40 protein-coding genes and 22 pseudogenes (2 of these 62 only partly in view) are annotated in these 57,671 nt (G+C 60.3%); 27 read left to right on the top strand and 35 right to left on the bottom strand.

Going from position 1 to position 57,671, the window contains the following annotated elements:
• Window positions 1-225: the 5' portion of an IS5 family transposase gene (locus tag CBM2586_RS31455; protein WP_012354594.1), read on the bottom strand. It extends 738 nt beyond the left edge of the window; only the first 225 of its 963 coding nucleotides appear in the window; the start codon lies at window positions 223-225; its stop codon lies off the left edge, out of view.
• Window positions 226-278: 53 nt separating this feature from the next.
• Between CBM2586_RS31455 and CBM2586_RS31460 the strand changes: the two are divergent.
• A pseudogene (locus tag CBM2586_RS31460) lies at window positions 279-704 on the top strand (transposase); the annotation flags it as partial.
• Between the two features lie 117 nt (window positions 705-821).
• Here the strand turns inward: CBM2586_RS31460 and CBM2586_RS32605 are convergent.
• On the bottom strand, window positions 822-1,355 hold the full coding sequence (locus tag CBM2586_RS32605) for a hypothetical protein (protein ID WP_012354773.1): 534 nt from the start codon (window positions 1,353-1,355) through the stop codon (window positions 822-824).
• Complete coding sequence (locus CBM2586_RS31465; RefSeq protein WP_240619763.1) at window positions 1,304-1,744, bottom strand: ATP-binding protein; 441 nt, start codon at window positions 1,742-1,744, stop codon at window positions 1,304-1,306. Before CBM2586_RS31465 ends, CBM2586_RS32605 begins: the two co-directional genes overlap by 52 nt.
• 213 nt (window positions 1,745-1,957) lie before the next feature.
• Here CBM2586_RS31465 and CBM2586_RS31470 point away from each other — a divergent pair.
• Window positions 1,958-3,043 (top strand): annotated as a pseudogene (locus tag CBM2586_RS31470) (DDE-type integrase/transposase/recombinase).
• A gap of 135 nt (window positions 3,044-3,178) precedes the next feature.
• On the opposite strand, the gene CBM2586_RS31475 reads toward CBM2586_RS31470, so the two are convergent.
• Complete coding sequence (locus CBM2586_RS31475; RefSeq protein ID WP_198053012.1) at window positions 3,179-3,322, bottom strand: hypothetical protein; 144 nt, start codon at window positions 3,320-3,322, stop codon at window positions 3,179-3,181.
• A gap of 96 nt (window positions 3,323-3,418) precedes the next feature.
• On the opposite strand from CBM2586_RS31475, the pseudogene CBM2586_RS31480 reads away from it, so the two are divergent.
• From CBM2586_RS31480 to CBM2586_RS31500, 6 genes and pseudogenes are all read left to right on the top strand, one after another.
• Window positions 3,419-4,920, top strand: a pseudogene (locus CBM2586_RS31480) (IS21/IS408/IS1162 family transposase).
• Window positions 4,921-4,927: 7 nt separating this feature from the next.
• Window positions 4,928-5,683 carry an IS21-like element ISRme9 family helper ATPase IstB gene (istB, locus tag CBM2586_RS31485; RefSeq protein WP_012354650.1) on the top strand — a complete coding sequence of 252 codons (756 nt, stop codon included), beginning with the start codon at window positions 4,928-4,930 and terminating at the stop codon, window positions 5,681-5,683.
• A 111-nt stretch (window positions 5,684-5,794) separates the two neighbouring features.
• Window positions 5,795-5,997: pseudogene (locus CBM2586_RS32750) on the top strand (hydrogenase small subunit); the annotation flags it as partial.
• A gap of 3 nt (window positions 5,998-6,000) precedes the next feature.
• Window positions 6,001-6,786: pseudogene (locus tag CBM2586_RS31490) on the top strand (hydrogenase small subunit); the annotation flags it as partial.
• 38 nt (window positions 6,787-6,824) lie between these two features.
• A pseudogene (locus CBM2586_RS32360) lies at window positions 6,825-6,941 on the top strand (hypothetical protein); the annotation flags it as partial.
• A gap of 517 nt (window positions 6,942-7,458) precedes the next feature.
• On the top strand, window positions 7,459-7,749 hold the full coding sequence (locus CBM2586_RS31500; protein ID WP_018003654.1) for a hypothetical protein: 291 nt from the start codon (window positions 7,459-7,461) through the stop codon (window positions 7,747-7,749).
• Between the two features lie 170 nt (window positions 7,750-7,919).
• Here CBM2586_RS31500 and CBM2586_RS31505 read toward each other — a convergent pair whose 3' ends face one another.
• From CBM2586_RS31505 to CBM2586_RS32505, 6 genes and pseudogenes are all read right to left on the bottom strand, one after another.
• Window positions 7,920-8,390 (bottom strand): Lrp/AsnC family transcriptional regulator, encoded by a 471-nt coding sequence (locus tag CBM2586_RS31505; protein WP_012354780.1) that lies wholly within the window; start codon window positions 8,388-8,390, stop codon window positions 7,920-7,922.
• A 134-nt stretch (window positions 8,391-8,524) separates the two neighbouring features.
• Window positions 8,525-8,758, bottom strand: a complete 234-nt coding sequence (locus CBM2586_RS31510) for a hypothetical protein (protein WP_145987456.1) — start codon at window positions 8,756-8,758, stop codon at window positions 8,525-8,527.
• 991 nt (window positions 8,759-9,749) lie between these two features.
• Window positions 9,750-10,559: pseudogene (locus CBM2586_RS31515) on the bottom strand (transposase); the annotation flags it as partial.
• Window positions 10,560-10,669: 110 nt separating this feature from the next.
• A complete protein-coding gene (gene tnpB / locus CBM2586_RS31520) occupies window positions 10,670-10,945 on the bottom strand; it encodes an IS66 family insertion sequence element accessory protein TnpB (protein ID WP_012354783.1) in 276 nt (91 codons plus the stop codon).
• 369 nt (window positions 10,946-11,314) lie between these two features.
• Window positions 11,315-11,653 (bottom strand): serine hydrolase, encoded by a 339-nt coding sequence (locus tag CBM2586_RS32500; protein WP_012354785.1) that lies wholly within the window; start codon window positions 11,651-11,653, stop codon window positions 11,315-11,317.
• A gap of 67 nt (window positions 11,654-11,720) precedes the next feature.
• Complete coding sequence (locus CBM2586_RS32505; RefSeq protein ID WP_018003659.1) at window positions 11,721-12,395, bottom strand: serine hydrolase domain-containing protein; 675 nt, start codon at window positions 12,393-12,395, stop codon at window positions 11,721-11,723.
• Window positions 12,396-12,593: 198 nt separating this feature from the next.
• On the opposite strand from CBM2586_RS32505, the gene CBM2586_RS31535 reads away from it, so the two are divergent.
• The gene (locus tag CBM2586_RS31535) at window positions 12,594-13,694 is read left to right on the top strand and encodes an IS5 family transposase (protein WP_012354598.1); all 1,101 of its coding nucleotides are present in this window, start codon (window positions 12,594-12,596) and stop codon (window positions 13,692-13,694) included.
• 176 nt (window positions 13,695-13,870) lie between these two features.
• Here the strand turns inward: CBM2586_RS31535 and CBM2586_RS31540 are convergent.
• Window positions 13,871-14,922 (bottom strand): annotated as a pseudogene (locus tag CBM2586_RS31540) (IS4 family transposase); the annotation flags it as partial.
• A gap of 887 nt (window positions 14,923-15,809) precedes the next feature.
• Here CBM2586_RS31540 and CBM2586_RS32370 point away from each other — a divergent pair.
• The 7 genes and pseudogenes from CBM2586_RS32370 (at window position 15,810) to tnpB (CBM2586_RS31580) (ending at window position 25,032) form a co-directional block, all read left to right on the top strand.
• The gene (locus CBM2586_RS32370; RefSeq protein WP_012354789.1) at window positions 15,810-17,888 is read left to right on the top strand and encodes an MFS transporter; all 2,079 of its coding nucleotides are present in this window, start codon (window positions 15,810-15,812) and stop codon (window positions 17,886-17,888) included.
• Window positions 17,889-18,268: 380 nt separating this feature from the next.
• A pseudogene (locus CBM2586_RS32375) lies at window positions 18,269-19,198 on the top strand (condensation domain-containing protein); the annotation flags it as partial.
• Between the two features lie 319 nt (window positions 19,199-19,517).
• A complete protein-coding gene (locus tag CBM2586_RS31560) occupies window positions 19,518-21,008 on the top strand; it encodes a GMC oxidoreductase (protein WP_012354791.1) in 1,491 nt (496 codons plus the stop codon).
• A 615-nt stretch (window positions 21,009-21,623) separates the two neighbouring features.
• On the top strand, window positions 21,624-22,952 hold the full coding sequence (locus CBM2586_RS31565) for an IS4 family transposase (protein WP_041232870.1): 1,329 nt from the start codon (window positions 21,624-21,626) through the stop codon (window positions 22,950-22,952).
• 314 nt (window positions 22,953-23,266) lie between these two features.
• Complete coding sequence (phaP, locus tag CBM2586_RS31570; protein ID WP_012354794.1) at window positions 23,267-23,833, top strand: TIGR01841 family phasin; 567 nt, start codon at window positions 23,267-23,269, stop codon at window positions 23,831-23,833.
• 425 nt (window positions 23,834-24,258) lie between these two features.
• Window positions 24,259-24,390, top strand: a pseudogene (locus tag CBM2586_RS32755) (IS66-like element accessory protein TnpA); the annotation flags it as partial.
• Between the two features lie 306 nt (window positions 24,391-24,696).
• A complete protein-coding gene (gene tnpB / locus CBM2586_RS31580; RefSeq protein WP_012354795.1) occupies window positions 24,697-25,032 on the top strand; it encodes an IS66 family insertion sequence element accessory protein TnpB in 336 nt (111 codons plus the stop codon).
• A gap of 59 nt (window positions 25,033-25,091) precedes the next feature.
• Here the strand turns inward: tnpB (CBM2586_RS31580) and CBM2586_RS31585 are convergent.
• A protein-coding gene (locus tag CBM2586_RS31585; RefSeq protein ID WP_373429608.1) for an IS3 family transposase occupies window positions 25,092-26,230 on the bottom strand; the annotation gives its coding sequence in 2 pieces (ribosomal slippage) (window positions 25,092-25,963 and window positions 25,963-26,230; 1,140 coding nt in all).
• 442 nt (window positions 26,231-26,672) lie between these two features.
• On the opposite strand from CBM2586_RS31585, the gene CBM2586_RS31590 reads away from it, so the two are divergent.
• Complete coding sequence (locus CBM2586_RS31590; protein ID WP_012354797.1) at window positions 26,673-26,876, top strand: cold-shock protein; 204 nt, start codon at window positions 26,673-26,675, stop codon at window positions 26,874-26,876.
• Between the two features lie 895 nt (window positions 26,877-27,771).
• On the opposite strand, the gene CBM2586_RS31595 is transcribed toward CBM2586_RS31590, so the two are convergent.
• Window positions 27,772-28,734 (bottom strand): IS5 family transposase, encoded by a 963-nt coding sequence (locus tag CBM2586_RS31595; protein WP_012354594.1) that lies wholly within the window; start codon window positions 28,732-28,734, stop codon window positions 27,772-27,774.
• Window positions 28,735-28,890: 156 nt separating this feature from the next.
• On the opposite strand from CBM2586_RS31595, the pseudogene CBM2586_RS31600 reads away from it, so the two are divergent.
• Together CBM2586_RS31600 and istA (CBM2586_RS31605) are read left to right on the top strand one after the other, a co-directional pair.
• Window positions 28,891-29,463 (top strand): annotated as a pseudogene (locus CBM2586_RS31600) (IS5 family transposase); the annotation flags it as partial.
• A 345-nt stretch (window positions 29,464-29,808) separates the two neighbouring features.
• A pseudogene (gene istA, locus CBM2586_RS31605) lies at window positions 29,809-30,564 on the top strand (IS21 family transposase); the annotation flags it as partial.
• Here the strand turns inward: istA (CBM2586_RS31605) and CBM2586_RS31610 are convergent.
• Window positions 30,565-31,784, bottom strand: a pseudogene (locus CBM2586_RS31610) (ISL3-like element ISRta1 family transposase). It abuts the pseudogene before it with no gap.
• A gap of 33 nt (window positions 31,785-31,817) precedes the next feature.
• Between CBM2586_RS31610 and CBM2586_RS31615 the strand changes: the two are divergent.
• Window positions 31,818-32,027 (top strand): annotated as a pseudogene (locus tag CBM2586_RS31615) (IS21 family transposase); the annotation flags it as partial.
• A gap of 100 nt (window positions 32,028-32,127) precedes the next feature.
• On the opposite strand, the gene CBM2586_RS31620 reads toward CBM2586_RS31615, so the two are convergent.
• From CBM2586_RS31620 to CBM2586_RS31635, 4 genes and pseudogenes are all read right to left on the bottom strand, one after another.
• Window positions 32,128-32,334 carry a hypothetical protein gene (locus CBM2586_RS31620; RefSeq protein WP_012354803.1) on the bottom strand — a complete coding sequence of 69 codons (207 nt, stop codon included), beginning with the start codon at window positions 32,332-32,334 and terminating at the stop codon, window positions 32,128-32,130.
• A pseudogene (istB, locus tag CBM2586_RS31625) lies at window positions 32,331-33,098 on the bottom strand (IS21-like element helper ATPase IstB). Before istB (CBM2586_RS31625) ends, CBM2586_RS31620 begins: the two are co-directional and overlap by 4 nt.
• Window positions 33,085-34,587 carry an IS21 family transposase gene (gene istA / locus CBM2586_RS31630; protein WP_012354806.1) on the bottom strand — a complete coding sequence of 501 codons (1,503 nt, stop codon included), beginning with the start codon at window positions 34,585-34,587 and terminating at the stop codon, window positions 33,085-33,087. The pseudogene istB (CBM2586_RS31625) and the gene istA (CBM2586_RS31630) overlap by 14 nt, the downstream one beginning before the upstream one ends.
• Before the next feature lie 806 nt (window positions 34,588-35,393).
• Window positions 35,394-35,504 (bottom strand): annotated as a pseudogene (locus CBM2586_RS31635) (transposase domain-containing protein); the annotation flags it as partial.
• 180 nt (window positions 35,505-35,684) lie between these two features.
• Between CBM2586_RS31635 and CBM2586_RS32510 the strand changes: the two are divergent.
• Window positions 35,685-35,864 carry an ATP-binding protein gene (locus tag CBM2586_RS32510; protein ID WP_240988367.1) on the top strand — a complete coding sequence of 60 codons (180 nt, stop codon included), beginning with the start codon at window positions 35,685-35,687 and terminating at the stop codon, window positions 35,862-35,864.
• A 2-nt stretch (window positions 35,865-35,866) separates the two neighbouring features.
• Entirely contained in the window at window positions 35,867-36,094 is a 228-nt protein-coding gene (locus CBM2586_RS32515; protein ID WP_240988366.1) for an ATP-binding protein, read from the top strand.
• A 163-nt stretch (window positions 36,095-36,257) separates the two neighbouring features.
• Here the strand turns inward: CBM2586_RS32515 and CBM2586_RS31645 are convergent, their stop codons facing one another.
• The 3 genes and pseudogenes from CBM2586_RS31645 to CBM2586_RS31655 all read right to left on the bottom strand — a co-directional run bounded on the left by CBM2586_RS31645 (window position 36,258) and on the right by CBM2586_RS31655 (window position 39,373).
• The gene (locus CBM2586_RS31645) at window positions 36,258-36,593 is read right to left on the bottom strand and encodes a hypothetical protein (RefSeq protein WP_012354810.1); all 336 of its coding nucleotides are present in this window, start codon (window positions 36,591-36,593) and stop codon (window positions 36,258-36,260) included.
• 1,163 nt (window positions 36,594-37,756) lie between these two features.
• A pseudogene (locus CBM2586_RS31650) lies at window positions 37,757-38,054 on the bottom strand (hypothetical protein); the annotation flags it as partial.
• 80 nt (window positions 38,055-38,134) lie between these two features.
• A complete protein-coding gene (locus tag CBM2586_RS31655; protein ID WP_012354743.1) occupies window positions 38,135-39,373 on the bottom strand; it encodes an IS4 family transposase in 1,239 nt (412 codons plus the stop codon).
• A gap of 137 nt (window positions 39,374-39,510) precedes the next feature.
• On the opposite strand from CBM2586_RS31655, the pseudogene CBM2586_RS31660 reads away from it, so the two are divergent.
• Window positions 39,511-40,156, top strand: a pseudogene (locus CBM2586_RS31660) (transposase); the annotation flags it as partial.
• Between the two features lie 366 nt (window positions 40,157-40,522).
• Here CBM2586_RS31660 and CBM2586_RS31665 read toward each other — a convergent pair.
• A pseudogene (locus tag CBM2586_RS31665) lies at window positions 40,523-41,622 on the bottom strand (IS5 family transposase).
• Window positions 41,623-42,031: 409 nt separating this feature from the next.
• On the opposite strand from CBM2586_RS31665, the pseudogene CBM2586_RS31670 reads away from it, so the two are divergent.
• A pseudogene (locus tag CBM2586_RS31670) lies at window positions 42,032-42,202 on the top strand (Lrp/AsnC family transcriptional regulator); the annotation flags it as partial.
• Window positions 42,203-42,282: 80 nt separating this feature from the next.
• Window positions 42,283-42,816, top strand: a pseudogene (gene istA / locus CBM2586_RS31675) (IS21 family transposase); the annotation flags it as partial.
• Window positions 42,817-42,936: 120 nt separating this feature from the next.
• Here istA (CBM2586_RS31675) and CBM2586_RS31680 read toward each other — a convergent pair.
• From CBM2586_RS31680 to istB (CBM2586_RS31695), 4 genes and pseudogenes are all read right to left on the bottom strand, one after another.
• Window positions 42,937-43,942: pseudogene (locus tag CBM2586_RS31680) on the bottom strand (tyrosine-type recombinase/integrase).
• Entirely contained in the window at window positions 43,942-45,291 is a 1,350-nt protein-coding gene (locus CBM2586_RS31685; protein WP_012354819.1) for a tyrosine-type recombinase/integrase, read from the bottom strand. The pseudogene CBM2586_RS31680 and the gene CBM2586_RS31685 overlap by 1 nt, the downstream one beginning before the upstream one ends.
• A gap of 15 nt (window positions 45,292-45,306) precedes the next feature.
• Window positions 45,307-45,675 (bottom strand): tyrosine-type recombinase/integrase, encoded by a 369-nt coding sequence (locus CBM2586_RS31690; protein WP_232348032.1) that lies wholly within the window; start codon window positions 45,673-45,675, stop codon window positions 45,307-45,309.
• A gap of 64 nt (window positions 45,676-45,739) precedes the next feature.
• Window positions 45,740-46,507: an IS21-like element helper ATPase IstB gene (istB, locus tag CBM2586_RS31695; RefSeq protein ID WP_012354821.1), complete on the bottom strand. Its 768-nt coding sequence runs from the start codon at window positions 46,505-46,507 to the stop codon at window positions 45,740-45,742.
• A gap of 465 nt (window positions 46,508-46,972) precedes the next feature.
• Between istB (CBM2586_RS31695) and CBM2586_RS31700 the strand changes: the two genes are divergently transcribed.
• Window positions 46,973-47,233, top strand: coding sequence for a helix-turn-helix domain-containing protein (locus CBM2586_RS31700; RefSeq protein WP_256461669.1), 261 nt, complete (start codon window positions 46,973-46,975; stop codon window positions 47,231-47,233).
• Between the two features lie 32 nt (window positions 47,234-47,265).
• On the opposite strand, the gene CBM2586_RS31705 is transcribed toward CBM2586_RS31700, so the two are convergent.
• The 5 genes from CBM2586_RS31705 to CBM2586_RS31725 form a co-directional block, all read right to left on the bottom strand.
• The gene (locus tag CBM2586_RS31705; protein ID WP_232348034.1) at window positions 47,266-47,571 is read right to left on the bottom strand and encodes a GSU2403 family nucleotidyltransferase fold protein; all 306 of its coding nucleotides are present in this window, start codon (window positions 47,569-47,571) and stop codon (window positions 47,266-47,268) included.
• 358 nt (window positions 47,572-47,929) lie between these two features.
• On the bottom strand, window positions 47,930-49,492 hold the full coding sequence (locus CBM2586_RS31710) for a Fic family protein (protein WP_012354823.1): 1,563 nt from the start codon (window positions 49,490-49,492) through the stop codon (window positions 47,930-47,932).
• Between the two features lie 264 nt (window positions 49,493-49,756).
• Entirely contained in the window at window positions 49,757-51,007 is a 1,251-nt protein-coding gene (locus CBM2586_RS31715; protein WP_012354824.1) for a tyrosine-type recombinase/integrase, read from the bottom strand.
• A 100-nt stretch (window positions 51,008-51,107) separates the two neighbouring features.
• Window positions 51,108-51,485, bottom strand: a complete 378-nt coding sequence (locus tag CBM2586_RS31720) for a type II toxin-antitoxin system VapC family toxin (RefSeq protein ID WP_012354825.1) — start codon at window positions 51,483-51,485, stop codon at window positions 51,108-51,110.
• A complete protein-coding gene (locus CBM2586_RS31725; RefSeq protein WP_012354826.1) occupies window positions 51,485-51,721 on the bottom strand; it encodes a type II toxin-antitoxin system Phd/YefM family antitoxin in 237 nt (78 codons plus the stop codon). Before CBM2586_RS31725 ends, CBM2586_RS31720 begins: the two co-directional genes overlap by 1 nt.
• Before the next feature lie 185 nt (window positions 51,722-51,906).
• Between CBM2586_RS31725 and CBM2586_RS31730 the strand changes: the two genes are divergently transcribed.
• Window positions 51,907-52,974, top strand: a complete 1,068-nt coding sequence (locus CBM2586_RS31730; protein ID WP_012354827.1) for a DNA-binding protein — start codon at window positions 51,907-51,909, stop codon at window positions 52,972-52,974.
• A 302-nt stretch (window positions 52,975-53,276) separates the two neighbouring features.
• Here CBM2586_RS31730 and CBM2586_RS31735 read toward each other — a convergent pair whose 3' ends face one another.
• The 4 genes from CBM2586_RS31735 to CBM2586_RS31750 form a co-directional block, all read right to left on the bottom strand.
• A complete protein-coding gene (locus CBM2586_RS31735; RefSeq protein WP_012354828.1) occupies window positions 53,277-53,999 on the bottom strand; it encodes an MgtC/SapB family protein in 723 nt (240 codons plus the stop codon).
• Between the two features lie 64 nt (window positions 54,000-54,063).
• Complete coding sequence (locus CBM2586_RS31740; RefSeq protein WP_012354829.1) at window positions 54,064-55,362, bottom strand: ABC transporter ATP-binding protein; 1,299 nt, start codon at window positions 55,360-55,362, stop codon at window positions 54,064-54,066.
• Between the two features lie 13 nt (window positions 55,363-55,375).
• Window positions 55,376-57,112: an ABC transporter permease gene (locus tag CBM2586_RS31745; RefSeq protein ID WP_012354830.1), complete on the bottom strand. Its 1,737-nt coding sequence runs from the start codon at window positions 57,110-57,112 to the stop codon at window positions 55,376-55,378.
• A gap of 206 nt (window positions 57,113-57,318) precedes the next feature.
• Window positions 57,319-57,671: the end of a carbohydrate porin gene (locus CBM2586_RS31750; protein WP_081479558.1), read on the bottom strand. The gene runs 1,084 nt beyond the window's last position; the window shows 353 of its 1,437 coding nt (coding positions 1,085-1,437); the start codon falls outside the window, past its right edge; its stop codon occupies window positions 57,319-57,321.

Here is a 57,671-nt window from a genome sequence, read left to right on the forward strand (position 1 = left end):
TTCTTCCATCGCCGGGTCCGACAGGCCGAACCATTGCTGAAGGAAGTGGATGCGCAGCATTGCCTCGACCGCGAACGGGGGACGGCCGCGCTTGCCTTCCGGGGCGTACGGAGCGATCAGCATCACCAGATCGGCCCATGGCACCACACGGTTCATCTCGTCCAGGAATTCGCGCTTGCGGGTGCGCTTGGTCGACAAGTTCAGTCCAAGGTCAGTTTGTTTCATGCGCCACATGCTCGCTGGCTCGACGATTCATTGCAAGCACATCCGCCGGCTAATTGTGCAGAGCATCCTTAATTGCCGACTATATCCCTGAGAACCTGATTTGTCCATCTCGTGAAGGGTCATATGATGGCGGAGGCCGTTCAGGATGCCTCGATGTCATTCAAGAAGGCCCCTGATCAAACGCGCCCTGGTTACGAGCTGGGTCAACACCTGAGCTACCCGCCGGGCGCGCAGCGCCAGCCGGTCGGCTAATCAGCGCAGCCCAATGGCAAGCGCGCCAAGACCGTGCTAACCGAAGATGGCCGCTGCGGGTCGACATTCCGCGCGACCGCGACGGCTGCTTCGATCCGATCCTGATGCCCAAGCACCAGCGGCGCTTCACCGGGTTAAATAACAAGATCATCGCCATATATGTCCGTGGCATGACCGTGCGCCGAGATCCAAGTCTTCTGGCACATACGAACTTCACCGCCATCGCGCGAGCGGCGGAGAAGCCGTCAAGGTAAATGATGGAGCCGGAGCGAGCCGCAGGGGCGGCTCGCGGTGATGGCCATCACGCCTGTTGATCGCGATGGGGTGGATTGTTGATGGGCCTGCTAACGCCGCTGCTCACGCCGAGATTTTCGGGGCGGAGCTTGCTCGGCTAGTTGCAGTTGCGATTGGGCATGACGCCGGATCTGCACGAGGTAGTGCGATTCGACGAGCATCACAAGTTCATGGAAATAGTCCCGGACCGCTGCGGCGTCTGCGTCGGTTAGCTTGGGCAGCATTGGTCCGAGCCGGGGAAGAAAGGTCAGGTCTGTCATCGGATTCTCAGCGATTGCCGCGGCGGCTCTGGTATGCGGTATAGGTTTGAGGTAGAGCTTCTCGTCGATCTGCGACAGTTCGCATTGCGCGGCGGGGGCCAACAGTTCGCTGGCTAGGTTCATCAAGAGGCGATGGTTGCCGGCGGCGTGTTCGCCCAGGGTCTGGCGCAGCGGTTCGGTCATCAGGCTCGCGCTGCCGGCGCTGTCGAGCAAGTGGCTCCGGCATGTCTGTTCCATCGCCAGACGCGCGCGGATCCGGCTGTCCAGGGGGATCAGATGGTCGCGGGTGGATTTCTCACGCAGGCGGGCATCGCCGGCGAGCACAACGCACAGCAGCGCCGATGCCAGCAGGGCAACTCCGACAGCACCGGCGCGCTCATCCCCTGGGCTTCGTCGATCAGCAGCACGCAGCGACGGCGGCTGGCTTGCAGATGCGCCAGCCAGCGTCCGCGCTGGGCCTTGAAGCCGCCCCAGCGGTTCTGCGACTCGATCGGCACCGCAAGGATGTCGCTCAGCTCCCGGTAGAAGTCGGACAGGCTGCTTTGCGGGTGGTTAATCGAGCCCATGGAGCAACCATGGCAAAGCCGCTTCGCGTGCCAGGCCGTGCTCGATGCGCCATCGAGTTTGGGGTTCAGGAAGACCGCTTTGACGGGGATGTCCTGGGCGAAGGGATTGAACTTGAGGCCATACAAGGCCAGCAGATTTGGTTGCATCATGGCTTCGTAGGCGGAGTCGGGTCCGCCGGGCCGCCCAATTCCAGGATCGCCTCGCGGACCGGATGCGCGATCCGCTCCTGCGCATGGCGGCGGCTGTGGGTCCGCGAGCCCGCGGGCGCCTTCATTGGCGTAATGCTCGATCTACTTCCCCCGCGGCAGAATAGATGTCGCCCCGATAGAGTCTAAACCCTGGGGCGATAAGAGAGAGAAGTGGCTCGTTACGGACAAGCATTCAAGGACCGGGCGGTAGCACGGTTGTTACCGCTGGAGAGTGCGGTGGTGGAAGTGGTTTCAAGGGAATTGGGTGTGGCAGTGGCCACGCTTGAGCGCTGGCGTGCAGACGCTATGTCCATGCCCGCTCGCGAGCGGGCATGGACAGCGGCGGCAAGGTTTGAGGCGGTGCTGGCGATGGCGGCGATGGACGAGGCCAGCAAGAACGCCTGGTGCCGTGAGAACGGCGTGTATCCGCAGGAGTTGGAGCAGTGGCGCACTGCCGCCACGCAGGCGCTGGCTGAGCCAGAGGCCTGGCCAGCGAATCGAGCTTCGGTCGAGTGCTGCGCGCCCATGGGCAGACCCGGCACCGACGACGCGCCAAGGCGCCGCGCCAAAGCCGTCCGCCCACCACGCACGTGGCCACCGGGCCACGCCAACTGTGGTGCTGGGACATGCCTATTTGCCGGCCGAGGTCGCCGGGCGCTGGTTTTATCTGTATCTGATCCTGGACGTCTACAGCCGCAAGATCGTAGGTTTCGAGGTCCACGATCGCGACGATGCCGACCACGCGGCGCATCTAGTCAAACGCACGGCGCTGGCCGAGGGTATTCACGCCTTGGCGGCCAAGCCCGTGCTGCATGGTGACAACGGCGCCACGCTCAAGGCCACTACGGTGCTGGCGATGTTGTTCTGGCTGGGCGTCAAGCCTTCGTATTCGCGTCCACGGGTGAGGGACGATAACGCCTTTGTGGAGAGCCTCTTCTGCACGGCCAAGTACCGGCCGGAGTTCCCGTCCAAGGGCTTTGCCGATCTGACTGCGGCGCGTACGTGGGCGGCGCACTTTGCACTGGTACAACATGAGCACCGGCACAGCGGCATCCGCTACGTGAGCCCGGCATAGCGCCACGCCGGACAAGACACCAACATTCTGACGTTCAGGCTCGTGAGCGCAATCTGCGTCGTTGGTCACGCCACACACCAGATTGGTCGCCAATTGGGACGGTCACGCTCAACCCCGAGCGCGATGTTGTGGTGCCCAGCAGAGTCATCCCAGGCGCGGAATACCAGCGTTTGGTTGCATGAATGAGGCAACATCTACCTCGACGCGCGCCGACTTGTAGTCGGTCTCGCGCTGATGCCATAGCGCTCGCAAAGCGAGCTATTGCTGTCCGAGTGCGTATTTCGGGGCGCTTGATCAGCGATTTCGGGGGAACGTGATCACCTGTTTCGGCGGGAAGCTGCTCGCTGGTTTCGGCGGAACGTGATCACTTCGACGACGCTGCCGAAATCGGTGATCACGATCCCGAAACGAGTGATCACGTTGCCGAAATAGGTGATCAAGCAGCCGAAACGGGTGATCACGCACCGTAATGGGGCCGGGCAAGGGCTGGGGGTGGGACTGCGCATGGACTAGAACGCCGGCGATACGCTGCTTCCTTTTTGCAAGGAAGCAAGCTGATGCCGGCCAACCGGATGACCATGCGCAAGATCAAGGAAGTGCTTCGCCTGAAATGGGCGTGTGGCCTTTCGCACTGGCAGATCGCTAGGGCGACGGGTGTGAGTGTTGGTGCCGTTTCGCAGTACGCGGCGATGGCGAAGGCAGCGGGGCTGGATTGGGCGCAGGCGGATAGCCTGAACGAGGATACGCTGGAGTCAGCGGCTGTTCGGCGCACAGAAGCCGGCCAACAGCCCGGGCGGACGGGTGACGCCGGACTTCCCCTACCTGCACCGCGAGCTGCGCCGCAAGGGCGTGACACTGCAGTTGCTGTGGGAGGAATACCTGGACGCGAATCCCGGGGTCCCCATTTACCAATACACGCAGTTCTGCTGCCGTTACCGGGACTGGGCAGCGACACTCAAGCGGTCCATGCGCCAGCAGCACCGCGCCGGCGAGAAGCTGTTTGCGGACTTCGCAGGTCAGATGGTGCCGATTCTGGACCCGGAAGGCGGCCTTGCGTTTGAAGCCAGCATCTTCGTCGCTGTGCTTGGCGCGTCGAATTACACATACGCGTGCGCCACCCGGGGGCAGACCACCGCCGACTGGATCGGGGGAATGGTCTGTGCGATGGAATTCGCCGGCGGCGTGCCTGAGCTGCTTGTGCCGGACAACCCGGGAAGACTTCGTTCATCACTACGGCACGGCCATGCTGCCGGCACGGCCGCGCAAACCGCAAGACAAGGCCAAGGTCGAGACCGGCGTGCTGATCGTCGAGCGGTGGATCCTGGCGCGGCTGCGCAACCATCGCTTTTACAGCTTGGGCGAGCTCAACAAGGCCATCAAGAAGCTCGTCGCCGACCTGAATGACCGATCGTTCAAGAAGCTGCCTGGCACGCGCCGGGAGTGGTTCGAGCGGTTGGACCGGCCAGTGTTGCGACCGCTGCCGCCGCGGCGCTACGAAGTTGCAACGTTCAAACAATGCCGCGTCAACGTCGACTACCACGTCGAGATCGACGGTCACTACTACAGCGTGCCGCATGCCCTGGTGCGAAAGGCGGTCGAGGCTCGCGTAACCCGCCACACCATCGAGATCCTGTACGGTGGCAAACGGGTGGCGCTGCACGCGCGCAATACCCGCAAGGGCAGCCACAGCACGGTCAAGGAACACATGCCGGTGGCCCACCGCGCGCACCTCGAATGGACGCCCGGCCGGCTGCTCAACTGGGCAGCCTCGATTGGGCCCAACGTCGCCGTCATCGTCGAATACCAGCTCACCCACAAGAGCCATCCCGAGATGGGCTATCGCGCCTGCCTGGGTCTGCTGAGTCTGGCCAAGAAGTACAGCAAGGAGCGGCTCGAAGCCGCTTGCGCTCGCGCCGTCGCCATTGGCTCGCTCACGCGTAAGTCTGTGGTCTCCATCCTTGAAAACCATCTGGACCGGCAAGCCACTCTGCCGGTATCGCAAACCGAGTGGCATTCCCCCATGCACGACAACGTGCGCGGACCCGACTACTACCATTAGGAAAACTATGCTGATGCAACACACCGTCGGCCAGCTCAAGGCCCTCAAGCTCGACGGGATGGCGCGGGCCTTCGAGGAACAGTCTGCCCTGACCGCCAGTTCCAGCCTGCCGTTCGAAGAACGCTTCTCCATGCTGGTCGACCGGGAGATTGCTTGGCGCGACACCAGGCGCCTGGAGCGGCTGCTGCGCTCGGCCAAGCTCAAGCACACCCAGGCATGCCTCGAGGATGTGGTCTATGACGGCAGTCGCGGCCTTGATCAGCGGCTGGTCGCTACCCTGGCCAGTTGCGACTGGATCCGCAACGCTCAGAGCCTCATCCTGACCGGGGCGACCGGTGCCGGCAAGTCCTGGTTGGCCTGTGCGTTTGCTCAGCAGGCCTGTCGACAGGGATTCTCTGCTCTCTATCTGCGGGTGCCTCGACTGTTCGAGGAACTGCAGATCGCCCACGGCGACGGGAGCTTTACGCGCCGCCTGGCGCAACTCGCACGCATCGATGTTCTGGTGCTGGACGACTGGGGCCTACAGGAGCCTTCTGAAAGCGCTCGCGGCGATCTGCTGGAAGTTCTGGACGACCGCGTCGGTACCCGCTCGACCATCGTGACAAGCCAGCTCCCGATCGAGCATTGGCACCAGTGGTTGAATGATCCGACGCTGGCTGACGCCATCCTGGACCGGCTGGTCCACCAGGCGCACAAGGTGGCGCTCAAAGGCGAATCCATGCGCAAGCGCACGGCAACCGACGCCAAGAAACGGGCATCGTGATCACCTACGCTACAATCTCCTGACCGCGCAGTACCACCTTCCTTCCCTGATCACGTTCGCCGAAACCGCTGATCACCTTCACCGAAATCCGCAACTCTGGATACTTGAAGGATGGAAACCTGCTATGAGGTCATGCGACGACAAGGCATTTCGCGACGCACCTTCCTCAAGTATTGTATTGCTCGCTCACGGCCACCTCGCTCGGGTGGGCCCCGACGTTCGGGCCGCAGATCGCACACGCCATGGAGACCAAACCGCGCACGCCGATGCTGTGGCTGCATGGGCTGGAATGCACTTGTTGTTCGGAGTCGTTCACTATCCTCGAGGAGGTCATTGTTAAGTAGAAGGGCAACTACATCCTAGCGGTGGAAGGCAACCGTCCGCTGAACCAGGTGGGCATGAGTTGCATCATCGGCGGGCGCCCCTTCATCGACCAGCTCAAGCATGTGGCCAAGGACGCCAAGGCCGTCATCTCCTGGGGCTCCTGCGCATCATGGGGCTGCGTGCAGGCCGCCAAGCCGAACCCGACGCAGGCCACGCCGGTGCACAAGGTGATCACGGACAAGCCCATCATCAAGGTGCCCGGCTGCCCGCCGATCGCCGAGGCGATGATTGGCGTGATCACTTACATGCTGACCTTTGACCGTATCCCTGAGCTGGACCGCCAGGGCCGGCCGAAGATGTTCTACAGCCAGCGTATCCACGACAAGTGCTACCGCCGCCCACACTTCGATGCCGGCCAGTTCGTCGAGGCCTAGTACGACGAATCCGCGCGCAAGGGCTATTGTCTCTACAAGGTCGGTTGCAAGGGTCCGACCACCTACAACGCCTGCTCGACGACGCGATGGAACGAGGGCACGAGCTTCCCGATCCAGGCCGGCCACGGCTGCATCGGCTGCTCGGAAGATGGCTTTTGGGACAAGGGCTCGTTCTACGACCGCCTCACCAACATCCACCAGTTCGGCATCGAGGCCAACGCCGACAAGGTCGGCGGCGCGGCGGCCGGAGTGGTCGGCGCTGCCGTGGCAGCCCACGCGGCCGTGTCGGCCATCAAGCGTACGGCTCAGAAGAAGAACCAAGGCACCAGCGGCGCCGAGCATTGAGCCGCGCTGACCAGATTCAAGAGAGACAAGGACGTCTCATGACTGCCCATTCCACCCAAGGATTCAACCTTGACAACAGCGGGCGACGCGTGGTCGTCGACCCGGTGACTCGGATCGAGGGTCACATGCGCTGTGAGGTCAATCTCGACGCCAACCTGTCGGCGGCCAAGTACTCGCCCTGCTCGCCGGCGTCATTGACACGGCGCTTGACGCTCAACTCATGATGCGCCGGGTGACCCCAGCGGGCTAGCGTACCTGCGCGCGGCACGCAGTGGTAATCTGTGTCGCCTTCGGCCGTCAGCGATGCTCGTCGGCAAGCACCGAGAGCCCCAGGCCAACGTGGCTGAAGTAGCGGCGATTGAACATTGCCGCCAACGAGTGTTGGGTCGGCGCGACTGGCAAGGAAGCAGGCGTTGCCGTGGAACTGGGACGCCAGCGGCTTCACAGTGTGGCGCCCGGAGCAGCGCGCTCACAAAATGTGCTCTCCAGACGGATATTTGCGTATGCTACCTTCGCGGACAACCATGTTAGTCATGGAGGGACGCGCCAGTCTGCGTGGGGCCGTCGCTTGGGCCGCGAGGGTGATCGCGGCCGCAGACGAGCAGCTCAGGGATGAGATTTTGGGGGGCAGTAGCACTGTCGGCGGGCGGCGAGATCGGCTGAATCACCGGCTTGGGTCTGCTTGCAGAGTTGACGGAGGCAATTGGCTACATCCAACGAGACGATGACTTCAAGCTCATCGGCCGCGCAGCCGAGCGCTGGCAGCGGACCATGGTGGGCGACTGGTCGATCGGGCGCCGACGCGGCGAATGGCAGAGGCAGCCGCCGCTGGATGAGACGCTTCGCGAACGCCTACGACAACTGCTGGACGCGCCAGCCCCTGAGCGCAAGGCGCAGGAGCAACTCGAAATATTGACGAAACCACTTGATGGCGATCAGTCTTTTCCGCAAGTGCGCGAATGACTGAATCGCAAGCGATCCGACGCGTTCAGCCGCGTGGGGGACGGCACGTCGGCCGAAGAGATTACCCGGCGGCTACTGGTGCGTGGCACGCCAACAGCCTTTGCCCCGGCGCTAGCTGTACTGGTCATGCAACGCAACCTTGAAGGGAGAGGGCACATCCGACGATGAACCTAACGCTGCAACGGTAGGGGCAGTGCGGTCTTATAACGAACCTGCTTGAGCGCGAAGCTAGAGCGAATTTTCTCGATTCCTGGAATCGGCGTAAGTTGTTCCAGGATGAATCTCTCCAAGGCAGCCATGTCGGCCACTGCTACCCGAATCAAATAATCGCTATCGCCTGTCATTAAATAGCACTCCATCACTTCGTCGTATTCGGCGATGCGGCGTTCGAACTCTGTCAAGGAGTCCTTACTTTGGTATTTCAAGTTAATTGAGATAAAGACATTCAGCCCTAGGCCTAGAGCGGAAGCACTGACAAGTGCGACATAGCGCCGTATTACGCCGGCACTCGCGAGGGCTTTGACCCGAGCAAGACACGGCGACGGAGAAAGATGAACGCGGCGCGCTAGTTCAACGTTCGTTAGAGCGCTGTTCTGCTGGAGTTCATCGAGAATTCGCAGATCTGTTGTGTCGAGATTCATTGATGCCTACACAATATTTTCGCCCCGCATTGTCCAGTCCCAGCCAATCTCCACGCCGGCGTAAGCTGATATCAGACGCCGACAATTGCGACGACGCCAACATCGATTCGCTTGGACAGACTCAACGCGTTGAACTACCAGGCACGCTCGGGGTACAACCGGTGGATACGTCCGACGAGTTTCCAGCCTAGCAAAATGCCGACCATGGCTGGCAATGTGGATCTTGTAATGGCGGTTTCGCCGACTGATGCTGGCGCCGGTTCGTGTTCCACAACCTGCACATATTGATGCTTGGTGGGGAGTTGGAAACCGACGATGGAATTGATTTCAATCACAAAGGAGAAGATCATGGACTCGGCCTCAAACATCTTTAGTCCACCGGATAGAACGCTCCTCTGTGTCCGCAAGGTGATATACGTCAACAACACGCCTATCATGTACGGCCGCGCATTTCTCCCCTCCGGGGTGTCCGATGGGATCGTTGAAGAATTGAGTGATCGCTTTATTATTGACGCACTCCGGCGACATAAGGACAACATCAGGGATATTTCGCTCTTATCGATGCAGCGCCCGCCTCACACGAAGCATGTCAAGTATTTTCGATTCCCACTGCCTACCCAACATTGCGCCGCCTCTACAGCCTGAAAGCGAATAGTCCTACAACGTCAGTTATTGGCGTGGTCGAATCCCCGTTCGATCGACTAGCTTGCTCTGCGAGCTTTGAAGCGACCTACTAAATCATGTCGCGTCGACCCTCGTCGTGATCCGCCTATTGGCTCCCACACATGCTCCATATTGGAGTTCAGGAAGAGCCGCCTCATCACCGCATTGCCCCAACAATTTCCCTTCCGGCTGATGCTGAAAATCTCCTGATGCTACCTATGCATGGCTTAATATTCATCGCTCGCCTACCGGGCAGCTTAGACCGGTAGGCGCAAGCACAGAAGGCTGGGCAGATTGCAGATTTTCATCTACGGCTTTGGCGGGTGTCGCCAACCAAGCGATTTTTCGAGGTCATTGGCAACGGCCTGAATCTCTCGAGTGCTCCAATGGGCCAGGACAACCGCTCGACCCGTTCGTGACAGGAAGGTTACTTTCAAGCGGCGTCCAAGCGGATCTGTACAACCTTGTCCCATGGCATTAGTTCGGCGACACGGGTGAAGTGGGAGGCGAGCAAATACGCCGCAGGTAAGCCTCCGAATCGAGATCATTCAGGTTGGCTAGAGCCACCGCCGAATAGACGGCGGCGCCGCGTTCGCTGCTACGTCCGTTGTCGACTGACTCAATGCGCAGCCCATCGGCTTCGCGGTATCGCTTTTGGACGATACCTTGCTCAGCGCCGAGCGTAGCCAGACCTCTCTGTGGTCGCCGTCCTGGCTCCTTCAAGACCTGGAGAGTGGTCTCGTCGCCGTAGATGATGTCGGAATCAAGCAGCGTGTCGCGAAGCAGGTTGATCACCGGCTGCACGGCCTGGCCCACGCGCACCATGCTGGCGGCGATGGTATTGGCCGAGATGCGCCGCCGAAGCGGCGCAGCAATGCGGCTTGGCGATACAGGGGCATGCCTAACTGGTACTTGCCGGGGCAATCCAGGCCAGCGCCGACTCGGTGAACAGGCCACGGGGGATGATACGCGGCAGCGCCGGCGTGACCTTGATGCCCAGATCGCAGCACGGGCAGGCACGCTTGACGCGCTGGTGCTGGATGACACGGACCTGTTCCGGGAGCACGTCCAGTTGTTCGCTGATCTCAACGCCGATCTCGACCAGCGCGTGGCCATCGTGGGCACAGAAGTGTTCGGACTCCGGCAGGTCGTGACGCACCACTTCGCGTGGCAGCTTGGGACGAGGGACTTGCGACCACGCTTGTTGCGGGTGTGAGCGGCGATCTTCGTGCCGGGCACGTCTTCCTGTGCAGGCTGTGCGGTGGCGGTGAGTGCTTCGGCCTCGTTGAACAGCCCGAGTTGGCCCGTATCACGTGCTTCGCTCTTGGCACCGAACAATTCGCGCCGATAGGCACGCAGTCGTTCTTCTGCCAGCTCGCGTTCAGCTTTTACCAAGCGCAACTCACCCCGAAGTACATCACGTTCGAGGCGAAGCTGGCGCGCTGCGTCGCGTTCTGCGAGCAACTCCTCAAGTTCTTCAGCAGTGATCGTGACGTTGACGGGCATGGCCGGTTGGACCGACATGCCCATCCGAGAGTTCAACTCGTTCGCACGTAGATGCGTTGGGGATGCTTCCTGATGACTGCGATGTCGATGCCGTCCAGCAACCAATGCAACTAATCGACGGTGAGCGTGACGATATCGGTCGTGTCCGGCCACACGAAGCGATCCTCGGCTTCCAATCGCTTGAGGAATAACCAGAAACCAGCACCGTCCCAGCCGAGGATCTTGATACGGTCGCACCGTCGGTTGCCGAACACGTACAGCGAGTGGTCAAACGGGTTGAGCAACATCGCCTGCTCCACCAGAATCGACAGCCCGTTGATCCCCATCCGGAAGTCCACCGGCTCGCGATGCAGGAATACCTTCAGCCCGCTGTCGAACCGGAACACGGCATCCTCCCCAGCATCTGGACAATCATCGTCAGTCCTGGGAGATCCGCCTGGCTCAGATCCAGTTCGACGCCATTGGGCAATCGCACATCCAACGCGACGGCCATACAGGCGGAGGTTGGATCGACTGACGTCGCCTCTGAGATAGACTCAACGGCCACGAATGCTAAGGGTCGGTTCTCGGTCATTGTTCTCGTCTGCGTCTGTTGCACAGGCGCGCCGGGCCCCCTGGCCGCAGACAGGCCTCAACCAGTGCTCGCTTGCTGGCGTTGTCGTATCGCTTGCGACCCCTGCTGTTGCCGCTGACAACTTTCAGTTCCGGCGATGCTTCGCTCATCAATGTTCTCCTGAAGTAGGTGGAGAACATCATCACCATTCAGCATGCCATTTGATAGACGCCGATGAAAGACTGCTTACGTTGTACTCGCCGGGCGAGCCGACGGAGGGCGCTTCGCCGGCCGTGCGACGCACGGCGAATCCCAGTCCGAATCCATAGCCGGCTCCGGGCAGATAGAGCGATCCAGGTGCGATCCCATTGGCCACGTGGTCCGCAGTCATGGACTCGATTGTCCGGGGGCTGAGGTAGCGCCGACCATCGAGTGAGCCGCCGTTGGCCAGCATCTGCGCAAAGCGGGCATAGTCTTGCGCCGTGGAAACGAGGCCGGCACCGCCCGACTCGAACTTCCGGGGCATGCGGGGATCAAACATGCGGAGTCCCGGCACGACCTCCTCGTCGTCGGAGAAGGGCTGGACAAGTTTGGCATGCTTAGCAGCCTCAGGGAAGGCCGAACCCAGTGTCCTTCATTCCCAGTGGGGCAAAGAGCCGCCTGCGCATGATGGTGCCCAAGGTTTGGCCTTCCACTACTTCCAGCACGCGGCCCAGGACATCGGTGGAGAATCCATATTCCCAGGCCGTGCCTGGCTGATTCTGCAGCGGCAGCGCCGCTACCCGGTCTGCCAGTTCGGCATTCGTGAAGTCGCCGTGGAGTCCGATCTGTGCGGCCCGGTACAGGCGCTCGACCGCAGAATCGCCGAAGACGCCGTAGGTGATGCCCGAAGTATGCCGCAACAGGTCGTGCACGGTTATCGGCCGTAAGGTACCCACCGACTCCAGAGTCTTTGCGCCAGTGGCCGGGTCCTTCCGCTCGACACCGACCTTCATGGTGGCGAAGGCGAGAAGGAACCGCGACAGCGGTGCATCGAGCTGCAGCTTGCCTTCCTCCACCAACATCATGGCGACAACCGAAGTCATGGGCTTGGTCATCGAGTAGATCCGGGAGATGCTGTCCTTGCTCATGGGCGTGCCATGCACCGGATCCTGCTGCCCCACAGCTTCGAAGTAGGCGACCTGGCCGTTCCGCACGATCAGCATCACTGCCCCTGGCACGCGTTTGGATTCCACCTGGGACTGCATCCAGTCGCCGACCGCGCCGAGCCGTCCCGCGGACATTCCGACCTCGGCTGCCGCCACTGGCGCGGGCAGGCGCGCGCAGGCTACTGTAGTGGACGCGAGAAGCGACAGCGCAACGCTGAGTCTTGCGAATGTTGGAAGAATGAGCATTAGCAGGCCGCTGAAATACCTCCAGCGGACGTCAGCGCGACGACTGGCTGAAGCGTTGCTTTGAGGATCCCATCCAATCCCACATTCATGCGCGGCGCAGATACCTTCACGGAAAGCTTGTTCACTATGCGGAGGCTGGAGGATTTCGTGCCGCAGTCCCATCCGCTGCGCTCGATCCGGACTATGGCCAACCAGGCGCTGGTGAAGATGGACCGGCTGTTCGCGCAGATGTACGAGGCCGATATCAAGGGTGGCCGCCCCAGTATCGCGCCGGAGAAGTTGCTGCGGGCCATGCTGCTGCAGGTGCTCTACAGCATTCGCTCTGAGCGCCAGCTCATGGAGCAGACGCAATACAACCTGCTGTTTCGCTGGTTCATCGGGCTGTCGATGGACGACTCAGTTTGGGTGCCCACGGTCTTCACCAAGAACCGCGAGCGACTGATCAAGCATGATGCGGTGATCCAGTTTTTCAACGAGGTGCTGGCCATCGCGCAGAAGAAGAACTGGCTGTCGGGTGAGCACTTCAGCGTGGACGGCACGCTGATACAGGCGTGGGCAGGCCACAAGAGCTTCGTGCGCAAGGATGGCGACGACCAAGACGATGACGCCGGCGGCAGCTTCAAAGGTCGCAAGCGCAGCAACGAGACACACGAATCCAAGACCGATCCCGATGCCAAGCTCTACCGCAAGGGCAAGACATCCAGTGAGCTGCGCTACATGGGTCATACCCTGAGCGACAACCGCCATGGCCTGGTGGTTAGCGCCATGGTGACCAAGGCGGACGGACACGCCGAGCGGGAGGCCGCAAAGGTCATGCTTAACGATGCCAGGCAGGTGATTGAAGACCTGAATGTGGAAGTCACCGTGGGCGCGGACAAGGGCTATGACGCGCACGAGTTCATTGAGGCCTGCCTGGAAATGAAGGTGACGCCCCACGTGGCGCAGAACACATCGGGTCGTCGCTCGGCCGTTGCTGATGCCATTGCTTCCAGCGCCGGTTATGCCGTCTCGCAACAAAAGCGCAAGCTGATCGAACAGGGCTTCGGGTGGGTCAAGACCGTGGGGCGCATGCGTCAGGTGATGGTGCGCGGTCTGAAGAAAGTCGATCAGATGTTTGTGCTGAGCATGGCCGCCTACCACCTCGTGCGCATGCGCTCGCTGGGACAAATCCGTCCGCAGTTGCAGTAATCGCGCTAATGAGGCCGGAATGGGCGCCAAAACGCGGAAAAAGCCGAGGCAGTGACGTCCGGCTTCCGGATTGTGAAAAACAGCGCTCCCCGCCTTGCGGGGAAAAACTCATCGCTAGCGCGATGAGTACTTCAGCAGCCTGTTAACCGACTGTCCGAATTTCCGCCGCCACCTCTTGCCACCACCATGAACAGCGCCAAGGCACGCTCAAGCCGTGCCATCGATGCAAGTTGCAACGCCTCGACTCGACAGCCGTTCTTGAGCACATGAAAGAACAATTCCACCTCCCAACGCGCGCGGTACCAGTCAATAAGCTGCGCGGCCGCGTCAAGGTCGTTCACCTCGCGATTACTCAGCAGTCGCCATTCAATCGGCTTGACGCCTGCCGGCGGGTCGACCTCCCGGGCGACAATACAAGTGGCACTCACCACGCCGCCTGCAGCGTCAGGCAACGCAACACGTTGCGCCCACACCTGCTGCCGTACCGCGCGCGCCGGCTGAGCCTGACGGGCTGCCAGCGTGAAGTGAATCCTGCCCACTGGCTCACCCGCAGTTACTTGCTCCCACAGCTTGCCGCCGCCAGGCAAGGTGCGATTGTGCTGCGAGCGCAGTAGCCAATCCGCCGGGTGGCCCAACTCCTTTGCCTTGATCATCAACGCCATGATGTCCGACTCTCTGTCAGTCACATAGACGAGTCGCGTGGCAGGCAGTGCGGTCGCCTGTTCGGCAACCCGCTCATATCCTTCGGTCCAATGGTACTTTCCTTGATGCCGGGGCGAACGCCATCCGCACCCTTGGGCTCGCGCGCCCACATGTAGGCGTCAAGCACGCCCAGCGGTTCGCGCGCTGGCGTTACCGCGTAAGTCGGGTGCAGATATAGCCCACGTTGCGCCTCATACGACAGCGGTCCCAGGCCTGCGATGGCCTGGCCGTTAAAGTCCAGCTCCGTCGTGTCTTGGATGCATAGCACCACTTCGCAAGCTCGCATCCGCTCGGCTGAACTCTGCCAGTGGGGCGCCAGAATATCGCGCCAGTCCAGTTCATCCTGAGCCAGGAAGCGGTACGCCGCAGCCGTTTCCTCCCAGCCGCCGCATGCGCTGGGTATGCTTGCCGTCGGCTTCTCTGCGAGCCGCTCCGCTAGCAGCACCGCCCGCTTGTTCAGGCGCTGGTCGCCCAAGTCAATGTCCTTGAATTCCGCCGCTGCCCAACTCGTCGCCTCTCGCTGCATGTGCCGCCCAAATTGCAAGAGTGAACGACATTCCGAAAGAGTTTACAACCCCACCCGCTATGTCATTGACCGTAAACGACTTTCTGCAGAGCACCAGTGTGTAATGAGGTTGGGTTGGAGGCACTCCCGGAAGACGGAAGCACGAACCCCGCGCGCCCCTTGGCTTACACATAGGCACAACAAGGGTGACGGCAAGAACAATCACTACCACCCCGAGTAACACGTGCTCCATGATGTTGCCATCGATGATCATTCTGACCAACGCATTCAGTTTTTTCAAAAACATCTCGAGTATCAAAAACATCTCGATCGGAATATGCAAAGTACATGCCACGCCCAGTCAGGAGTCGGCCAAAAAAAGCTGCATATTGATAGACATCAACACACAGTGGGGAGGCAACCTGTACACAGGTCGCTATGTCCGATCCTCGGACAACATGGCGCTAGCTAGCCCCAGCGCACTGAATAGCGCAAGACATTTGTAACCTCGTTCCATATACATTCCTGCGGCGGCTTCGCAGGACCGGTTTAGCAGCATGAAACTTCGGCTTCCGATAAAAATCCCGTGTGCCGCTGACTCTCGGGCTATAGGCAAGCAATAGAATTGTCTATTTTTAGATGCGGAACTTTAGTCCGCCCTGCGAGATGGACAATGTTCAGTAGGGGACAAATTGCAACAATTTCAACAGCACTTTGCACCGCGCAGAACGAAAGCAAGGGCCTCCATACCAGCGTGCAGTGTAGTTTTGCTCTAAACCGCTCCCAGGCACAGCGCTTGCACTAATGGTGTTGACTCGGCCGCAATTGGTCCCAGTGCTCACTGTTTTGACAAATGAACAGCAGCGCTAATTGTTGGGCCGCCATGTTCTTTCTTGCCCTCCAGGCCCATGTTTAACTCCTCACCAGACCACACTTTAGTCCCTCTACGTTCTGACCCTGTCCTTTTGGGGGGCGAAGACCGCTCCGGTACAACCTTGCTTAGCATTCTGCTCGACGCGCATCCGGATTTGGTCGTAGGTCCGGAAATCGATTTCACGGAGCCAATCAACCTTGGCTCACATATCCTTGAAGTATGCGCCTTGATGGCGTGTCGGGATCCACGGGTTATCGGTACGACGAAGGAAGCCATCGACCCTGAATGGTTCGAGGGCGTGCACTTCGTCTGGCAGTGTGAACGTTCGGCCTTGGACCGAGACGACGTAAAGACATTGGTGACGCGTGTGATTGCGGAGCGTGGAACCGTCCTGGCTACACTAGAGGATCGCTGTCTGCTTATCGACTCTATCGGCGAGTTCCGGCGACAACAGACCGGGGCGAAGCGATGGGGTCTAAAGCTTCAGCGACGGATCCAGAACCTCTGCAAATATGCCGCCATTTGGCCGCAAGCACATTTTATCCACATCATTCGCGATGGCCGCGACGTGGCAGCATCCCATGAAAAGGTTTCTGGGTGGGACCATCGGACTATCGGCGAGGCGGTCCAAGGCCGGATAAATGTCGTCACCAAGGCACACTTGGGTGCGCCCAGTGGTCGCTATCTCCAAGTGCGATATGAGGATCTGGTCACCGCCCCGCGTGAGACAGCTGCACGGATGCTGGAGTACCTGGGCTTGGGATGGAGTGAGAGGGTTCTGCATCACGCAGAGCACGAGCACGCGCTTTTCGACAAACCCTGGGGCCATCCCTCAGCTGACGCAGCTGCTCAACCCCTATACACCAGATGTATTGGGCGGTACGTGCGCGACCTCACGCCTCAGGAGGTTGAGCAGTTCGAACGCTTAGCAGGAAATTCGTCTACACGCTGTCCGTGCCGACTCTCTCGAGCAGGGAGTGATTCCAGTGGCAACGCAAACGCGACGACAACGCTTGCCCGGCAGCTTCTATCTCTCCTAGGCCAGATGGTTTCCCGCGTCGGCGCCCAAGTGACGCTCATCGCCCTACCTCTGACCGCGATCCAACTACACCAAGCAGGATCACTCGAGACAGGCTTCTTGCTTGCATGTGGACGTGCCCCGTACCTTCCGCTAGGCCCGCTTGCCGGCGTCTTCGCCGATCGATTCTCACATCGAATCCTTCTGATTACGGCAAATTGGATAATGGCGCTAACGTTGGCCACAGTACCTGTATCTGCTTTGCTTATCGGCTACGTCGGCATGCCCCATCTCTACACCGTTGCTACACTGATGGGCGGGCTTACGGTGATTGCCGACGTGGCCTTTTTGGCATGTGTGCCAACTGTCGTGCCGCCCCAACAACTTGTACAGGCTCAGAGCTGGATAGAACTAGGACAATCAGCGGCATTGGTACTTGGTCCTCCGCTCGCAGGCTGGTTGATCTATTCGCTTTCGGCACCTATCGCGATACTGGCAGATGCGGCGTCGTTCCTTCTGGTGACGGCGCTGCTCCCATACGTGATAATAGCGCCGACAACAAGCGCGTCGATGACAAGTGACTACGACACTAGGAGCATCCTTGAACGCGTTCTCTCGGAAGCTGCAGAGGGCGCGCTATTCGTGTTACGTACTCCCAAACTCCGCGCAATCACCTTTGCTACCGGTACTCCCATATTTTGGTACAGTGCCTACTCCGCCGTCTTTCTGCTGTATCTAACCGAGGGCTTAGGGCTGAACGCCACAACGATCGGGACCGTCTCAGGCATCGCTGCAATCGGAAGTGTTATCGGTACTTTGCTTGCACGTCCTTTTGCTCGAACGTTAGGCTTGGGTCGCGTGTTAATAGCAGCGCTCCTCACCAGTGCCGTTGGCGCAATGCTAACCCCGCTGCTCGAAGTGCCAGGATGGCTTGCATTGGGACTGTCGCAATTTGTATTGTGGATCGGCAAGCAGGTCTACAGCGTCCATCAGGCACCAATCCGCTACGCCTTGGCTCCGCCGCAACTGCACGGCCGTGTAAACGCAAGCATCCGGACCATAGTGCGGCCCTTGCTCCAGTCGGAGCCGTGTTAGGCGGCGCCTGTGGAACATGGCTCGGCGCCCGCGCGACGTTACTGCTTAGCGGAGCCCTCATTGCCGGAGCCGCTGGGTGGATCTGGGCATCCCCTCTGCAATCCGTGTGTACACCGCAGTTCGTGGGGGCAGACACTTAAGAACGGCTACCTCCATTACTTCTCGCGGCCAACACAGGCCTCATCACGAAGTTCGCCGACATGCTATCGGTCATCCTATCTCCGGGCCACCTCACCATTTGGCGGCCCTGCGCACCGCATGTGTCCAATCCCAATTGGACAGCCGACGGTCGGCTGCCCTCCTACGTCCAGGAAGCCCACATCACGTATGCACTTGAGACAGCTGGCAACGGTCCCTTGCAGCCGTCTTGGCTGGCCTGCATGTTCGATCTCCCGGGTGAATTCAATGCAGTTGCTTTCACCGAAGCTTTGCGTGCCTGGGTAACCCGCCACGAAGCCCTCCGTAGCCAGTTCATCGTGGCCCTTCCGCTTCCGCCTGGCGAACGATTTATTCGCACGACGCTACCGGCCGATGCCGTGAGAATCCGCCGCAGTGCGGCTGCGGACTTCACAGATGGACGTAAATTGTCACGATATCTGGAGAATCTGTTCGACAGCGAGGTTCTCGCTATAGGCTGGCCTAGCTATCTTTGGGCCACAGTGAGCCGTCCACAAGCAACCACCGTCTATGTCGCCGCAGACCACACCCTAATGGACTGCTACTCCATTCTCCATACTACGTATGAGATTCAACTACTGTATGCGTCAGCACACGCGTCCTCACAGAGGACGGCTGCGTCCATTCTTCCCGAACGGCCGCCAAGCTACTTGGATTTCGCAGAGGCTGAACGGAGCGCCGCCGGTGCGTTGAACGCTGAACACGAATCTATAGCGCGCTGGCGGACCTTTCTCAGCGAGAGCGGCGGCCGGCTACCTCAGTTCCCTGCCTCAGTAAGCGAGGCGACCGAAAGCCCCGCCGATCAGCCAAGCGGATACACAGAACTTCTCAACGCATCTGACGCACTCTCCTTCAGTCGAGTCTGCCGCACACTTGAGGGCAACTCGTTTGCTGGGTTGCTAGCCTGCCTTGCCAAAGCGGGCCAAGAAATCTGCAGTTCGAACGTATTCCGTACCATGGTACCCGTCAATACACAGACGGAGCACTTCCAATTTTCCATAGGATGGTATGTTGGTATGGGGCCCGTGGCCTTCTCCATCAAGCAAACAGACTCTTTCGGTGAGGTGGTGCGTTCGGCCGTAGCAGGGCTAGACGGCTTGAGGAATATCGCGCGAATTCCGCTGCCCCGTGTGGCCGAACTCCTCGGCCAGCCCCTGCGCGACCCTTTCATGGTGTCGTACATGGACCTTCGCCATACGCCTGGTGCGAGCAATTGGAACACCTGGGGAACTGCCGTCTTCCGTAGCCGCTGCACTGATCCTGATGAGGTGTTCTTTTGGTTCATACGCACTCATGATGGCTTCCACGTTAGCTATCGCCACCCGGCCACCAAATTGGCAGGCATTGCCATCCCACACTACGTGGAACGTACCAAAGAATTGCTTAGGTCTGTCGCGCGCAACGGCGACTGGCCCGCGCTAACATCCCTTCCCAAAAAGGACAGAATTGCACATGACAGACATCAAACACATTGCGGCGACCGCATCTCGCGATTACACAAGCTTCGATGTTGTTATCGTAGGCTCAGGCGCTTCAGGCTCAATTGCTGCCCGAACACTTGCGGAAAAAGGTTTCCACGTAGCCCTCCTCGAATATGGAGCCTTGGTATCCCCAGGTGCGCTATACGCCCCCAACCAAGCAACCTATAGTAAGGCACGAACATCTCCACACGGTCGCGCCGATGGAAATCCATGGACAGCATGTGCCGTTGGGGGAGGAATGCAATTTTACAACGCTATCATGTTCAGATACCGTCAAGCAGATCTCTCGGCATCCCAATACCTTAGGACTGACATGGAGATAGATTGGCCCATTTCACTTCTGGACCTCGAACCTTTTTATTCCGAAATCGAAAGTCTCTTAGAGATTAGCGGTACGTACGGATTTCAGCCCTATCCAGCAAGCCAAAGAGGTCTACTTATATCCAATGCGATGCGAGAACTTGGAATCACGCCAAAGAGTGTTCCGCTGGCGATCCGGCCACCCAAAACCACCAATGGATGCATTGAATGCTCCTCTTGCAACCACCTAGTCTGCCCTACGAATGCAAAGGCCAACATCCTAGCTAAGAGTGTTTTAGACGATTCCGCTTTCCCAGGATCGATTTCGGTGCTGTACGGATGCTTTGTCAATTCGATCGAGCTCCGAAGCGACTGCCACGCAGAAGCCCTTGAGTGCTATGTGCCGCTTTCCTCGCAGCGGATTCGTATCCCCGTTAAAGCGGTCATTGTGTGTGCAAATGCAATTCAGTCGGCGGCTTTAATGCTTCGCTCGAAGAGCCGACATGCACCTACAGGCATTGGAAATGATTCTGACCTCGTAGGGCGCGGCCTCTCATTCAAGATAAGCGGGTACTCCGTTGGCTACGTGAAGAATCCAGCCGCGCTTCCTGCGCATTGGGGCCCGCATGCGACTGTGTATACGGACGACTTCTATGAGCACCCTGGCGTGCCATGCAGATTTGGGGGGTTAATCTACGAGGCAAATTTGGATTCGCCAGGGGAAAACATCGGTCGCGTGCGACTTCACTATATCGCTGGTGAGGAACCATGGTCACACAACCGTGTAATGCTTGACAGCGCCATCGACCCACACGGCATTCCTTACATCCGTATAGCGTATAAAAACTCAGAAAATGATAGGGCACGAATCAGTTTTCTCGCCAACCGGGCTGAAGACACTCTCCGCCGCTTAGGCGCATCCTGTATCGAACGAATGCCTTTCTCGCGAGGCAAAGGCAGTTCACATCTACACGGCACCATGCGTGCGGGTTCTTTTCCAAAGACATCAGTCGTGGATCACTGCGGCAAGATTCACGGGCTAACGAACATCTATGTTATGGATGGCTCCGTTATGAATTTCGCCGGAAATAGCCATCCCACGCATACCATAATGGCCAACGCAAAACGAATGGCGCTGTCACTCGCCGAAAAGGAAAACTAAATGTCCTGTTCTGGATCCACTGGCCATTTGGCTGAATGGGAGCGCGAAATCCGCTCTTCCATCATTTTTAAATCCGCCTGGGGCTCGATGGCGGAGGATATCGATGGCAAGATCTATCTTGACATGTCATCTTGCAGCGGCGCCTCACCCTTGGGTAGTAACAACCCTGAATTTAAGGCGAGACTCTCTCAAGCTATGGAGAGCGATGCCGACATTCTTCCATCCCCAGTAAGCGAGCAGCGCCAGATGCTAGCTGCAAGAATCTCAAAGAGATTCGCGACTACACCTAGCAGGCTGCTGAAGTACTCATCGCGCTAGCGATGAGTTTTTCCCCGCAAGGCGGGGAGCGCTGTTTTTCACAATCCGGAAGCCGGACGTCACTGCCTCGGCTTTTTCCGCGTTTTGGCGCCCATTCCGGCCTCATTAGCGCGATTACTGCAACTGCGGACGGATTTGTCCCAGCGAGCGCATGCGCACGAGGTGGTAGGCATCCCCTTATACGGAAGTAGGACCGTCTCCGCGGCGAGGCTTGGAGCTTGAAGTCCCGGGAATTTCGAGGTAAGGGGGTTGTTAACTTCGCCAGACTCGCGTTTACTCTCGGATTTTCGCGCAGCAATGAGCAACGAGTCGGGGGCATGGGTGGACGAGGAATTCGAGAGTCTGGATCTTGGTGATCCGCGGCGGGATCGGCGCGCCAAGGAGCTGCTCAAGCGGTTTGCGGCTCTGCCGACGGCGAGCATCCCCGGCGCATGCGATGACTGGTCGCAAACCATCGCGGCATATCGGTTTCTCGGCAATGAGCAGATCGATTGGCGGGACGTAATGCAGCCGCATTGGGAGCGCACTGCAGCGAGGGCCGCGCAGTTTCCGGTGGTGCTGTGCATCGCTGATACAACCGAATTGAACTTTAATGGCCAGGAGATCGACGGGCTGGGTCCGTTGACCTATGAAGCCCAGCGGGGCATGTTTTTGCATCCGACCTACGCGGTGACGCCTGACCGCGAGCCGCTGGGGGTGATCGATGCCTGGATGTGGGCTCGGGAGCCCAAGGACGCCGATGGCAACCGGGGCGGGATCAAGGAAAGCGTACGCTGGATTGAAGGATATGAACGGGTTGCGGAGCAAGCCGCGCTATTGCCGCAGACACGGCTGGTGTATGTGACAGACCGCGAGGGTGATATTGCCGAGTTGATGGCGCGCGCCCAGGAACTTGGCCAACCGGCCGACTGGTTGATCCGCAGCCAACACAACCGCAACCTGGCCGAGGGCGGCAAGTTGTGGGATAGCGTCGACGCCAGCCCGGTACTCGGGGAAATCACCTTTATCTTGCCAGGGCGAGCAGGCCAGAAGGCGCGCGAGGTCAAACAGGAACTACGCGCCCAGCGTATGAAGCTGCCGGGTCTGGTCGGAGCGGAGTTCACCTGTGTGGCGGCAAGGGAGATCGAAGCGCCCGCAGGCGTCAAGCCAGTGGTTTGGCGATTGGTGACGAACCGAGAAGCGCAGGACGCTGATGCGGTCAACGAACTTGTTGAATGGTATCGGGCAAGGTGGGAGATCGAGATGTTCTTCCATGTCCTGAAGACCGGCTGCAAGGTCGAGGCGCTACAGCTATCGCACATGGATCGTGTGGAGCGGGCCTTGGCGTTGTATATGGTGGTGGCATGGCGCATTGCCCGCCTGATGCGGTTGGGCAGAACCTGTCCGGATCTGGATGCGTCGCTGTTCTTCGATGCCGACGAGATTCGGGGGGCATACGTGCTCTCCAAGAAAGCTTGCCCGAAGACACCGGTCACACTCAATCAGATGATTCGGTTGGTTGCTTCCCTGGGCGGGTTCCTTGGGCGGAAGAACGATGGCGAGCCCGGCGCCAAGACGATCTGGATCGGCATGCAGCGAACCATGGACGCCGCGCTCACTATTCAAACACTGAGGGAAGAGTCATGACTTCCGTATAAGGAAATGCACTCAAGGAGGGAGGCCGTATTCCAACGGACCATGCCAATAGGGGGATTGTCTAGTGTGTGCTTGTGCGCAGAATCGGGTCTGCCAAAATTGTGGCGCCTGAGTCCTCTTGAGACCGTGCCATTTATCGCCCATCATTCGGAAGGGGTGGATGCCCAAGACCTCGACACGCTGGAGCGCCCTGGTCGAAAGTCTCGTAGACATCTATCCGAGCTATCCTTGTATCGAACTGTACGGACAATTTCTTGTGAAAGCCCTCGTTGGGACAACTGGGGCACATTTCCAGGGGCTTTGTCATGCCTACGTCAGACATAGAAGCGATTGCAGCAGCGCAAAAAGCGGGTGTTGAGATCCTGTACGGGCTTACCAGTAGAACGCTCGAGGGATTTCACAAGGTTGCGGAACTGAACTTACAGACGATGAAATGGACGTTAGCTGAAACCCAGGCGTGCACGCGCAAGGCATTTGAAGCCAAAAACGATGGCGACCTACCGGTGATGGAAGCCAGGATTTTGCTACCGCTGGCCGAAAAGGCTCAAGCATACTGCCGGCAAGGGCTCGAGATAGCCGCGGAGACGCGTGCCGACCTTGCGACGGTGGTCGAAGCCCAATATGAACAGAGCAAGCGCGTAATGCAGGACTATATTGATGCGGTCGAGCGTGTCGCTCCTTCTGGCTCGGGAACTGCCATGGCCGCCTGGAAGTCGGCTCTGACCGCTACAACAAGCTTTCTCGATGCGATGCAGCGAACAGCCAAGCAGGTGGGCAACATCACCGAGAACAACGTGAACCTCGCGGCCTCACTCGCATCGTCCTCTGCCCTGCAGCCGTCTAGTAACGCTGCGCGGGCCGACAAAGGCTAGCACGCTGCGGCGGCGGGAAGTCTTCACGGAGGGTCCCGCCCAAAAAAGTCGGATTGATGGCTGAGCCTATCCAAACGCCTCACCTAGAATCAGCAGTTCAGCGCTTCGATGGTAGCATGTGATAGTCAAGCGCCGCCGACAAGAAGACTGGCGCCTTGGGGATATTCCGATGCCTCGTTGAGCACACTTGATGCGAATATTGCACCCTTCATCCTGCCCTCCTTAGAAACAACCTGCGGTCGCAAAGCGCACGTGGCATCCGTCAGTAGATAATCTGCGTAAGAACTTTGGGCTTGGACAGCCAGATACTAGCTAACGCACCATACTTGGCGAGGCCTTCTAAGTAAGCGCTCAATTGACGACGTCTGGTATTGGAGGCTGAACGTTGGCAGGCTTGCGTCCGCAAAGACTTTGCGGACGCAAGCATGATCCAAGACGAGATTGACCTATTTCCGCTGCAGGCGGTGCGAGTCCGCTCCAATGGGAAGCGAGACTACGAGCCAGCGGCCAAGCGGCGTCTGATTGAGTTCTGTCTTCAATCGGGAGCATCGGTTTCAGGCACGGCTCTCAAGGCGGGCATCAACGCTAACCAGTTGCGCAAATGGATTCGGGATCCGAGATTCAGCGCAGGCGCAAGGTGCGTTGCCGGCATTCGTGCCGGTTGTCGAGGAGGTTCTAGATTCGCGGCCAATCAAGACACCCGCACAGGTTGTGGTGTCTGGCGATCCGCCACCGCGGCGAGCGCAACCGCTGGCGCTGTTGAGCGCAAAGCTGCCCAACGGTGTATCGCTCGAGCTGGAATGCAGCGAGCGAGACGTTGGGCTCGTAAAGGCAATGATCGAAGCCCTGAGTGGAGGCCATTGATGTTCCGCCTCGACGCTGGGCTGCGGGTGTATCTGCATCGCGACGCAGTGGACTTCCGTAAGAACATCAACGGCCTGGCACTGCTGGTCGAGCAGGCGCTCGGGCTGGATCCGTTTGCATCGGCTGTATTTGTGTTCCGTAACCAGCGGGCCGATCGTATCAAGATTCTCGGGTGGGATCGCAACGGCTTCTGGCTATTGTTGAAGCGATTGGAGGCGGACCGGTTTGCCTGGCCACGCGAGGCGACAGTGGCTATGCTGACGGTCGAACCGTTGCACTGGCTGCTCCAGGGAATCGACATCGAGGCGATGCGCCGGCACCCGCACCGAGAATAGAGGTGGCGCCGTTTGTTTGGACAGAGATCCGGAGTTTTTAAGTGGAAGCGCTGGGGCAGTCAGGCTGCCGATTTGATCGCTGCCAGCGTGGCGAAGTATGCCTCATCCGGGGTCTGGTCCGCCAGACTGGAATGGGGCCGTCGTTGGTTGTACCAAGTTAGGTAGTTAGCGATAGAGCGGCGCGCATGGCTGACCGAGTCGTAGGCTTTCAGGTAGACCTCCTCGTATTTGACGCTGCGCCAAAGGCGTTCGACGAACACGTTGTCGCGCCAACTGCCCTTGCCGTCCATCGACAGTCGGATGCCGCGGTCGAGCACAGCGTCTGTGAACCCCGTCGCGGTGAACTGGCTGCCCTGGTCGGTGTTGACGATCTCCGGCGTGCCGTATTTCGCAAAGGCCTCCTCCAGCGCCTCGACAGCATGGCAGCTCTCCAGAGTGATCGCCACCCGGTGGGCCAGTACTTTGCAGCTCGCCCAGTCCACCACCGCCGTCAGATACACGAAGCCCCGCGCCATCGGAATGTAGCTCGTGTCCAGCGCCCACACCTGGTTGGCGCGATCGATCGTCCGGTCGCGCAGTAGGTATGGCCAGATCTTGTGCGCCGCATGCTTGCGGCTCGTGTTGGGGCGACGGTACAGCGCCTCGATGCCCATGCGCTTCATCAGCGTGCGCACGTGCCGGCGGCCGACCGGGATGCTCTCCCGTCGCAACAGGCGGGCCAGCATGCGTGCGCCCGCGAAGGGATGCTCCAGATGCAGTTCGTCGATCCGGCGCATCAGCCTCAGATCCGCGTCGCTGATTGGACGCGGCTGGTAGTAGACGCTCGATCGGGAAATGTCGACCAGCTTGACCTGGCGGCTCACCGGCAGCGGGTGATCGCGGTCAATCATCGCTTTCCGCTCAGCAATCCCGCCTTGCCGAGCGCGTGCTCTAAAAAATCGTTCTCCAGTGTCAATTGGCCTATCTTTGCATGCAGCGCCTTCACGTCCACCGGCGGCTCGGCCGCAGTCTTGGTTTTGCCGCCGCCGAACACGTCCGCGGCGTGCTCCGCCAACTGTTGCTTCCACTCCGTGATCTGGCTCGGGTGCACGTCATACTGCTGGGCCAATTCCGCCAGCGTCTTGTCGCCCTTGAGCGCGGCCATGGCCACCTTGGCCTTGAAGGTTGCCGAGTGGGTCCGTCTGCTTCGTTTCGTCATCTTCTGGATCCTTTATGCCCGCCATTATGGCCGGCTCAGGCCCCAGCTCTTCCACTTAGCCGACTGTCCGAATTTCCGCCGCCACCTCTGCGCTCGATTCTTTTCGCCGGCGCTTATGAACTAACTGCATTGGGCTTCATCTAAGCAAGTGCAATACGCATTCTGACAGGAAACGTAGAAGAATGCAGGTGGCGGCATTTTAGCGCCAACTGGCGCGCCGTTGGCGAAACTAGCGGCGCATGGGCCGTTGACGGGGCGAACTTTCGTCACGGATTCGGTTCGCACTGATGAATTGAGTTTTTCTTCAGAAGGCTTTTTAATCCGCATTACTATGTTGTCATAGCGTCAAGCGTGGTTATATTTATGCTATTGCACACATAGTAGTGTTTTTCCAGCAAGAGATGTGGCCCAAGGCCAAAACAATAGCAACTTTGAGGATGAAATGGCGACTGGTATTGTAAAGTGGTTCAACAGTGAAAAAGGATATGGGTTCATCACGCCCGATGATGGCGGTAAAGACTTGTTCGCTCATTACAAGGAAATCCAAGGTGCCGGCTTCAAGTCACTGGAGGAGGGCGCGAAAGTAGAATTTGAAATCACGCAGGGTATGAAGGGGCCGCAGGCGTCAAAGATTCGTAAGCTCTGAGCACTTGATAGCCATTTAACTATCTGGCGGCGTGGCGCTAATTTGTCCGCGAGTTTGGCACCATCGTCGCTCCTTTGTATTTTTTTCCGGAAATCGCTGGGAAGATATGCGCAATTCAGGATTGTAATTACCACTTCCACAAGACCCTCGCAGCAGGGCATATAATATTTGAGTGCTTTCGTTATCCGCAAGTGGCGCCAGCAATCGGTGCGTTGTAGTAGTGGGAGCAGACTGAATCGTCGGGCGCTAAAGTACGGCCCAGCCACATCCGTTGGTCGCCCGATTTCTGCACTTCCCCAACCGGTCGGAAATTACTGTGGCGTCAGGTCGGTTCTTGACGCGGGTGAAGCGGCGTATCGCCTCTTGATGATCTTGGGCATGTATGGATCTGCGCCGCCTGCCGAATTTGGATCGACGTGCGCAAATGGAGCAAGAACAACATGCCACTGGGTCGGCTTGCCAACGCAGCGTTGCGGGAGCGAAAGGTCCAATTGCACGATGCGCTCGAACTATTAGTCGCTGTAAAGATTAGGCGCGACGGTGTCGTTGACTTCAACGCCCGGGGCATGAAATGTTTTTTTTCGCATCGCTTGATCTGAATGTCGCAACCCCGAGCATTCATGTGTTGTCGCTGGAACAATGCGAACAAGCACTCCAGTACATCGTGGAGTCTCATGCTTCGCGCTGAGCAACTCCTTGAACCTGAACTCAATCGAGGCGGCTCCGCGCCGCTAGGGATACTCTGCACAAACGCGAATCGAGTGTGCTTGGCCGTTTAACAGGAAGCTGAATGCGCCACGACGCCAACCTATCAGCTCGGAGCGAAGCTATCTCGCACGCGCGAAGCAGCATTCGCGGGCTGCGCGCGAGGCATCGGCGTGAGCCAGAAACGCGCTCATGCCCCGGCAGCCAGCAGTTTGCCGCGCGCCATCCACAAGTTGGACAGTGCGAACAAGGTCATGAGTTGCGCGGTGTTCTTCCTCAGCCCTCGATAGCGGACCTTGGTGTAGCCGAACTGCCGCTTGATGACCCGGAACGGATGCTCGACCTTGGCCCGGATGCCCGCCTTGATTCGCTCGACCTGATCGACGAGCGCGCCAAGTGGTTTGCTTTGGTCCAGGACGCGACGTTTGCCTGGCTTCATCGCTACGTGCCAGTTCACGCCCGCCCGCGCGTCCGGACGCTTCTCCACGCCCTGATAGCCCGCATCGCCGAACGCGTCGGTTTCCTCTCCATGCAGCAGGCTGTTGCCCTCAACCACGTCGTTGACCTTGCCCGCCGTGCCCCGCACCGTGTGCACCAGCCCGCTTTCGGCGTCCACGCCAATGTGCGCTTTCATGCCGAAATACCACTGGTTTCCTTTCTTGCTCTGGTGCATCTCTGGGTCGCGTTCGCCCGACCCATTCTTGGTCGAACTCGGTGCGCTGATCAGTGTCGCGTCCACCACCGTGCCCGCGCGCAGCATCAATCCCTTGTCGCGAAGGATGTCGTTGACCAGCGCGAGGATCTGAGCGGCCAGCTTGTGCTTCTCCAGCAGGTGACGGAACCGCAGGATGGTGCTCTCGTCGGGCAGCCTCACCGTCCAGTTGTCCAGCCCGGCGAACTCCCGATACAGCGGCACGTCGTGCAGCGCTTCTTCCATCGCCGGGTCCGACAGGCCGAACCATTGCTGAAGGAAGTGGATGCGCAGCATTGCCTCGACCGCGAACGGGGGACGGCCGCGCTTGCCTTCCGGGGCGTACGGAGCGATCAGCATCACCAGATCGGCCCATGGCACCACACGGTTCATCTCGTCCAGGAATTCGCGCTTGCGGGTGCGCTTGGTCGACAAGTTCAGTCCAAGGTCAGTTTGTTTCATGCGCCACATGCTCGCTGGCTCGACGATTCATTGCAAGCACATCCGCCGGCTAATTGTGCAGAGCATCCTTAGCAGGCCGCTGAAATACCTCCAGCGGACGTCAGCGCGACGACTGGCTGAAGCGTTGCTTTGAGGATCCCATCCAATCCCACATTCATGCGCGGCGCAGATACCTTCACGGGAAGCTTGTTCACTATGCGGAGGCTGGAGGATTTCGTGCCGCAGTCCCATCCGCTGCGCTCGATCCGGACTATGGCCAACCAGGCGCTGGTGAAGATGGACCGGCTGTTCGCGCAGATGTACGAGGCCGATATCAAGGGTGGCCGCCCCAGTATCGCGCCGGAGAAGTTGCTGCGGGCCATGCTGCTGCAGGTGCTCTACAGCATTCGCTCTGAGCGCCAGCTCATGGAGCAGACGCAATACAACCTGCTGTTTCGCTGGTTCATCGGGCTGTCGATGGACGACTCAGTTTGGGTGCCCACGGTCTTCACCAAGAACCGCGAGCGACTGATCAAGCATGATGCGGTGATCCAGTTTTTCAACGAGGTGCTGGCCATCGCGCAGAAGAAGAACTGGCTGTCGGGTGAGCACTTCAGCGTGGACGGCACGCTGATACAGGCGTGGGCAGGCCACAAGAGCTTCGTGCGCAAGGATGGCGACGACCAAGACGATGACGCCGGCGGCAGCTTCAAAGGTCGCAAGCGCAGCAACGAGACACACGAATCACGTTTCCGACTGCGTCGAGAGCGTCAATAGCCGCTCTCGCAACCACACTTCGAAGCTGTCCAGTAGGGGCCGGGACCTCCTTTGCTGCCGCACCTGTTGAAGTTCGAGCCCGAGCCAGGCAGTGGCTCCAGATTCGCCGGCGCCATTACGCCGGTGATTCCCTGGCGCCATTACGCCGAAGATCTGGTGGCGCCAATACGCCGGCGACGGATTGGCTCCATCATGCCGGCGATTCACATTCAGCATGTAGTTGATGGCTTTGGTCGTCCATTACGGCGGCGATCTCCTTTCATTGACCGCTACGCTTCCGGCTTTTGGCCGGAAGGGAGCATGAACAGAAGGTTCGAGATGTTTCATTACCGACAGGTCCTGGTGCGGATGCGCCAGGGCGATTCTGACCGGGACATCGCCCGATCCAAGACGATGGGGCGGCGCAAGCTGTCCCAGGTCCGAGAGACCGCGAGCAACCGGGGCTGGCTAGGTCCCGACACCCCGTTGCCCACCGACGCGGAGCTGGCCGAGGTCTTCGGCCGCGACAGCATGGCAGCACCGTTGCCCCCCAGTTGCGTGTCGCCGCTGGAAGCCTGGCGCGAACAGATTGTGCAGTGGCACGCGGCCGGCATTCAGGGCACGACGATCCTCAGCGCCCTCGAGCGCAACCATGGTTACTGCGGTAGCACGTCGTCCATTTACCGGTTCCTCAAGCAAATCAAGGAATCTGAGGTACCGGAAGTCCCCATGCGGCTAGAGTTCAAGCCGGCTGAGGCCGCGCAGATTGACTTTGGCGCCGGCCCGACGCTCACCGATGTGTATACCGGCGAGATCCACAAGACCTGGTACTTTGTCATGACGCTTTGCTGGTCCCGGCACCAGTACGTCGAGATCGTGCGCGACCAGACCATTGCCACCTGGCTGCAGTGTCACCGACATGCCTTCGAATGGTTTCATGGGGTGCCGGTGCGGCTCATCATCGATAACCCCAAGTGCGCCATCACCAGGGCCTGCATCTACGAACCGGAAGTTCAGCGGGCCTACGCGCAATGTGCCGAGGGCTATGGCTTCCGCATTGACCCCTGTCCGCCACGGGACCCACAGAAAAAGGGTTCATCGAGGAATTCCGGGGAAGGCTGCGCGGATTTTGAGGAAGAAGTATTCCTCGTCGCGATAGCCGTACGCGCGGCGCTTGATGACCTTGATGGTGTTGTTGATGCCTTCGACCACGCTGGTGTTCAATGGGTGGCGGCAGCGGGCCAAGATGCCATGCCAGTAGCCTTGCAGGCGCTTCGCAAACAACTCCAGGGCAGGTATTCGGCTCTGCCGAGCCTGCTCGCACCATTGCTCCCAAGCTTTTTGCGCCCACGCCGGGCGGCGGTAGAACCATAGCCGCTTTAGCTCGTCGCGCAACAGATAGACTGTCAGCAATGGCCGGTTCGCCTCCAGGACCTCATCCAGATGAACCGCCTGGGGGACGCTCAAGTTCTCCCGATTCCGCAGCAGTAGCCAGCGTGTGGACTTGAGCACCCGTCTGGCCGGCCGATCGTGCCGCAGCTGATTGGCCTGATCCACCCGTACTCGGTCGATGACCTCACGCCCGTACTTAGCTACCACGTGGAACAGGTCGAAGACCACCTCTGCTTGCGGGCAATGCGCCCGGATCTCCAACTCATACGCGGTCGTCATGTCGATGGCGACGGCCTCGATGCGCTGCGCAACGCCGGCGGGAGCTGCTCAAAGAAGGCTCGGGCGGTCTCGCGTGAGCGCCCCTGTCCGATCCAGAGCACCTGCCGCCCAATGGGGTCGACTACCACCGTGGCATATCGATGCCCCTTGTGTAGCGCGAACTCATCCATGGCCAGGTAGCGGATATTGGACCAGTCCGGCTCGGCCACTGCCTCACGCAAGCGAGCCTTATCGATCGATTTAACTGTGTGCCAGCCCAGATCGTAGAAGGCCGCCACCGCCTGCACCGTACAGTGGCGCAACAAGTGGCCGCAAGCCTGGGCCAAGCGGGCCGTCACGCGTTGGTAGCGCCCAAGCCATTCCAGCCGCTCCAGCCTCGGACCGCCGCAACGGTCGCACCAAACGCGCCGGCGCGGCACGTGCAGTACGACCCGATACTCGAACAGCGGAAGGTCCCGGACTCGCCTGACCACTGTCTCATGCACCTGATGGCAGCGCGCGCCACACTCCTCGCAATGCATGACCTTGCTGACCGGCTTCAAGTACAACGACAGCGTACGGCTCTCTCCCTCCGGCCATTCCACGCGCTCCAGCCGGTAGCCCTTCCAGCAACCCAGTGCTTGCAGCGTCTTGCGATCCAGCACACATCCCCCTGATACCTGAAGAAACAGACATCAGCATACAAAATGTGCTCTTTCGGGCCACGGTTTTCTGCGAAGAACCAGAAAAAGGGCATCGTGGAATCGGGAGTCAAGTACGTAAAGAACAGCTTCGGGCCGCTGCGCGACTTCCGCGACCTCGCCGATGCCAACCGCCAGGTGCGCGCCTGGGTCATGGCCGAGGCCGGCACTCGCATCCACGGCACGACGCGCCAGCAGCTGTTGACGGCGGTGTAAAAGCGGCAGTAAATGGCGGCGTACGGTTGGGTAAGAAGGTCAACAGCAAGGGGCCGCATGCGGCCCCTTGCTGTTTGGGTTGGACAGCAGGTTAGAACGGATCGTCGAGGCTTTTCTCGGGGGGCGAGCGCTGCTCACTCAGCAGGTCATGCAATGCGAGCTGGTAGTGAGCGCAGATCCGCTCGCGTAGATCGTCGATGAGTTCGACGACGGCGAGCGCCTGCTCAGCGGACCAGTTGTCTGGGATCAGGAAGTCGAGCCCCTGGGTGATGCCTGACGGCAGATGCAGATGCGTCATGATGGTTTTTTCTCCGCCCGGGCCACGCTGCGTTTCTTTGCTCGCTGATCGGCCCGCTCGCGCGCTTCCTTGACGCGATACGACTCGCCCTCGATCGCGATGACTTCGGCACGATGCACCAGTCGGTCAACCAGCGAGACGACGCAGGCGGCATTCGGGAACACCTCAGACCATTCGACGAATGGTCTGTTTGTTGTAACCACCGTACTGGTGGCGCCATATCGGCGACTGATGAGCTCGAACAGCAGATCGGCATGTCGGTTTGAGTACGACAGGTAGCCGACCTCGTCGATGACCAGCACGTCCGGCGAGGCATAGCGGTGCAGGCGCCGACGCAAGGCCGAATCGCTGTCAAGAGCGGCCAGCTCGCCGAGCATCTGGCAGGCGGTGGTGAACAGCGCCGTGTGCCCGTGGACGAGCGCCTGATAGGCCAGATTCAGCGCCAGGGTCGATTTGCCGACGCCGTTCGGGCCGATCAGCACGACGTTGGCCGAGTCCTTGACGAACTCCAGCTACATCAATTCCTCGACGGCGGCCCGGTCGCAGCGCGTCGGCCACGTCCAGTCGAAGTCGCACAATGGCTTGAAGTTGCCCAGGCGGGCATCCCGGATGCGTCGCTCCAGCGAGCGACGCGAGCGCTCCTCTTCTTCCCATTGCAGCAGCGGCGCTACCCATCCAGCATCAGCGACCTCCGGCCAGTGCGCCAGCAGCCCATGCAGGCGCAAGGCATTCGTACGGCTTTGCAGGTTCTCAGGCGTGTTCATTGGCATCTCCAGCGATCTGATCGTAGATGTCGAGCCGGTGGGGTATGACCAGCTTGTCCTTGTGCCGGACGTGTTCAGGCAGATGGATGCCCACCGGCGGGGGTGCATGGCGCGCTTCGCGCCGGCGCTCCAGCGCCAGGCGCACCGGATTCTGGTGAGGTGCCGCGTCGCTGGCGAGGGTTTCCTCGATCGCCGCTTGCAGTTCGGCGGCGCCATACCGGTCGAGCAGCCGCAGCAGGTGGGTGGTGATGTTGCCCAGATTGCCGCCCCGTTCCGCCGCGCGCAGCAACAGCGCCTGGCTGGCCGGCGCCGCCCGAGCCAGATGGTCAAGTCCGCGATGGTGGCGGGCTTCGCGTTTGCGTTCGACCAGGGCGTTGATGTGTGCGGCAATTTCTATCTGCGCGCCGCGATCGTAACTGCGCTCATGAGTGGCGAGCAGTTCCGTGCCATCGAGGATGCGTACCTGCCGGGGACTGGCCCGCACCGTGAGCGTGCGTCGCACATGGGTATGCGGGATCGTGTAATCATTCAGGCCGAAGCGCACGTACGGTGTCTTGCCGACCTTGACGTTCTGTTGCGGTTCGCACGGATAGGGATTCTCCGGCAAGGCGAGCAGGCTGGGCTGCTCGCGGCAGAACGCCTCGCGTACGCTGATCGTCGGTTCTTCCCGGCAGGGGCGATCGGCCGCAAGTCCCGCACACCAATGGGCGGCTTGAGCGTTGAGCTCATCGAGGTCGGTCACGGTGCGTCCGGCGAAGAAGTTCTCGCGCACGTAGCGGATGGCGCGCTCCACGCGCCCTTTCTCGTTGCCACGGGCGACGGCAACCGGCCGGGGCTCGTAGCGGTGATGCGCCGCGAACGCGAGCAGCGTCGGATGGAAACGGATCGCATCTCCCTGGCGTTCCAGAACGGCGCTCTTCAGGTTGTCGTAGAGCAGGACCCTGGGCAGGCCGGACCAAGCCTCGAAGGCGCCGGCATGGCCGGCCAGGAAGCTATCCATGCGCGCATCGAGGAAGAATCTCAGATAGATCTGCCGCGACCACGACAGCACCATCACGAAGGCCATCAGCGGCCGGCGCGCGCGGCCGATCTGCAGATGGCCGAAGTGTCCCCAGTCAACCTGCCCTTGTTCCCCCTGCAGGGTGCGCAAACGCAGATAGGCTTCGGGCAGTGGGCGCGGCCGGTGCAGCGCGATCATGTGCCGGAAGTGGTGCTGGCTCCCGCGGTAGCCACGCTCGGTCACCATCGCATACAGGCGGCTGGCCGTGAGCGACGGGAACTTCTTCAGCGTCTCATGGATGAATGGCAGGTAGGCGTCGATCTGCGAGGGCCGCTGCACCGTGCCAATCCGGGGTAGGCCGGCCTGTGCCAGCACACGTTGAACGGTGTCGCGGTGCACATGCAACTGGCGCGCGATGGTGCCGGCGCGCCATTTCTCGACGTGGTAGTAACGCAGAATCTGGGCTTCGAGTTCTACTCCAATGGTCATGGGTCGTGTCCTGTGCGGTCAGTCGTACGAACATCACGGAAGACCCTACGACGCAGTGGTCCGAGGCGAACAAAGCCCGAGTATGCGCAACGGCAGAAGTGGCAATGCTCAGACACAGGTATTGAGGCGCCAGCGGGCGCCGGTGCTCTGGCCGGCGTCGTCAAGGTCAGCGGCAGTAGAGCATCGGCGGCCTGCGCGACGGAACCCTGATGCGTCACTTTCTTTTGGCGACAGCGATAGCGGCGCATCCGCTCCGCGTGCGCCAGGCGGCCGCGGCGGCTGTGTTGGTAGCGCTGAGCGGCCTCGCGCAGACTGGCGCGGCGCGCTGCTTGCGAGCAGCCGCCATTGCAGTAGACCTGACCGCGGTCGCAGCGGCGGCAAACAATGACCTGCGCCCGGCAATGAGCGCACACAAAGAGGCGGCCCGTGGCCGGCATCGGCAATCCCCCGTTATGCCGAAACGGCCTCGACGGGCTGGACGAGCCGTGCCATACTGGCCCGGCACGCGCGCCCTTGGCACGAGTGGGGCACGACATCGGGATGAACTTGGCGGTTTGGACCGGTGTCGTGCCTGTTTCTTTTCGGCGGTAAATCCGACCTTTTTACCGCATCCCTACTGCGACGTCACCACCTTGCGGAATGCCCGTCACCGGGCGCGTCTGCACTCGCCCTACGGGCTCGTTCCGACGCGCCCGGTGACAACCCTTCAATATCAAATCAGAAGACCTTGGGACAGTCCTGCAATGCAGGAGTTGTTCTGCATCTTTAAGCTACGCCACCGTTTAGTGCCGGTTTTAAACAGCCGTTCACAAGGGCAGCAGAGCCTCATAGTCGTCGGCTGTCTGTGCCTGTGGCAACGCCTTGAACAAGGCAACGAGATACTGATACGGATCTACGTCGTTGGCCTTACAGGTTTTTCACTCCACCCGAATCCAACCGGCGATTCCACGGCAAAGCAACCATGGATTCCACGGGAAGCCGACCATCTTGCCGGGGTAGGAAATCCCGCCTGGTAGAGCGCTGGGATGCAGGGATAACCATGGCACTCTCGATCGCAGGTCAGCATCGACCAGCTCGGCTTCGAAGAACGTCTCGGGCTGCTCGTCGAACGCGAATGCAGCAAGCGCCAGTCGCGCATGTTCTCGGCCCGGCTGCGGCGCGCACAACTTCGCTTCCCAGACGCCGTCCCCGAGGACATCAACTACCGCGCTGCCCGCCGCCTGGACCGGGCCCTGCTGGCCCGCCTGTTGACCGGGGAATGTACTGGGGACACCTGAACGTGATCCTCATCCGCAAGACAAGCCTCGGCAAGAGCTGGCTGGCGTACGCCTTGGCGAACCAGGCTTGCCGACATGGCTACTCCGTCGGCTACCTGCGCATGCCGAAGTTCAGGGAGGAGATGGCTATGGTCGATGGCAGCGGGCGCTTCGGGACGTTGCTGGCCCAATGGGCCAAACCCGACATTCTAGTGGTGGACGACTTTGCGACGACGCCCCTTGCCGACTAGGCGCGCCGTGATCTGCTTGGCCTGCTGGATGTTCAGCACGGCTCGCGCTCAACCGTCGTCACCAGTCAAATCCCCGCTCCGGGCTGATAGGTTGGAGTCGTGGCGCATTCAGCTCCCTGTTAAACGGCCAAGCACACTCGATTTGCGTTTGTGCAGAGTATCCTTAACCATTCTTCTCAAGAGTGATTTGAAGCCTTTCTTTAGGTGTCACGGTTGCTTCGTAGATTGCGATGTGATCGTTCGACGCGAAAGTAACGTGCGGCGTTCCTTGAACATGACCCAACTGTGGGTTCACCGTATGCCCGTAGGGCGTCACTGCGACCGCATCGCCCGGCACGCCTATCTCGTCGAGCGTGAGGGTTCTAGACTGCATCGCGGGATAATCGCCGCTCGATATCGTCGTGGCATGCCACGTGCCGTCGCTACTCTGCCACTGGACTGAGAAGCAGAACACATAGCCGGTTTTGTTTTTTACTGTGATCTTTTGAGCCTGGATCATGATTTTTCCCATGCGAAGAAATTATAGGAATGACGTAAAGGGACTCTCTGCTTAGCGATGCTCGGTCTTCTCCTTGGTCAGTCGAGATAAGTCGCGCCAAAAGCACTTCTGCGGCTATAGGAAGAGAAGGTCGCGGGATATCAATAATGAAGTAAATGCAATCTATGTTCCTGGCGCCCAGGAAAACTGATAACCATCCGAAAAGTGAATAAATCAATACTTATTCTTGGGTGATTTGTTATAATTGTTATATCATTGAACATCATGTTGTCTTAAACTGTACACCGCTGCCCCGGTTCCCGCCACTGACCTAGCAGGCCGCTGAAATACCTCCAGCGAACGTTGTGAAAAACCGCTAACCCACCGGCCCTATCGGGGAAGTCGCACCTCTTCCGCAGCCTCACCGAGGAGCCCCTCAATCTCGATTTATGCAACAACGCCGCTTCAAGCAATGACGTAGCAAAACTTGATTTTGATCAACAACAGGGAAGTTGGCCATTCTTTCTGCCTTGCCTCGCACATACCATATTGCCTAGACTTCTCTAGCCATTCCTCGTGCTGTTTCAGGAATGACGAACATAGCGAGTTCGTGCCATTTTGGCATCCAGCAGGAAATATTGGAATGGAATGGGCCCAGTGTTTTGCCTCGACGGCATTTCTCAAATCTTTGTAATTGTGGCTCGACATTTAAACTTCAAACTTTCAAGGATCCAATCATGTCTAACATCAAGAAGGCAGTGTTCGGCGCGCTAATGACCATCACTTTGCTCGGGGGCGCGGTGTCTGCATCAGCTCAGCCAGTATGCCAACCCCAGCATCCAGGGCAGACATGCGAGTATGATGCGGTGCTGAAGACCTGCATTTGTAACTAAGAATTGAAAGGCCTGGATAGTACGCTCCATGCCCGTCAATATGGACACCTTCTTTAATCCGCTCCCTCAAAGTTTGACGCCCGTCTAACTTTGAGGGGTGTATTACCAATGCGAGGATATTCCGTTCAACAACGATACGACCATCCTTAATGACCATGGATGCGTAACCAGAAACAGACGGCAATGGGTTCGCCGGGGCTCACAGAATGCACAGTGATAACAGTAAGCTGGGTTGCTTCGCGGCCGCGCCGCCTCTGTTCCATCTTCCTACCAACACCCCGATGGCGTCTAGTCATTGTTGGCATCGAGCGTGCACATCTGGCGGAGGGGCCGGAAGGCTCCACGTGATCCGTCGATCTCATGCGGCAGCCGGATCTGCTCCCACGGCACGACCGGATCGGGCAGTGCCGCCGTGACCAGGGCGCGCGCCCGCTGAATCGCTGATCTGCGGCTCGGGGAGGGGCAGCGACCGCAACGTTTCGGGCGCGCGGGCGACCGCCTGGCGCGACGACGCGCCCGCGTACCAGGCGCGCAGGGCCGCCAAGGCGGCGGCGTCGGGGAAATCGGGCGAGATCATCGTGTCTTGCATCGAAAATCGTTCGCGGGGTGCGTAAGCTTTGGTATGGAGATGGCCAGGCCGGCACCAATCCACCCAAGTTACTGTAAGCATCAACAAGCCTTATAGGCAGCATGATGAGGCTTCTGGCGAGGCGGACGGGGCTTGGCGCGATCCGGTCGCACGCGATGGATACGTGTTGCGATCAAGGCCAAGGTCTCATTCAGAGCAGCCCTGGCCCAGCGCAGGCCGAGCAGAACCGCAGGCAGGACAGGTTTGAGCGCGGTAATGGCGTAGGTACGGTTGATCCGATGGTCCGAGTCAATGTCATGTTCCTGCGCGGCGGTGAGGCAGCATAGGGCGTGCAGGTTGTCACATAGGATTTTGGCGCCGAAGTCCTGCCTGGCGGCCAACTGCGAGAGGCCGGACAGATGTTCGAGTGCCATGCGGTGTTTGAGGCGTTTGAACGCCTCCTCGAGGCGCCAGCGCTGGTGATAGAGATCGCGGAAGGTGGCAGCCGGATAGTGGTGCATGTCGAGCAGATTGGTGATGAGCACGCGCACCTTGCCGGCTGGCGAGATCTGCCGGATCAGCCGGACGGTCTGCGGAGTAGCCGCACACTCATAGTCGCGCGCGTCATTTCGGGCTGGAGCCGGGAGCGTGACGATGGCCTCGTCGCGACCGGAGCGGACGAAGTGCCGCACGGCAGCAAAGCCGCTACCGTCGGCGCGCATGCAGAAAGGGATTTTTCGTTGGTTGAGCACGGCCACCAGCCAGCGGGCGGGGTAGCCGCGATCGAGCAAGAGCAAGTCGTCGGATTGCAGGCGGTCCAGATGCTCGAACAGGATCTGGCGTTCGTTCTCGTGCACGCTGTGCAGTGAGGCGGCGAGCATGATCTCGGCCCCGGGCAGGTATAGGCCGAAGGCGAGTTGATCGCGAGTGGCGGCTCGAGGCAGATGGCTGTGGCGGATGGCGAAACGCAGGTGTGAGGCGTCCGCGGCGACTAGCCGAAAGCCATGCCAGCGCGGCAAATGGTCTGACACCTGCCGAAGCAGCCAGTCATTGAGGTGAGCAAAGACATCGCCGCTGAGTTTGCTGCGAGCCTGGGCGAAGGCTTGTTCACTGACGCAACGGCGCAAGATGTTCTGGCGCGCGAGCGCGGCGAAGAATTGATCGAGTTCGGCTTGTACGCCCATGCGCAAGTTGCCAAGCATGAAGGCGATCAGTGTCGGCAGAGTGAGCTTGCGCTGACGGGTGAATGCGGAGGGTCGTTCGGGATGGCGAGCAAGATCGTGAAAGACCTTGGTGTGCAGATATTCGGTAAGCGAAGCGAACAAATCGGTCAGGGGCATGAGAGCCAAGCGAAGATCGAGAAGCGATCCTCTATTGGCCGCCGCCCTGCTTGCGCTAAACAGCCAGCGCAAGCAGGGCGGCGGCCGCTCGAACCTCGTCACATGTCAAGCGTTCGCGGGGGCAAATCGCGATTCTATTGACGGCTAAACTTGGGTGGATTGGCTCCAGGGGGGGCTACCGTGTCAAGAACTGGGCGCAGTTCGACAAGGGATTGATACCCCGAGGAGATATCCCGAGGTGGGTGAGGAACTTGCTCGGGCCGCCGGCTAAAGCCCTGTCGCCCTATCGTGGCCACCCGCTCGCCTATACGGATGCGCTGATCCAGGAGCTGATCGCTCTCAAGCAGGGGTTCCCGCTGCCGCTGCGCGTGCTGCAAGGCTTCGAGTAGAGCTTGCGTAGCCTGGCCTTCCCAACGTTGCCAGCGCCGAACTACACGACAATGAGCCGCGCGCAGAATCTGAACGTCGTGCTGCCCGTCTCGCGTACTGGCGAGCCGCCGCATCTGGTGATCGATAGCGCGGGGCTGAAACTTTACGGCGAAGACGAGTGGAAGGTTCGCAAGCACAGTTGCTTCAAGCGACGGACCTGGCGCACGGTCCATCTTGCTATGGACGCCAACACCAGATACGCCGATTGATACCATCGGAGGTGACGGCGCTTACGACAATAAGGCAAGCCACGCCGAAATTGCCGCGCGAGTTGCACAGCCCGCTATTCCACCACGCGATGGAGCGAAGCCTTGGTCTGAAAGTACGTCGGGCGCCGTCTCGCGTTCCGGCGCGGAGGCGTGCGCCGGTAGCTTGTCAGGATGACGGGCCGAACTGTTATGCTTTCACAGTGAGTTGCTGTTTTAGACCGGGAGCAAAATCTGCGGCATTCAAGTAGTGGTTCTCGATGGGACCCGTACGATGTCGTGTGAACAATAGCTTATCGAAGCTTCTCACCCTATTCTCTGCCGAGTTAAACGCTCTGCCGGTCTGATGTGGCGCTTCACCAATTGATCTAGCAGGCTGCTGAAGTACTCATCGCGCTAGCGATGAGTTTTTCCCCGCAAGGCGGGGAGCGCTGTTTTTCACAATCCGGAAGCCGGACGTCACTGCCTCGGCTTTTTCCGCATTTTGGCGCCCATTCCGGCCTCATTAGCGCGATTACTGCAACTGCGAACGGATTTGTCCCAGCGAGCGCATGCGCACGAGGTGGTAGGCGGCCATGCTCAGCACAAACATCTGATCGACTTTCTTCAGACCGCGCACCATCACCTGACGCATGCGCCCCACGGTCTTGACCCACCCGAAGCCCTGTTCGATCAGCTTGCGCTTTTGTTGCGAGACGGCATAACCGGCGCTGGAAGCAATGGCATCAGGAACGGCCGAGCGACGACCCGATGTGTTCTGCGCCACGTGGGGCGTCACCTTCATTTCCAGGCAGGCCTCAATGAACTCGTGCGCGTCATAGCCCTTGTCCGCGCCCACGGTGACTTCCACATTCAGGTCTTCAATCACCTGCCTGGCATCGTTAAGCATGACCTTTGCGGCCTCCCGCTCGGCGTGTCCGTCCGCCTTGGTCACCATGGCGCTAACCACCAGGCCATGGCGGTTGTCGCTCAGGGTATGACCCATGTAGCGCAGCTCACTGGATGTCTTGCCCTTGCGGTAGAGCTTGGCATCGGATCGGTCTTGGATTCGTGTGTCTCGTTGCTGCGCTTGCGACCTTTGAAGTTGCCGCCGGCGTCATCGTCTTGGTCGTCGCCATCCTTGCGCACGAAGCTCTTGTGGCCTGCCCACGCCTGTATCAGCGTGCCGTCCACGCTGAAGTGCTCACCCGACAGCCAGTTCTTCTTCTGCGCGATGGCCAGCACCTCGTTGAAAAACTGGATCACCGCATCATGCTTGATCAGTCGCTCGCGGTTCTTGGTGAAGACCGTGGGCACCCAAACTGAGTCGTCCATCGACAGCCCGATGAACCAGCGAAACAGCAGGTTGTATTGCGTCTGCTCCATGAGCTGGCGCTCAGAGCGAATGCTGTAGAGCACCTGCAGCAGCATGGCCCGCAGCAACTTCTCCGGCGCGATACTGGGGCGGCCACCCTTGATATCGGCCTCGTACATCTGCGCGAACAGCCGGTCCATCTTCACCAGCGCCTGGTTGGCCATAGTCCGGATCGAGCGCAGCGGATGGGACTGCGGCACGAAATCCTCCAGCCTCCGCATAGTGAACAAGCTTTCCGTGAAGGTATCTGCGCCGCGCATGAATGTGGGATTGGATGGGATCCTCAAAGCAACGCTTCAGCCAGTCGTCGCGCTGACGTCCGCTGGAGGTATTTCAGCGGCCTGCTAGGGCGCCAGCGCCGAGGCAAGCCAGTCTTCTTTCCAACTCCCCGCCAAGCATCAATATGTGAAGGTTGTGGAACACGAACCGGCGCCAGCATCAGTCGGCGAAACCGCCATTACAAGATCCACATTGCCAGCCATGGTCGGCATTTTGCTAGGCTGGAAACTCGTTGTACCCCGAGCGTGCCTGGTAGTTCAACGCGTTGAGTCTGTCCAAGCGAATCGATGTTGGCATCGTCGCAATTGTCGGCGTCTGATATCAGCTTACGCCGGCGTGGAGATTGACTGGGACTGGACAATGCGGGGCGAAAATATTGTGTAGGCATCAATGAATCTCGACACAACAGATCTGCGAATTCTCGATGAACTCCAGCAGAACAGCGCTCTAACGAACGTTGAACTAGCGCGCCGCGTTCATCTTTCTCCGTCGCCGTGTCTCGCTCGGGTCAGAGCCCTCGCGAGTGCCGGCGTAATACGGCGCTATGTCGCACTTGTTAGTTGTTAGCGCCGATGTAAAATTGACCCACCCCGCCGAAGTAAAACTGACCCACCTGGTGGAGGATGGCGGATTTGCCGCCGATGCTGACACAGGAGCAAGCAGTGGAAATCAGGGTATTGGCGAAACGAGGTGCGGGGGTGAGGGAGATAGCACGGCAGACGGGTCTGTCGCGCAACACGGTGCGGCGCTATTTGGGCGACGAACACGCGGGTCGGTACAGGCCGCGTGAGCTCAGGGCAACGAAGCTTGCGCCGCACCACGGCTATTTGCTGGAGCGCATCGAAGCGGCACGCCCGCGCTGGATTCCGGCGACCGTGCTGCTACGCGAGTTGCGCGAACGCGGCTACGACGGTGGCGTCAGCCAGCTCGAGGTGTTTCTGGCGCCGCATAAGCGCGCCGAGCCCGAGCCGCTGGTGCGCTTCGAGACGGCCCCTGGCAAGCAAATGCAGGCCGACTTCACAGTCATTCGGCGCGGGCGCGAGCCACTGCTGGCACTGGTGGCGACGCTGGGCTACAGCCGCGCGAGCTTCGTGCGTTTCACGGCCGGCGAGGACACCGCCACGCTATGCGCCTGTCTGGAAGAGGCGCTGGCTTTCTTCGGCGGCGTGCCTGAATAATCGGCAGCTGCCGATTACTCAGGTAATCAGCAGCAGCGAGAAATCCGAAGGAACTCGCCCCGTCCTTTGCTCCTCCATACCCAACAGCGACAGTTCCTTCAGATTTGGTAGGCCAGCTCAAAGCGATTCCAGCCAAGTGAGCAAGTCCTCGTTGCGGCGCCATGGTGGTGGCTTGTCGATCTTCGAATGCGGCTGCAGCCGCTGCAGGGCTTCGCGTTTGGTGTCCAAATTTGCTTGGGCGTAGTGATTGGTGGTGTCGAGGCTCGCGTGCCCCAACCAACTCCGGATCACGGTGACATCGACGCCAGCGGCGACCAGGTGGACCGCAGCCGCGTGCCGAAAAGTGTGCGGCGAGATCTTATTCGATGCCAACGTCGGCACAACCGCAGCGGCGCTACGCACGTACTGCGTGAGCTTGAAGCGGACTCCCGAGGGTCCCAGAGGCATGCCATATCGATTGACAAACAACCTTTCGTTGCTAGCGCACGGTTGCCGCTGCAGCAATGCCTTTAGCAACTCGACGATCTCTGGCCACAGCGGGCAGATGCGTTCCCTGCGGCCCTTCCCGAGCAGTCGCACGCAGTTCGGTGGGTCGAATCGGATGTCGGCAGGACAAAGATTGAGCACCTCTTGTATCCGCGCACCCGTGTTATAAAGGAGCCATAGCAGCACGTGATCACGTTGTCCTTCCAGCTGGGTGCGATCCGGCTGCGCCCGGATTGCCTCGATCTTGTGCATGTGGAGCTCCTGGCGCACCGGCATCGGCGCCTTCTTAGTCGGAATTCGCAGCACCTCGGAACACTGCTCGATGGCTGTGGGGTCACGCTCGGCGACGAAACTGAAGAAGCTGCGCAACGCAGCGAGACGACAGTTTGCGCGTGCCGATAGAGACCTTGCGCTCGCGCTCGCTGTGCTGCAAGAACGCAGCGACCTCGGTTGCGTTTAGCGCTTGCAGCGTGAGATCGGCGACACGACAACGTCGGCGCTCAGCGACAAAACGCAGGAACAGTCGCCAGGCGTCTCGGTAGGAACGTATCGTGTGGGCGGAGACGTTGCGCTGTTCTGCCAGCCGCTCATAGAAGAAGGTCCGCAGCAGTCGCGGGAAAGGATCGGTCGGCTTCATCATGATGCTCTCCCGGGGATGTGCACCTGATGCAGCACCAGATGTCGAAACCGCTCGCTGGCGAGCTGCAGCAGTTCCTGCGTCACGGTCAAGTAGACGAGCGTGGAGTTGATGTCCTTGTGGCCTAGGTAGGTTGCCAGGTACGGCAGCCGCGCCTGAGGATTGATTCCTTGGCGATACCAGGAAAGCATCCGATAGACGACGAAAACGTGCCGAAGATCATGGATTCGAGGCCCGCAGCGTCCCTGTTCGGGCTTGAGCCCGGCGCGTCTCAACACGGCCACCAGCAACTTCTCGATCATCACCCGCGAGTAGCGACCGGCAGCCTGCTGATGCCAGAACAAGCCGCTGTCGCCGTCCTGCGGTGCTCCGGCGCGTCGTCTCGCGTCGAGATACTCGCGCAGCGCTGCCACCACACTGTCAGACAGGGGCAGGCTTCTGGATTTGAAGAGCTTCGTCTCGCGAACTTCCAGCATGCCCGTGCTGAGGTCGAAGTTCCCAAGATCCAGCCGCGCGAGTTCACCAAGACGCAGTCCGGCGCAGCAGGCGAGTACGAGCATTGTGTACAGCGCAAGTGGCCGGAGCGGAGCGCGAGGAGATGGGAAGGCGCGCGCGGTGTCGAACAACAACTGCAGCTCTTGCGGGGTATAGATGTACGGACGCCGACGTTCCCATTCGATGCGGTGCTTCAGTCGACGATCCGGCGGCGGCAGTGCGACGCTCGGATCGACACGTCGCCATGCGCGCAACAGGGCGCGTCCCGCCTGTTGGCACTCCCAGGCGTGATTCAGCGTCCGGCCCTGTGCGGCCCACTGCTGCAACAGTACCGCCGGCGGTCGCCCGGGGAGTTCCGGGCGACCTTGCAGGAACCGGTCGAAACGCAGGAGCCAGCCCGACTGTGTCTCATAACGGTAGCCTACCGCGCGCATGAGCTCCACATGCTCGCGCAGCATCTCGCCGAGAAAGCTGGCGAACCGAGCCGGCGGGCGCAGAGACTCGAGCGCCTGCAGAGGTTCGGCTGCGAGCAGCGCACGCGCGATTGGCGTGCCGTATCGTTGACCATAGCAGGAGCGCAGCTCCGCCAGTGGGTTGTGCGAAATCATGCCCTCCGAGTGGAGATAATCTAGGAAGCGATCAACGATGCACGCCCGGTGCAGCACCATGTGGACAGGCGAGTGCCGCGCGCGCTCCAGCAGCCATCCCTGCATCGTAGAGGTGCTGACTGCGGCATCGCCACGTTGCCGCACGAAACGCTGGAACCCGCGCAAAACACAACGGTAGACCTTGGCCGTATCGCGACTGCGCAGCCCCAGGTGATGTACGTGACGCTCGATCGCGTCGCACTTCATCTTCGAGCCACGTATTCATTGCGCCCCGTCGGTCAGGAGTTCGCTGATCTCCAGGGAGACGTCGCGCAGTTCATCGACAGCGAGCTTCAGGTACGGCAACACGGAACTTGATGAGCGGTGCCCCAGCACGTCCTCAATCAGCTTGGGCGGCACCCCGCCGCGCAATAGGCTGATGGCACGCGCGTGCCGGAAGGCATGCGGTCCGCGCTTGCCATTGGTTTGCACGCCTGCAGCATCGAGCCGCCTGCGCAGTGAGGTGTACAGGCTTGAGCCGTTGGTGCGTATTCCGGTGAATGTGACCGACGATTCCGGCATCGTGACCACTGATTCCGTTTTATCGTGACCGCTGTGGCCCCGCAGTTTCCGGCTGATTGTGACCGGCAATTCCGGCGTCGTGACCGGTGATGGGTTGAGGGTGTTGCGCGGGGACGGATTCTACTCTGCCAAGCTAAGCAGTGTGGCTGCCGCTGGATGTCGTGCTCGTTTTTTGAGCAGACTTTCTGAGCGAATCGCCCGCCAGCGTGATGCGGTGAATACGGTGCATCAGACGATCGAGGATCGCATCGGCGATGGTGGAATCGCCGATCCAGCCATGCCAGTGCTCGACGGGTAGTTGGCTGGTAATGAGTAGCCCACGGCTGCTGCCGCGATCGTCAATGAGTTCAAGCAGGTCATTGCGCGTGACCGCGTCCAGCGGCGCCACCGCCCAGTCGTCCAGTACGATCAGGTCGGTTTTGGCCATCTGCAGCAGCCATTTGCCGAAGCCACCGCTGCCATGCAGAATACGTAACTCTTCTGCCAGCCTGGGCACGCGCAGATAAGCGACGGAATGCCCGCGGCGGCAGGCGTACTGCGCCAGCGCGCAGGCCAGCCAGGTCTTGCCGACGCCGGTCGGGCCACCGATCAGGACAGTATGTCCGGTTGTGATCCAGTCGGACAGCGCGAGACTGGTGACCTGTTTCCGATCAATGCCGCGGCCTGGACGGGCGTCAAGATCCTCGATGGTGGCGTGGGGGTACTTGAGGCGGGCACGCTGCAAGAGACGGGCAAGCTTGCGGTCATTGCGCCAGAGCAGTTCGCGGTCGATCAGCAGCGCCAGGCGTTCCTCGAAGGCGAGCGCGCTGGCGCCGGGCTGGGCAAGCTGTTCTTCCAGGGCGGCGGCAAAGCCGTCGAGCTTGAGTGAGCGCAGTTGCGCGAGCGTGGTGTGGGTCATCATGAGATTGGGTTCCGGTTGTGAGCGCCAGGCAAGCAAGATCGACTGTGGCGGCTGCCCAGCGGTGTGCGAGGGCCATTGAGGTGAATCGCGGGAGTTAGTGCTGCCTGGCAGACAGCGTTACTGGTAGTAGCTGGGGCCGCGCAGGTGTGCGTGGTCGGGACTGACCCACTCGGCAGGAGGGGCCGTGGTCAGCCTATCGCGACCGGTTTCGAGCACGTTCTTGTCATGACCCCAGGAAGCCGCGAAAAATCAAAAATGCAATTAACTACCAGACAGCTACCCACAACAGCATTGTCAGCTTCCAAGGCGAAGGCAACACCGAAGCGGTGCTCCTATTGCGCGTGGACGGCGATGGTAAAATTTCATTTTCGTGAAATTTTATTTCGCCCTATGCCGAGGCCTCTTCCTGATCCAACGCCACCATCACGCGCGACCATCCGCAGCATTGACTAACTTGGTGACCGGATACGGGCAACGCGGGCAGGGGAAGGTATGCCCATTGACCAGGCCGCCACTCATTGTGGCGTTTCCGTTGGCATGCTGTCCAAGCTGGAGAACGGCAAGGGCGTCAATCTGGCGCACGCGCTGCGCGTGATGGACGGACTGGGTTTGACGATGCTCGTCGTGCCGAGGGCGCATGCGGCGTTGCTCGAACAGGCAGCGGCTCATGCGGCCAAGATGGACAAAAATGCAGCCAGGGAGCGGAAAGCCGGGGTTGAAGAGTAGACAACAGCATGTGGCAGGCAACGCGCGGCTTGCTAAACACCCAGCCGGCGGTGGGCGAGCTCTTCCACGATCGATGCCTGGAGCCTGTCGCGAGATACCTTGAGCGGATCGCGCTCTGGGGTGGATGCCATCCAGCGCTCGAAGTCGACGAATGCGGCTGGACTGATCGTCGTCATCCGCGCCATTCTTCCGGTCACGGAAACGATGGGCGCAGAGAATGGAGGCGACCCCAACAGGACATTTGGGCGTCGCACCTGGATTGCCCAGAGGTCATCTTCATAATCTCGCAGAGCATGCCGCCGCGAACTTCTGTGGCCTTGCGGCGCGCGGATTACCACGCTTCGAACATCGTCTTCGCGTCAAGTTACTGGCGCAGCGCATTTTTATCCAACTCGATCCGACGATCCAAGGGGTTTCAGTATAAAAGTGCAATATGCAAATTTCATACTGAAACCCATGCATCATGCAGGCCTTGAGCATCCACCGCAGGGGGCAACTGAGTCGCGCGATGGTGTCATTGCGGATGAGACATTGCAGCCACGCTGCAGGCAGGTTCCTGCTGCAACCTTCATTGAACCCGCGTGGCGGTGCACGCCTTCGGGCTGGTTGATATCCCGGCGCATCCTCTTCGCTGTGCAGGGAGCCGTTCGTCGTGGAGATCGACGAATGCCCAAAGTTATCCCGCACGTAACGCAGTCATCTTGAGGATCCGCTATCGAAAGTCTTGAAAGCAGTCTTCAGACTATCAACCAGATCTGCCACGATCTGGTCATTCTCGAGAATGGGGAACTCCTTTCGGAGCTTGTTGGAGACTGCACCCTGATTGTCCCTGATCGAGCGGATGATCCGATCGATATCGGCATCAGGACCGTCGATGATGTCCTTCACCATCCGCCGAGCGGTTGTCCACTCCTGCAGAATCCCCGCCTCTGTCCTCATCTCCTGCCGGATGGTTTTGTCGATGATGTCGGCCATATATTCGACCTGCACAGTTAGGTCGGGGTAACGCCATGCCGGTAGTGCAGCGTCATATCCGGCAAACTCAAAGTTCGATTGAATGCCATCCGGATACAACGTGCGGGAGGGCGCAAATTCGCAAAGGTTGCCGTACCTGCGCATTAATGGTTTCGAGAAGCATTCAAGGATATGGTCGTAGCGTGCGATGTTCTGCGGTTTCTCCGTGATGACAGCCGAGATCGGCAGGATGAAGGGTCGCGGCACGGCACCATCTCGTCGCAGGACGTCGTTAATGATGAACCGGTGGATACGGCCATTTCCGTCGGCCAGCGGGTGGATGAAAACGAATGCGAACGCGGCCGCGCCGGCCCGAATTACCGAGGATTGCCCGGCGGTGCGCTCCAGAAAGACCTCAAGTCCGTGCAGCAGGTCCCGCAGCCTATCCCAATGCGGAGCGACATAGTGGACGATCTGTTCAAACCGATGCGTTTCGCCAACGAACACCGGCGAGGCCCGCAGCCCGAAACGGGAAATAGTGCTGCGCTCGCTAACGATTTCTCGCTGCAGCTCGGCTAGCGTATCCGGGGACAGTAGCGCGGGGTATTCACCGATCCGCCGTTCCATGACTGCCGCAAATCGGCGAATTCGGTCCAGTTGGTCCTGCTCGTGCTCGATCGCAAACGACGACTTGGATTCCTTGATCGTCAGCCAGACGGCGCTGCGCATCAGGACATTGTCCCCGAACTCGGCATTCAGCTCGTCGAGCCGGGCGGCGCAGTCGTAGTCCTGTGCCGCCTTGACTTCGGGTGTCCGTCGAATCAGGGGGCAGAAATCTCGATTGCCGGGAAGGTTGTCGCGCACGCGCCAACGTTGATTTCGAGTGGGTATCGTCGCGGCAAAGTAAGCCTCAGAGTCAATCGCGTCGACGTAGTTGCCCCCGGTCACGGCCCCGACGCCGGCGATCTGGCGGCCGGTTAGCCATTCATACAGAAATCCAACTCGTCTGGCATACTGGCCGGTGCGCTCGCTGTTCAGCCAGGCAGCCAACTCTCCCTGGGGAAGTACATCAAAGAGCCGTGCCAGGAACTCGAGATGGACTCCTTCCTGTCGGATCGCATAAGTCAGGTGGGCCTGCAGCGTTGGCTCCTGGCGAGAACCGGCGGGATAGATCTCCAGCGTCTTACCCTCGGTGACCACGGAACGCCGAGCGGCGCCAATCTCGCTGGTAATCTGAAATTCCTGTACCGGGGTTATCTGATAGTGCTCTGCGAGCCACTTGTACCCTATCCATTCCGTGCTCAACGTGAACTCCGTCGTTTAATTTGGCCTGCGGATGTTTAAAAATTCCGCTATTTCTTGATTATCGTTTAAACGACACTTCGTTGTTGACGTCGAACGCTTTTGGAAACGCATGCTTGGCGGAAGCAAGCGCTTTCGCTTGAGCAAGCGGCGGCGCATGCGGTCAAGATTCTGGTGTGAAAAGGGCAGGCCGCGATCGGGTCGGGTGTCAATCTCAGTTGCCCGCACGATCGACGCAAAGAGCCATTCGCCGGGCGGGGGGGCGCCTTAGGTCTTGCTGGTCCAGCCGATGCGATGCCGCACTTGCGTGGCCTCGTGCCGCGCATCGTCCTCGCTGTGCAGGTAGCCGCTGGTCGTCGAGATCGACGCATGCCCGAAGTTGTCCCGCACGTAACGCAGATCCACCTGCCGGTCGGTCATGTGGGAGCCGGCGGTGTGGCGCAGCCAGTGCGCCGAGGCGCTGGCCAGGACATCGGCCTGCGCCGCCCATTCGGGTCCGCGCGCGCGCAGGCTCGCTGCCGCCAGGCCGAACACTTCCTTCAGGATCAGGTGCAGCGCGCTGCGTGACAGGCCTCGTTCACGGTTCTCCTGACCGATGACCGGCAGCAGCAAGGGGCGGGTCTCCCCAGGCTGCGGCGTCGGCGCCAGTCCGTGGGCGCGGCGGTAGCGCGCCAGTTCAGCAATCAGCTCGTCGGTGGCCGGCACCAGCCGGGTCTTGTTGCCCTTGCCGGTCACTTCCAGCCACCAGCGCTCGATGCCCTGGGTGTCGCGCCGGCAGAAGAACGCCCCCATTGTCGTGCCGGTGACCTCCGCCGCGCGCAAACCCCCCAGGTAGAGCACGGTCAGCAGCCAGCGACAGCGCGCCGCATGCAGGCGTTCGCGCTCGGTGGCGGTGTCGGCGGTCCCCGGCATCGCCTCGATGGTGGCCTTGACCACGTCCCACAGTTCGTGACTGAGGTAGCGCTTGATGCGCGGGCGGGTCGGCGCGCGCCGCCGGCGCGCGAGCGCCAGCGGATTGCCGGCGAGGTAGCTGGCCTCGGTCAGCCAGGCGAACAGCGCGTTCAGGATCACCAGTGCCTGACGAATGCTGCGGGGCGCCAGCGGTCCGGCAAACGGCCGCCAGTCCGGATGACTGCGCGCGAGTTTTTTGCTGCCGGCCAGCACCCAGCGCGCGGCCGGTTGCGGGTCGGCGAGGAAGCGCTCATACGCGAGCAGGTCCTCGTGCGTCAGCGACGACAGTGGCTTGCCCAATTGCAGTACCGACCACAGGATCAAGCGCTCGACCTCGCGCCGGTAGGCGGTCAGCGTCGCCGCGCTGTCGGCATAGCGCGCGAGCCAGGCGGTGACGGCGGCGAGATCGTCGCCCGCGGCAATGCCGGTGGCGCGGTCCGGGGCGCGGTTGCTGCCGGCAGCGCCAGACAGTGCCGGAGGCAGGCGCAGGCGTTCCAGCGGGATGGGAAGCGCGGTGGGGAGCGGGGCGGCCGGGCCGTCCGAAGGTGGGAGCGGAAGCAATTCCATGAGTAGGCGCCGAATTTTCAAGAATCGGCGGAGCTGGGGGAGCGGTCAAATCGGGCCGCCCTCGGCTGCTATGCTGCCACTGCCGAAGTTTCTGTGGACCCTAAACCCGGATGACGAGGTCGGAATACTTCCAGACGTGTTCGTCTGCCGAGAGCAGTCGCAATGGTTCGGTGATCGCCTGAGCGACCAGCAGCCGATCAAACGGATCGCGATGGTGGTTTGGCAGATGACGCACTGCGGCTGCATGCGTGTTCGTCACCGGAAGTTCGCGAAAGCCTGCGGCGGGTATTTCAGCGATGAGTTCGTCGACATCGACTTCGATCTTGTCGAGGCCCGCCTTGATGGAGATTTCCCAGAGGCTGGCCGCACTGATGAAGACCTCCTCGGCCTCCAGGATCATTCGCTGCGCGCTCTGGCTCAACTTCGGGTCATTCGTCACCGCCCAGAGGAACACATGGGTATCGAGCAGGATGCGCATTACCGTCCTTCGAAGGCGGCCAGCAAGTCATCGGGGAGCGGCGCGTCGAAGTCATCCGCCGTGCGGATCTTGCCCAGCAGCCCGCCGAGGCGCCGTGGGGGCTTTGGCTTGGCGAACGGCACGATCCGGACCACCGGCTTGCCCGCCTTCGCAATCACGACCTCGTCGCCTGCCGCCACCTCTTCGATGAGCCGCGAAAGGTGGGTTTTGGCCTCATGAATGTTCACGGTCTGCATAGTGTTCTCCTGCAAGAGAAACTTAGTCTAGCTTAGTCTGTTCAGATCCGCAAGGTTACGTAGATGCCAGATCCTCCGCGCATTCGCTAGACATAAGCGGATTTATGTCTAAACTTTGTCGATTGAAATTACATCTATAACGTATTACGTAGTAATATATATAAATTCAACGACGCTTTTTGCCGATGGCCGCCGCCGACCTCGATCTGACCGACACCGCCTTGCAGGCTGACCTGACCGAACTACGCAGCCGTTTTCCCGAAACCCGCGCGCTGTACCGCGAGGTCTGCGGCCTGCTGTTCTTCCGTTACGGTGTCACGCCCACCGCCAACAAGCTCTACAGCTTGGTCCGCAAGGGCAGCATGGGCACGCCCGCCGAGGTGCTGCAGGCGTTCTGGCAGGAACTGCGCGGGCGCACGCGCGTGACCATCGACCATCCGGACCTGCCGGACCCCCTCAAGCAGATCGCCGCCGAGGCGGTGCAGACCATCTGGCAGTCGGCCAACGAGGCCGCCACGGCGGAACTCGCCACGCTGCGTGCCGAAGCGCGTGACGCAGCGAATGCCGCGGAATCGGAACGCGATGCCGCGCGCGCCGAGACCGCGGTCGCGCGCGAAGACGCGCTGGCGCTCTCGGCGCAGCTGGGCGAGGCGCGCCAGGCGCACGACGCCGTGCAGGCCGAACTGGCGGCCGAGCGCCAGGCGCACGCCGCGACGCGGGCGCGTTGGGAAGCGGGGCGGGGGGAACTGGAGGCGGCGGGGCGCCAGCTGGCGGAACTGCGCACCCAATTCTCGACGGAGCTGGAGCGGGCGCGCGAGGCGGTGACGCTCGCGCAGGAACGCGCCGAAGCCAGCGAGCGGCGCAGCTTGCGCGAACTGGACCAGGAGCGCACCGCGCGCCAGAAGAGCGAGCGCACGGCCGAAGACCTGCGCGGCGAACTGGCGGTGGCACGCAGCGAGGCGCGCGATGCGGCGGTGGCGCAGGCGGAGGGCCGCACGAAGCTGGAAGCACAGGCCGCGGCGCTGGCCGAGCGGCTCGCGGCCACCGAGCAGGCGCAGCGCCGGGCGGAGCGGGCCGAAGCGGAAGCCGCGCTCGCGCGCCAGTTGCTGGCCACCTTGCGCGTCGCGCCGCGCGAACGCGAAGGGGGCCGGCGGCGCAAGGCAGCCAGTTCGGCGGCGACCGTGCCGGAAGAACAAGGCGACGGTCAGGAGGGTCGGCCGGAATTCGCGAAATTTTCGCCAAATATGGCTTAACACATTGATCTAAAAGAGGAATTCGGTTCCATGCGCGCTCCTCGAACGCTGCATCGCTAAATCAAGCGCCACGGGAACCGCATGCTGATCGTCTCAAATCGGTCCGTCTCGACCGATATAGGGATGTCGCCAACCGTGGCTTGAATGACCGCTGGTCGCTCATCGCCGGACACCCAGCGAACTGAGGCCGATGCCCGTAAATCGGAGGCCATTGCGGACATGACTGATCCAGTCGACCGCTCTAACTTCAGAAAAAAGGACTCTGTGATGGCTTTCGCCGACACAGGGCTTACCGCAGCAAATCACTCAGTGGTGCTGGGGCTCCAGAAAGCCTGGCTGACAGCACTGGACGCTGCCAGTCTCGCAACAACGTGATCGAGCTTCTCCCCGTCGACTGAGGTCGCCATCAGCACGGCTTCGATCTCCACGTCGTCGGTACCAAAGGCGTGAACCACCAAGTCGCGGGTGGGATGATTGCTGTCCTCCAGGGCCTCATCCAACAAGCGCATTGCCTCTTTCTGGCGCTCCCGCGGAGCGATGACATAGACGGTATTAGTGACCTCCACGGCGGGCGTATCGATGGGCTGACGGTTGATACGGTCGACCACGGGGCGCAGCAGCGTATTTGCAGCCAGCACGAATAGACACCCGACTGTAGCCTCCGGAAGCAGGTCCGCGCCGGCACACGCACCTATGGCTGCCGAGCCCCACAAGGTGGCAGCGGTATTGAGGCCGCGCACATTCCCTTCTTCTCGCATGATCACGCCCGCGCCAAGGAAGCCGATTCCCGAGACCACGTAGGCGACGACACGCACGGCACCATCGTGCCCGGCCAGCCGGTTGGCCATATCTACAAAAATGGCAGCGCCGACAGCCACCAGCACATTGGTGCGTAGGCCGGCGGTACGTTGGCGGTACTGTCGTTCGTAACCGATTATCGCACCCAGCACGAATGCCGCGGCCACGCTGATACTGGTATCGAGCAGGGAATCCAGATTGATGTTTTGGATGGCTTCAATGGTCATGTTTCGAACTGGTCAGAGTCGGGCTCAGAGTGGGCAGCCTCAGCTTGAGGACAGCCAAATTGCATTAGCTTTCAAGCGAAAACCGCTCCGTATGGTCATCGCACGAGAAGATCTCAGCATAACGTCCCCATTCAATGATCGCCTCCAGCGTCTGCTTAGCCAGCTCATCGCTCAGAAAATCCTCTAACTTTTGCTCGAACCGGACGCGCGGGGCTTGCTGATCCTTTCGCTCAGCCAACACAGTTCGGATATAGCCGGCCATTGGTACGCGCCGCACCAGGTGTTCGGCGAACAGGGCTTTACGCTCCTGTGTACCATGCTCATTGAAGAGCAAGCCCGCTACGGTCAGGACAATATCGCCCTCGCGCAGCTCGGCGAAGCCGAGGTGCCCGAGGATCTCGGCGACGGGGAAGAGATCGTCCACTTCCAGGTGCATCGTGGCTGCGATTTCTGGCAGGTCAGCTTGGCCCCGATAGGGCTCAGCGGCTACCGTCTCGATCAGGCCCGCCATCAGATTGGTTGAAACCGGCTGCAAAGGGCTGCCGATGTCCAGGCCGTTTCTTGGCGCGGCACCCTTTGTCGGGCGGGCCGTCATCTTGGCGTAGATCTCGTCGACCAGTTCGCGGAATGCCGGCTCGAGGCGGTCACGCCGATGCTTGAAGGGTACTTGAAACTCAGCAACGACAGATCCCGGGTTGGACGAAAGCAGCAGAATGCGGTCGCACATGAACACCGCCTCCTCGATGTTGTGGGTCACGATCAGCATCGACTTGATCGGCAACATGCGCTCGGTCCACAGATCGAGCAGATCGGTACGCAAGGTCTCTGCTGTCAGCACGTCGAGCGCCGAGAATGGCTCATCCATCAGCAACAAGGTCGGATTGACAACGAGGGCCCGGGCAAAGCCGACACGCTGGCGCATACCGCCCGATAATTCGCGGGGGAACGCGTTCTCGAAGCCATCCAGGCCAATCAGGTCGATGGCTGCAAGCGCGCGCTCACGCCGCTCCGCCGGCGGCACGCCAAGCGCTTCCAGGCCGGCTTCAACATTGTCGAGGACGGTGAGCCACGGAAATAGCGCAAAGGTCTGGAAGACCATAGCGACACCTTCTGCTGGGCCTTTGATCGGTGAGCCGCAGTAGTCAAGCTGGCCGGACGTGGGCGAAATCAGGCCGGCAATCATGCGCAGCAATGTGGACTTGCCCGAGCCGGACCGACCAAGCAGGCCGACGATTTCGCCTTCGCGCAGTTTTAGGTTCACGCCGTCCAGCACCAGTCGCTTGCCCTGATCGCGGCCGTAGCCGTGGCTCAGGTCGCGAACGGTCAGGATGTTCTGGGTAGGGGTCAGGATTTCGTTTTGCATTATGTTTGCCCTCTCAGTTCATGCGCAGCTTGCTTTCGGCGATGGCGTACAGCGGACGCCACAGAAAACGGTTGAAACAGACCACCATGATCGACATGACAGCGATACCAAGGACGATTTTGGGATAGTCTCCAGCGGCGGTGGACTGGGCGATATAGGCGCCAAGGCCATGCGCCGACAGGCTGGTTGAGCCCCATGACACGGCCTCGGACACAATGCTCGCGTTCCACGCGCCGCCCGACGCGGTGATGGCGCCAGTCACGTAGTAGGGAAAAATCCCGGGCAGCATGATCTGCCTCCACCACTGCCAGCCACGAATGCGGAAGTTCGTGGCCGCTTCGCGGAAGTCGTTCGGAAATGCGGTGGCCCCGGCGATGACATTGAAGAGGATGTACCACTGCACTCCCAAAACGATCAGCGGACTCAGCCAGATGTCTGGGTTTAGATGGAAATGGACAATGCCGAACACAAATACCGGGAACAGCAGGTTGGCCGGGAAGGCGGCCAGGAACTGCGCCAGTGGCTGGATTTTTTCGGCAAGCCGGGGCCGCAGCCCAATCATGACCCCAACCGGCACCCAGATCAGGGAGGTGAGGACGATCAACACCAGCACGCGCAACAGTGTCAGCAGCCCCAGCCCAATGACTTTCACAACTTCGTCCAATCCGGCTTCAGTGTGCACATAGCTGACCGTCCGCCACAGCAGATAACCGGCAAGCACTGCCACAAGAAGGCTCCAGACCACGTCAACGACGCGGGCCAGGCCAGCCCGCTGGGGGCCTGAGGCCGCGGGCAGTTGCACCGCGAAGCGGGCCCGCGCCAGCTTGCGCAGCAGGCGGCCGAAGGTACGCAGCAAACTCTGGATCAAGTGGGTACGATGCACCAGGTTCAACACCCAGGACTGCGGCGCGGTTTGCGCGCTCGTGCTTTCCAGTCGGAAGCGATCTGCCCAGGCCACCATCGGACGAAACAGAAACTGGTCGTACAGGACGATCACTGCGATCATGGCCAGGATGACCCAACCCACCGCTGCCATATTGCTGTCGGCAATGGCCGTGGCCAGGAAGGCGCCGACCCCAGGCAGGGTGATTGACTTGTCGCCGACCGTAATGGCTTCCGAGGCGACAACAAAGAACCAGCCGCCCGACATGCTCATCATCATGTTCCAGATCAGCCCCGGCATGGCAAACGGCACCTCCAGCTTCCAGAATTTCTGCCAGGGCGTTAGGCGCATGCTGTTCGACACTTCGATCAAGTCAGGCGGTAGCGTGCGCAATGACTGGTAGAAGCTGAATGTCATGTTCCAAGCCTGGCTGGTGAAAATCGCAAAGATGGCCGCCAACTCGGCGCCAAGCATGCGGCCCGGAAAGAGCGCAAGGAAAAAGACCACGGTGAAGGAGATATAGCCTAGCACCGGCACCGACTGCAGGATGTCGAGCATGGGGACCAGTACCTTCTCCGCCCGGCGGCTCTTGGCTGCCAGCGTGCCATACGTGAAGGTGAACAGCAGCGACGCCGCCAGCGCGGCCAGCATACGCAGCGTGGTCCGCAGGGCGTACTCGGGCAGCATGGCAGGATCTAGCGAAATTGCCTCGGCGCTGGGTCCGGCAAGCGGTGCCAGTGTTTCACGGATGCCTGACGCGGCCACTACCAGCAGGCCGATAATCAGTGGTAGGGCAATGAAATCCCAGCGGTTCGGCAGCAGACGCCGAGCCGTACCTGGGAGTTGCGGCATGAATTCGTTTGCCATGGGGCTTCCTTGGCCGACAGCATGGTTAAACGGAAGCCCACGAAGCGTGTGCTGGCAGCTTGGTCAGAACAGGTTCGCGAGCCATTGGATTCACTACCCTGGCCGGGTCGCCAGCGGCTACGGGTAGTTGGCAGGCGCAGCACAGCGACTAGAGGCGTCATCCATAATGGCTCCTCCTGTTCACTGGGATACTATCGCTCTGCGCCTCAGAACTCGGCGTGGAACCGGACGCCATAGAATGTTGCCGGCCCCCGGTCCCGGTTGTAGCCCGGGTTGCGGATGTATTGAAAATTCGGACTGACGCTGAAGTACTTCAACAACGCCAGGCTGTAATAGATCTCGAGCACTTGTTCCGGTCCATAGCGCAATGCGCCATCGCCGAGGAACGCTCCCAGACCGCCGGCGGCCAGGTAGTCCCGGTGCGGTGATCGCAGCATGTTGACGGCCATCGCCACCCCGAGTTCGTCATTGGGCCGTCCCCAGGACGTGCCTTTGAGCGTGCCGCCGCCGGCAATTTGCTTGCCGATCTCGGTAAAGGCGTAGGTTTCCGTCTTGTCGT

Source organism: Cupriavidus taiwanensis, from assembly GCF_900250115.1.
Classification (GTDB): Bacteria; Pseudomonadota; Gammaproteobacteria; order Burkholderiales; family Burkholderiaceae; genus Cupriavidus; species Cupriavidus taiwanensis_B.

What these genes read in the sequence shown, in the direction of transcription:
- CBM2586_RS31465 (WP_240619763.1), bottom strand. Translation starts at nt 1,744, where the DNA reads ATGCAACCAAATCTGCTGGCCTTGTATGGCCTCAAGTTCAATCCCTTC.
- istB (WP_012354650.1), top strand. Translation starts at nt 4,928, where the DNA reads ATGCTGATGCAACACACCGTCGGCCAGCTCAAGGCCCTCAAGCTCGAC.
- CBM2586_RS31505 (WP_012354780.1), bottom strand. Translation starts at nt 8,390, where the DNA reads ATGAATCTCGACACAACAGATCTGCGAATTCTCGATGAACTCCAGCAG.
- CBM2586_RS31510 (WP_145987456.1), bottom strand. Translation starts at nt 8,758, where the DNA reads ATGTTTGAGGCCGAGTCCATGATCTTCTCCTTTGTGATTGAAATCAAT.
- CBM2586_RS32500 (WP_012354785.1), bottom strand. Translation starts at nt 11,653, where the DNA reads ATGTTTGATCCCCGCATGCCCCGGAAGTTCGAGTCGGGCGGTGCCGGC.
- CBM2586_RS32505 (WP_018003659.1), bottom strand. Translation starts at nt 12,395, where the DNA reads ATGTCCGCGGGACGGCTCGGCGCGGTCGGCGACTGGATGCAGTCCCAG.
- CBM2586_RS31535 (WP_012354598.1), top strand. Translation starts at nt 12,594, where the DNA reads ATGCGCGGCGCAGATACCTTCACGGAAAGCTTGTTCACTATGCGGAGG.
- CBM2586_RS32370 (WP_012354789.1), top strand. Translation starts at nt 15,810, where the DNA reads ATGTTTAACTCCTCACCAGACCACACTTTAGTCCCTCTACGTTCTGAC.
- CBM2586_RS31560 (WP_012354791.1), top strand. Translation starts at nt 19,518, where the DNA reads ATGACAGACATCAAACACATTGCGGCGACCGCATCTCGCGATTACACA.
- CBM2586_RS31565 (WP_041232870.1), top strand. Translation starts at nt 21,624, where the DNA reads ATGAGCAACGAGTCGGGGGCATGGGTGGACGAGGAATTCGAGAGTCTG.
- phaP (WP_012354794.1), top strand. Translation starts at nt 23,267, where the DNA reads ATGCCTACGTCAGACATAGAAGCGATTGCAGCAGCGCAAAAAGCGGGT.
- tnpB (WP_012354795.1), top strand. Translation starts at nt 24,697, where the DNA reads ATGTTCCGCCTCGACGCTGGGCTGCGGGTGTATCTGCATCGCGACGCA.
- CBM2586_RS31590 (WP_012354797.1), top strand. Translation starts at nt 26,673, where the DNA reads ATGGCGACTGGTATTGTAAAGTGGTTCAACAGTGAAAAAGGATATGGG.
- CBM2586_RS31595 (WP_012354594.1), bottom strand. Translation starts at nt 28,734, where the DNA reads ATGAAACAAACTGACCTTGGACTGAACTTGTCGACCAAGCGCACCCGC.
- CBM2586_RS31620 (WP_012354803.1), bottom strand. Translation starts at nt 32,334, where the DNA reads ATGACGCATCTGCATCTGCCGTCAGGCATCACCCAGGGGCTCGACTTC.
- istA (WP_012354806.1), bottom strand. Translation starts at nt 34,587, where the DNA reads ATGACCATTGGAGTAGAACTCGAAGCCCAGATTCTGCGTTACTACCAC.
- CBM2586_RS31645 (WP_012354810.1), bottom strand. Translation starts at nt 36,593, where the DNA reads ATGATCCAGGCTCAAAAGATCACAGTAAAAAACAAAACCGGCTATGTG.
- CBM2586_RS31655 (WP_012354743.1), bottom strand. Translation starts at nt 39,373, where the DNA reads ATGCCCCTGACCGATTTGTTCGCTTCGCTTACCGAATATCTGCACACC.
- CBM2586_RS31685 (WP_012354819.1), bottom strand. Translation starts at nt 45,291, where the DNA reads ATGAAGTGCGACGCGATCGAGCGTCACGTACATCACCTGGGGCTGCGC.
- istB (WP_012354821.1), bottom strand. Translation starts at nt 46,507, where the DNA reads ATGATGACCCACACCACGCTCGCGCAACTGCGCTCACTCAAGCTCGAC.
- CBM2586_RS31715 (WP_012354824.1), bottom strand. Translation starts at nt 51,007, where the DNA reads ATGGAATTGCTTCCGCTCCCACCTTCGGACGGCCCGGCCGCCCCGCTC.
- CBM2586_RS31720 (WP_012354825.1), bottom strand. Translation starts at nt 51,485, where the DNA reads ATGCGCATCCTGCTCGATACCCATGTGTTCCTCTGGGCGGTGACGAAT.
- CBM2586_RS31725 (WP_012354826.1), bottom strand. Translation starts at nt 51,721, where the DNA reads ATGCAGACCGTGAACATTCATGAGGCCAAAACCCACCTTTCGCGGCTC.
- CBM2586_RS31730 (WP_012354827.1), top strand. Translation starts at nt 51,907, where the DNA reads ATGGCCGCCGCCGACCTCGATCTGACCGACACCGCCTTGCAGGCTGAC.
- CBM2586_RS31735 (WP_012354828.1), bottom strand. Translation starts at nt 53,999, where the DNA reads ATGACCATTGAAGCCATCCAAAACATCAATCTGGATTCCCTGCTCGAT.
- CBM2586_RS31740 (WP_012354829.1), bottom strand. Translation starts at nt 55,362, where the DNA reads ATGCAAAACGAAATCCTGACCCCTACCCAGAACATCCTGACCGTTCGC.
- CBM2586_RS31745 (WP_012354830.1), bottom strand. Translation starts at nt 57,112, where the DNA reads ATGGCAAACGAATTCATGCCGCAACTCCCAGGTACGGCTCGGCGTCTG.